At 69.5% G+C, this 41049-nt stretch carries 40 protein-coding genes (1 of these 40 cut by a window edge); 12 read left to right on the plus strand and 28 right to left on the minus strand.

What is annotated here, in order from left to right:
- Window positions 1–499, minus strand: the 5' portion of a protein-coding gene (locus Q8X39_RS04120) for an HAD family hydrolase (RefSeq protein ID WP_305748372.1). Its footprint begins 155 nt before the window's first position; 499 of the gene's 654 nt are visible here — the first part of the coding sequence; it begins with the start codon at window positions 497–499; the stop codon falls past the left edge of the window.
- A gap of 5 nt (window positions 500–504) precedes the next feature.
- Window positions 505–1476, minus strand: coding sequence for an RluA family pseudouridine synthase (locus tag Q8X39_RS04125; protein ID WP_305748766.1), 972 nt, complete (start codon window positions 1474–1476; stop codon window positions 505–507).
- Between the two features lie 1003 nt (window positions 1477–2479).
- Here Q8X39_RS04125 and Q8X39_RS04130 point away from each other — a divergent pair.
- Window positions 2480–5536, plus strand: coding sequence for an Rne/Rng family ribonuclease (locus Q8X39_RS04130; RefSeq protein ID WP_305748373.1), 3057 nt, complete (start codon window positions 2480–2482; stop codon window positions 5534–5536).
- Window positions 5537–5652: 116 nt separating this feature from the next.
- On the opposite strand, the gene nagZ is transcribed toward Q8X39_RS04130, so the two are convergent.
- From nagZ to Q8X39_RS04240, 22 genes are all read right to left on the minus strand, one after another.
- Window positions 5653–6789: a beta-N-acetylhexosaminidase gene (nagZ, locus tag Q8X39_RS04135; RefSeq protein WP_305748374.1), complete on the minus strand. Its 1137-nt coding sequence runs from the start codon at window positions 6787–6789 to the stop codon at window positions 5653–5655.
- A 7-nt stretch (window positions 6790–6796) separates the two neighbouring features.
- On the minus strand, window positions 6797–7207 hold the full coding sequence (gene acpS / locus Q8X39_RS04140; protein ID WP_305748375.1) for a holo-ACP synthase: 411 nt from the start codon (window positions 7205–7207) through the stop codon (window positions 6797–6799).
- A 4-nt stretch (window positions 7208–7211) separates the two neighbouring features.
- A complete protein-coding gene (locus Q8X39_RS04145) occupies window positions 7212–8003 on the minus strand; it encodes a pyridoxine 5'-phosphate synthase (protein WP_305748376.1) in 792 nt (263 codons plus the stop codon).
- A gap of 44 nt (window positions 8004–8047) precedes the next feature.
- Window positions 8048–8866, minus strand: a complete 819-nt coding sequence (recO, locus tag Q8X39_RS04150; RefSeq protein ID WP_305748377.1) for a DNA repair protein RecO — start codon at window positions 8864–8866, stop codon at window positions 8048–8050.
- 3 nt (window positions 8867–8869) lie between these two features.
- Window positions 8870–10012 (minus strand): GTPase Era, encoded by a 1143-nt coding sequence (gene era / locus Q8X39_RS04155; RefSeq protein ID WP_305748378.1) that lies wholly within the window; start codon window positions 10010–10012, stop codon window positions 8870–8872.
- Window positions 10009–10695: a ribonuclease III gene (gene rnc / locus Q8X39_RS04160; protein WP_305748379.1), complete on the minus strand. Its 687-nt coding sequence runs from the start codon at window positions 10693–10695 to the stop codon at window positions 10009–10011. The genes era and rnc overlap by 4 nt, the downstream gene beginning before the upstream one ends.
- A 44-nt stretch (window positions 10696–10739) precedes the next feature.
- On the minus strand, window positions 10740–11129 hold the full coding sequence (locus Q8X39_RS04165) for a DUF4845 domain-containing protein (protein ID WP_305748380.1): 390 nt from the start codon (window positions 11127–11129) through the stop codon (window positions 10740–10742).
- Window positions 11130–11140: 11 nt separating this feature from the next.
- Window positions 11141–12109, minus strand: a complete 969-nt coding sequence (gene lepB / locus Q8X39_RS04170) for a signal peptidase I (protein WP_305748381.1) — start codon at window positions 12107–12109, stop codon at window positions 11141–11143.
- Window positions 12110–12125: 16 nt separating this feature from the next.
- Window positions 12126–13934, minus strand: coding sequence for a translation elongation factor 4 (gene lepA / locus Q8X39_RS04175; RefSeq protein WP_305748382.1), 1809 nt, complete (start codon window positions 13932–13934; stop codon window positions 12126–12128).
- Window positions 13935–14331: 397 nt separating this feature from the next.
- Entirely contained in the window at window positions 14332–15900 is a 1569-nt protein-coding gene (locus Q8X39_RS04180; RefSeq protein WP_305748383.1) for a DegQ family serine endoprotease, read from the minus strand.
- Between the two features lie 163 nt (window positions 15901–16063).
- Window positions 16064–17146, minus strand: coding sequence for a MucB/RseB C-terminal domain-containing protein (locus Q8X39_RS04185; RefSeq protein WP_305748384.1), 1083 nt, complete (start codon window positions 17144–17146; stop codon window positions 16064–16066).
- Window positions 17143–17850, minus strand: coding sequence for a sigma-E factor negative regulatory protein (locus Q8X39_RS04190; RefSeq protein ID WP_305748385.1), 708 nt, complete (start codon window positions 17848–17850; stop codon window positions 17143–17145). Before Q8X39_RS04190 ends, Q8X39_RS04185 begins: the two co-directional genes overlap by 4 nt.
- A 25-nt stretch (window positions 17851–17875) precedes the next feature.
- Window positions 17876–18493 carry an RNA polymerase sigma factor RpoE gene (gene rpoE, locus Q8X39_RS04195; RefSeq protein ID WP_305748767.1) on the minus strand — a complete coding sequence of 206 codons (618 nt, stop codon included), beginning with the start codon at window positions 18491–18493 and terminating at the stop codon, window positions 17876–17878.
- Window positions 18474–18992 carry a hypothetical protein gene (locus tag Q8X39_RS04200; RefSeq protein WP_305748386.1) on the minus strand — a complete coding sequence of 173 codons (519 nt, stop codon included), beginning with the start codon at window positions 18990–18992 and terminating at the stop codon, window positions 18474–18476. Before Q8X39_RS04200 ends, rpoE begins: the two co-directional genes overlap by 20 nt.
- A gap of 39 nt (window positions 18993–19031) precedes the next feature.
- The gene (fabF, locus tag Q8X39_RS04205; protein WP_305748387.1) at window positions 19032–20276 is read right to left on the minus strand and encodes a beta-ketoacyl-ACP synthase II; all 1245 of its coding nucleotides are present in this window, start codon (window positions 20274–20276) and stop codon (window positions 19032–19034) included.
- 47 nt (window positions 20277–20323) lie between these two features.
- Window positions 20324–20563 carry an acyl carrier protein gene (gene acpP / locus Q8X39_RS04210; RefSeq protein ID WP_012345645.1) on the minus strand — a complete coding sequence of 80 codons (240 nt, stop codon included), beginning with the start codon at window positions 20561–20563 and terminating at the stop codon, window positions 20324–20326.
- Between the two features lie 167 nt (window positions 20564–20730).
- A complete protein-coding gene (gene fabG, locus Q8X39_RS04215; protein WP_305748388.1) occupies window positions 20731–21471 on the minus strand; it encodes a 3-oxoacyl-ACP reductase FabG in 741 nt (246 codons plus the stop codon).
- Between the two features lie 43 nt (window positions 21472–21514).
- Window positions 21515–22453, minus strand: a complete 939-nt coding sequence (fabD, locus tag Q8X39_RS04220; RefSeq protein ID WP_305748389.1) for an ACP S-malonyltransferase — start codon at window positions 22451–22453, stop codon at window positions 21515–21517.
- A gap of 102 nt (window positions 22454–22555) precedes the next feature.
- Window positions 22556–23551, minus strand: coding sequence for a beta-ketoacyl-ACP synthase III (locus Q8X39_RS04225; protein WP_305748390.1), 996 nt, complete (start codon window positions 23549–23551; stop codon window positions 22556–22558).
- Window positions 23552–23606: 55 nt separating this feature from the next.
- A complete protein-coding gene (plsX, locus tag Q8X39_RS04230; protein WP_369538091.1) occupies window positions 23607–24704 on the minus strand; it encodes a phosphate acyltransferase PlsX in 1098 nt (365 codons plus the stop codon).
- 174 nt (window positions 24705–24878) lie between these two features.
- On the minus strand, window positions 24879–25061 hold the full coding sequence (rpmF, locus tag Q8X39_RS04235; RefSeq protein ID WP_130483482.1) for a 50S ribosomal protein L32: 183 nt from the start codon (window positions 25059–25061) through the stop codon (window positions 24879–24881).
- A 213-nt stretch (window positions 25062–25274) separates the two neighbouring features.
- Window positions 25275–25820, minus strand: a complete 546-nt coding sequence (locus Q8X39_RS04240) for a YceD family protein (protein WP_305748391.1) — start codon at window positions 25818–25820, stop codon at window positions 25275–25277.
- Window positions 25821–25916: 96 nt separating this feature from the next.
- On the opposite strand from Q8X39_RS04240, the gene Q8X39_RS04245 reads away from it, so the two are divergent.
- Together Q8X39_RS04245 and Q8X39_RS04250 are read left to right on the plus strand one after the other, a co-directional pair.
- Entirely contained in the window at window positions 25917–26564 is a 648-nt protein-coding gene (locus Q8X39_RS04245) for a Maf family nucleotide pyrophosphatase (protein WP_305748392.1), read from the plus strand.
- Entirely contained in the window at window positions 26557–27351 is a 795-nt protein-coding gene (locus tag Q8X39_RS04250) for an SAM-dependent methyltransferase (RefSeq protein ID WP_305748393.1), read from the plus strand. The genes Q8X39_RS04245 and Q8X39_RS04250 overlap by 8 nt, the downstream gene beginning before the upstream one ends.
- A gap of 108 nt (window positions 27352–27459) precedes the next feature.
- On the opposite strand, the gene Q8X39_RS04255 is transcribed toward Q8X39_RS04250, so the two are convergent.
- Together Q8X39_RS04255 and Q8X39_RS04260 are read right to left on the minus strand one after the other, a co-directional pair.
- On the minus strand, window positions 27460–28989 hold the full coding sequence (locus Q8X39_RS04255; RefSeq protein ID WP_407067963.1) for a DEAD/DEAH box helicase: 1530 nt from the start codon (window positions 28987–28989) through the stop codon (window positions 27460–27462).
- A 7-nt stretch (window positions 28990–28996) separates the two neighbouring features.
- Window positions 28997–30124 (minus strand): MraY family glycosyltransferase, encoded by a 1128-nt coding sequence (locus tag Q8X39_RS04260; RefSeq protein ID WP_369538092.1) that lies wholly within the window; start codon window positions 30122–30124, stop codon window positions 28997–28999.
- Between the two features lie 28 nt (window positions 30125–30152).
- Between Q8X39_RS04260 and Q8X39_RS04265 the strand changes: the two genes are divergently transcribed.
- The 7 genes from Q8X39_RS04265 to fcl all read left to right on the plus strand — a co-directional run bounded on the left by Q8X39_RS04265 (window position 30153) and on the right by fcl (window position 36325).
- The gene (locus Q8X39_RS04265; protein WP_305748394.1) at window positions 30153–30293 is read left to right on the plus strand and encodes a hypothetical protein; all 141 of its coding nucleotides are present in this window, start codon (window positions 30153–30155) and stop codon (window positions 30291–30293) included.
- A 77-nt stretch (window positions 30294–30370) separates the two neighbouring features.
- Window positions 30371–31438: a dTDP-glucose 4,6-dehydratase gene (rfbB, locus tag Q8X39_RS04270; RefSeq protein ID WP_305748395.1), complete on the plus strand. Its 1068-nt coding sequence runs from the start codon at window positions 30371–30373 to the stop codon at window positions 31436–31438.
- A gap of 3 nt (window positions 31439–31441) precedes the next feature.
- A complete protein-coding gene (gene rfbD, locus Q8X39_RS04275) occupies window positions 31442–32359 on the plus strand; it encodes a dTDP-4-dehydrorhamnose reductase (RefSeq protein WP_305748396.1) in 918 nt (305 codons plus the stop codon).
- Window positions 32360–32399: 40 nt separating this feature from the next.
- Entirely contained in the window at window positions 32400–33284 is an 885-nt protein-coding gene (gene rfbA, locus Q8X39_RS04280) for a glucose-1-phosphate thymidylyltransferase RfbA (protein WP_305748397.1), read from the plus strand.
- 29 nt (window positions 33285–33313) lie between these two features.
- The gene (gene rfbC, locus Q8X39_RS04285) at window positions 33314–33865 is read left to right on the plus strand and encodes a dTDP-4-dehydrorhamnose 3,5-epimerase (RefSeq protein ID WP_305748398.1); all 552 of its coding nucleotides are present in this window, start codon (window positions 33314–33316) and stop codon (window positions 33863–33865) included.
- 40 nt (window positions 33866–33905) lie between these two features.
- Window positions 33906–35372, plus strand: coding sequence for a mannose-1-phosphate guanylyltransferase/mannose-6-phosphate isomerase (locus tag Q8X39_RS04290; protein WP_305748771.1), 1467 nt, complete (start codon window positions 33906–33908; stop codon window positions 35370–35372).
- Between the two features lie 17 nt (window positions 35373–35389).
- Window positions 35390–36325: a GDP-L-fucose synthase gene (gene fcl, locus Q8X39_RS04295; RefSeq protein ID WP_305748772.1), complete on the plus strand. Its 936-nt coding sequence runs from the start codon at window positions 35390–35392 to the stop codon at window positions 36323–36325.
- Here fcl and Q8X39_RS04300 read toward each other — a convergent pair.
- Window positions 36322–36708 carry a type II toxin-antitoxin system VapC family toxin gene (locus Q8X39_RS04300; protein ID WP_305748399.1) on the minus strand — a complete coding sequence of 129 codons (387 nt, stop codon included), beginning with the start codon at window positions 36706–36708 and terminating at the stop codon, window positions 36322–36324. The two genes, fcl and Q8X39_RS04300, sit on opposite strands and share 4 nt — an antisense overlap.
- A gap of 3 nt (window positions 36709–36711) precedes the next feature.
- A complete protein-coding gene (locus Q8X39_RS04305) occupies window positions 36712–36954 on the minus strand; it encodes a type II toxin-antitoxin system Phd/YefM family antitoxin (RefSeq protein WP_305748400.1) in 243 nt (80 codons plus the stop codon).
- A gap of 93 nt (window positions 36955–37047) precedes the next feature.
- Between Q8X39_RS04305 and gmd the strand changes: the two genes are divergently transcribed.
- Both gmd and Q8X39_RS04315 read left to right on the plus strand, forming a co-directional pair.
- On the plus strand, window positions 37048–38169 hold the full coding sequence (gmd, locus tag Q8X39_RS04310; protein ID WP_305748401.1) for a GDP-mannose 4,6-dehydratase: 1122 nt from the start codon (window positions 37048–37050) through the stop codon (window positions 38167–38169).
- Between the two features lie 262 nt (window positions 38170–38431).
- The coding region (locus Q8X39_RS04315; RefSeq protein ID WP_305748402.1) for a beta strand repeat-containing protein at window positions 38432–41049 on the plus strand (2618 nt) is incomplete at its 3' end.

Genomic DNA, 41049 nt, shown 5'->3' on the forward strand with positions numbered 1-41049 from the left:
TGTCGCCGACCATCAGCGTGCGCTCGGGCGGCACGTCCAGCTCGGCCATCAGTTCCTGCAGCATCTGGGGATGCGGCTTGGAGCGGGTCTCGTCGGCGGTGCGGGTGGCGTCGAACCAGCGTCGCAGGTCGGCGGCGTCGAGCGCCTCGTCCAGCCCGCGCCGGCTCTTGCCGGTGGCGACCGCGAGCTGGTGCTGGCGGCTGCGCAGGCTCTCCAGAAGCTCGGGCACGCCCTGGAACAGCGTGATCGCGTGCTGCTCGCGGAAGTAGTGGTGGCGGTAGCGCAGACCCAACTCCGGGTAGCGCTCGACCGGCAGCGCGGGCACCGCGCGCTGAAGCGCGTCCTGCAGGCCCAGGCCGATGACGTGGGCGGCCTGCTGGTCGCTCGGCACGGCGGCACCCAGGTCGCGGCAGGCGGCCTGGATGCTGCGGACGATCAACGCGGTGGAGTCGAACAGGGTGCCATCCCAGTCGAAGACGATGAGGTCGTAGCGGCGCATGGCGTTCAGGCGGTGGAGGGCGACGCAGGCGTCGCGAGGCGGGCCAGCAGTGTCGCGCAGTCCTCGGGCAGCGGCGTGGCCAGCTCGATCCGTGCCCCGCTGTCGGGGTGGTCGAAGGCGAGTCGGCGGGCATGCAGGAACATGCGGCCGAAGCGCAGACCGGCGACGGCCTCGCCGCGCGCCATCGCGCGGTTGACGGCGAAGTCGCCGTACTTGTCGTCGCCGACGATCGGGTGACCGGCCTGCTGCAGGTGGACGCGGATCTGGTGCGTGCGGCCGGTCTTGATCGTCACGTCCAGCAGCGTGTAGCCGCCCGCACGCTGCACCACCCGCACCAGCGAGATCGAGCGCCGGCCGTCCGGATGGTCCGCCGCCACCGCGTGCACGCGCCGCTCGCCCTCGCCGTCGAGCGTCTTGTGCAGCGCCACGTCGATGACCTTGAGCGACTCGGGCCAGTCGCCGATCACCAGCGCGGCGTAGGTCTTGCCGGTGTCGCGCTGGCGGAACTGGTCCTGCAGCTTCGTGAGGGCGCTGCGCTTCTTGGCCACCAGCAGGATGCCGGAGGTCTCCTTGTCGAGCCGGTGCACGAGTTCGAGGAACTTCGCGGTCGGCCGGGCCCGGCGCAGCTGCTCGATCACGCCGAAGCTGACGCCCGAACCGCCGTGCACCGCAACCCCGGCCGGCTTGGCGATCGCCAGCAGGTGCTCGTCCTCGAACACGACCGGGAACTCGCGCGGCGGCACCCGGCCGGCGGCTTCGGCGGCCACGGCCGGGTCGGCCAGCCGCAGCGGCGGCACGCGCACCACGTCGCCGCTGACCACGCGGGTGTCGGCGCTGGCGCGGCCCTTGTTCACGCGGACCTCGCCGCTGCGGATGATCCGGTAGACCAACGTCTTGGGCGCGCCCTTGAGTTCGCGCATCAGGTAGTTGTCCAGCCGCTGGCCTTCACCGGCCTCGTCGACGACGAACTGGCGCACCTGCGCGGTCGCGGCGACGGCTGGCGCCGCCACGGCGGCGGGCGGTGCCGGACGCGCCGGTGCGGCCCTCGCTTCGGTTCGAGCGGGCGCAGCCGGCTTCGCGCCCCGCACGGCGGTCGGCGCGGCCCTGGGCGTTTTCCGGGCGGTTCGTGAACCACCGGAACGCGGGGACTTGGCCCCTATAATCCTCTGCACCACGTTCGTGTTGTAAGTGTTTGATTTGTCTGAGTTTAGCGGCGCGCATCGCGTCGCGGACCGACGGCCAACGGCCCGGGTCGCCTGAAGAGCGGCAGCCCGGACCGGCCTGCCCGATGACGACACCTGCGGCGCGGCGAGGGATGGCGCACCGGTTCGACCCCTCCGTCCGAGACCGGCCCGGTGCACCGACAACGATGATGCAGCGCGCCGCTGCGACCCTGGTTCCGTCTCCCAAGGTGAGCCGGTGGAGGGTCCGGCGACGCGCCAGGGACCTCGCGGTCAGATCCCCCAAGTCAAGGTTTTTCAAGCCGCAGCCCTCGGGCTGGCGGGATGTCCCGGAAGTGCTGGGACGCCCGACAGCACCGGTCGCTGCGGTGAGCAGGTCGACGAACAAGCTGCCGAAGATGGCCGCAACCACTCCAACCCCCCACGCACCCGATCCCCGCGCCTTGCGCGCCGGACGGGTTGCTGCCCGGATCGCGCCGACTCGGCACGGCCCGGGCGATGGCTGTCCGCTGCGCCACGCGCGCGGCGCGGCAGTCGGGCTGGATTGCGCTGACGCCATGGTGGACCGTTCGTTCGACGGCGCGCCAACGCTGCGCGGCTGAGGCCTCCGGCCTCTTGCGGAAGCCGGCTTCGTCCGGCGCCCGGCCACGCAGTCCAGGGCGATTCCTTCTCGGTCGGACTGCGACGTTCTCGTGCATCGCGACGTCGTCGCGTGCGCACCTGCGGGTGCGGATGCGGCGGTTCGATTGGATGATGCGACCGCCCACCCCCCGGCGGCGCAGGCACGAGAGGAGTACGCATGAAACGCATGCTGATCAATGCCACGCAGCCCGAAGAGCGGCGCCTGGCGATCGTCGACGGCCAGAAGCTTCTCGACTTCGAGACCGAGATCGAGGGCCGCGAACAGCGCAAGGGCAACATCTACAAGGCCGTCGTGACGCGCGTCGAGCCGTCGCTCGAAGCCTGTTTCGTCGATTACGGCGAGGACCGCCACGGCTTCCTGCCGTTCAAGGAAATCGCCCGCACCTACTTCAAGGAAGGCGTCCCGGTCCGCGACGCCAAGATCCAGGACGTCATCGCCAATGGCCAGGAGCTGCTGGTCCAGGTCGAGAAGGAAGAGCGCGGCAACAAGGGCGCGGCGCTGACGACCTTCGTCAGCCTGGCCGGTCGCTACCTGGTCCTGATGCCCAACAACCCGCGCGGCGGTGGCGTGTCGCGCCGCATCGAGGGCGAGGACCGTGAGGAGCTCAAGGAGAACCTCGAGCAGCTCGAATACCCCAAGGGCATGAGCCTGATCGCGCGCACCGCCGGCATCGGCCGCAGCGCCGAGGAGCTGCAGTGGGACCTCAACTACATGCTCAAGCTCTGGACCGCCATCGATGAGGCGTCCAAGGGCGGCAAGGGTGCGTTCCTGATCTACCAGGAGTCGTCGCTGGTGATTCGCGCGATCCGCGACTACTTCACCGCCGACATCGGCGAGATCCTGATCGACACGGACGACATCTACGAGCAGGCCAAGCAGTTCATGCTGCACGTGATGCCCGACACCGCGAACCGCGTGAAGCGCTACCGCGATGACGCGCCGCTGTTCAGCCGCTTCCAGATCGAGCACCAGATCGAGACCGCGTTCTCGCGCACGGTCCACCTGCCCTCGGGCGGCGCGATCGTGATCGACCACACCGAGGCGCTGGTCGCCGTGGACGTCAACTCGGCCCGCGCCACCCGTGGCGGCGACATCGAGGAGACCGCCACGCGCACCAACCTCGAGGCCGCCGACGAGATCGCCCGCCAGTGCCGGCTCCGGGACCTGGGCGGCCTGATCGTGGTCGACTTCATCGACATGGAGGAGAGCAAGAACCGCCGCGAGGTCGAGACCCGCCTGCGCGACGCGCTGCGCACCGACCGTGCCCGCGTGCAGTTCAGCTCGATCAGCAAGTTCGGCCTGCTCGAACTCAGCCGCCAGCGCCTGCGCCCGGCGCTTAGCGAGGGCAACCACATCACCTGCCCGCGCTGCAACGGCACCGGCCACATCCGCGACACCGAGTCTTCCGCGCTGCAGATCCTGCGCATCATCCAGGAAGAGGCGATGAAGGAAGGCACGGCCGCCGTGCACGTGCAGGTGCCGGTCGAGGTGACCAGCTTCCTGCTCAACGAGAAGCGCACCGAGATCACCAAGATCGAGCTGAAGCAGCGCACCACCGTGCTGCTGGTGCCGAACCGCCACCTCGAGACGCCGAACTACAAGCTCGAGCGCCTGCGCCACGACGACCCGCGTCTGGAGAACCTGCAGGCCAGCTACACGATGATCGAGGAGCCGGAGGAGGAAGTCGGCATCACCCGTCGTCGCGACGCCAGCGAGCGTGGCAAGGCCAAGCAGGAGCCGCTGATCAAGGGCGTGCTGCCCGACCAGCCGGCCCCGGTTGCCGCGCCCAAGCCCGAGCCGGTGCCTGCACCGGTCGCGGCGGCGCCTGCACCCGCACCGGCTCCGGTGGCGGCACCGGCCCCGGCTCCGGCCGAGGCGGGCGGAGGCTTCTTCGGCTTCATCCGCAAGCTGTTCGGCGGCGCCCCGGCCGCGGCACCGGTCGCGGCCCCGGCTGCGGCCGAGCCGGCCAGCGGTGCCAAGGAAGTGGCCAAGGACGGCAAGGAAGCCCGTGGCGAGCGCGGCGGTGACCGCGGTCGCGCCGGCCAGGGCGGCCGTGGCGGCGATCGTCGCCGGGGCGAACGCGGTGGTGAGCGCGGTGGTGAGCGCGGTGGTGAGCGCGGCAGCGAACGTGGCGCCGAGCGCGGCGAACGTGGTGAACGCAGCGAACGCGGCGCCGATGCCGCCAAGGCCGAGGGCCGTGAAGGTGGTCGTCGTGGCGAGCGTGGCGATCGCCCGGAGCGCGCCGAGCGTGGCCAGGAGCGCAGCGGCGATCGGGCCGAGCGCGCCGAGCGTGGTGAGCGTGGTGAGCGCGGCGACCGCGGCGAGCGCCGTGAACGGGGCGAGCGTGGCGAGAGCCGTGCCCCGCGCGCCGAGCTGAACGCGAACCTTGCCGCTGGCGACAACCTGGCCGTCGACCTGTCGGCCCAGGCGCTGGTCGATGCCGGCGGCGCGCCGGTGGCGGGCGAGACGGTCGAGCAGGGCAACGAGCGGCGTCGCCGCCGGGGCCGTGGCGGCCGGCGTGACCGCGAGGAAGGCCGTGCCGACGGCGCCGAGGGCATCGACAACGTCGACACCCAGGCCCCGAACGACGCGGTGGAAGCCGGCGCCGAGGCAGCGGCCGAAGGCCGTGGCGATGCGCAGGCGGCCGAAGGCGAAGGCGCCGACGGCAACCGCGAAGGCCGTCGCCGTCGCCGTGGTCGTGGTCGCAACCGCGAAGGTGGCGAGGCCGGCGAGGCCGGCGAGAACGGTGACAACGGCGAGATGAACGCCGAACAGGTCGCCGATGCCGGCGCCGAACCGGTGACCGAATCCGTCGCCGATGTCGTCCACGCAGAGCCGGTCGTGGCTGCCGAGCCGGTCCCTTCGCCGGTCGCCTCGCCGGTCGCCGAGCCGGCCGTGGCCTCCGCTCCGGCCGCGCCCGCGCCGCTGGTGATCGAGGCCGCGCCGGTCGCGCCGACACCGGTCGTCGCGGTCGCCCAGCCCTTCGTGCTGCCGATCGCCACGCTGGCCGCGCTGGCCCGCGATGCGGGTCTGGAGTGGATCAACAGCGACGCCGACAAGGTCCGCACGGTCCAGGAGGCGATTGCCCGCGAGCCCCGGCCGGTGCATGTGCCGCGCGAGATCAAGCCGGTCGTGCTGCTCGACGAGGGTCCGCTGATCCTGGTCGAGACGCGCCGCGATCTGGCCAGCGTCAAGCTGCCGTTCGAAGGCTGACCGCAAAGATCGGCCCGGGTGGCGTGAGCCGCCCGGCGCTGGCATGCAGAACGCGCCGCGCGGGTGACCGCTGCGGCGCGTTGTCGTTGGGGGGAGCGCCAGACCGGCGCCGTGGCTCAGCCGGCCGCGGCGTCCTCGTCGTCTGCGGCCAGCTGGACGACCCGTTCCAGCGCACGCTGGTAGTCGCCGTCGTGCATCAGCTCGTCCCAGGGCAGCGGCGCCGTCTGCGGCAGCAGGCGCTGACGGCGGTCCTCGCTGTCCGGATCGGGTGCCCACAGGCCGTCCTGCTCGGCCTCGTCGAGGTTGTCCAGCAGCGTGTCGAGCGTGCGACCGCCGTCGATCGGGGACTGGTTGCAGACCAGCGCCAGGTCGCAGCCGGCCTGCAGCGCCTGCATCACCGCCTCGGTCATGGTCAGCGTGCCATCGGGCTCGCTGCCGCGCAGGCCGGGCACGCGGCGGGCGGCGGCCATGCCCAGGTCGTCGCTGAAGACCGCGCCCGCAAATCCGAGCCGGTCGCGCAACACGTCTTCCAGCCAGATGCTCGAGAAGCCGGCCGGCCGCGCGTCGACCTGCGGGTAGGTCACGTGCGCGGGCATGACCGCGCGCAGGCAGGTCGTGAGGTGGGCGTAGGGCAGGGCATCGTCGGCCAGGATCGCATCCAGGCTGCGTTCGTCGATGGCGCTGGCCACGTGGGTGTCGGCGCGGGCCCAGCCGTGGCCGGGGAAATGCTTGCCGCAGTTGGCCATGCCGGTCTGCAGCAGGCCCAGCGCCAGGCTGCGTGCCAGCACCGTGACGACGCGTGGATCGCGGCCGAAGGCGCGCGTCCCGATCACGTCGCTGCGGCCGTGGTCGAGGTCCAGGACTGGCGTGAAGCTCAGGTCGACGCCGCAGGCGCGCAGCTCGGCGCCGAGCACATGGCCGATCGCGGTCGCCGCTTCCATCGCCTCAAGCGCGCCGCTGCCGGGCTGGCCGGGCGCGTCGCGCAGCCAGCGTCGGCCCAGCAGGCCCATGGCCGGCAGCGGCGTGTAGCCGTCGTCGCGGAAACGCTGGACCCGGCCGCCCTCGTGGTCGACGGCGACCAGCAGGTCGGGCCGCAGGTCCTTCATCTCGGCCACCAGCCGCGTCAGCGCGGCCCGGCCGGTCCAGTTGCGGGTGAACAGGATGACGCCGCCGACACGCGGGTGGCCCAGGCGGCGGCGGTCGTGCTCGTCCAGCGCGGGGCCGGCGATGTCGATGATGAGCGGTGCGTGCATGGCGGTTTCAGGTGGCGGCCGGTTCGGGCAGGCGCTCGACGACGACGAAGCTGACGGCGTAGTCGGTCTCGTCGGTCAGCGTGACATGGGCCTGCAGGCGGGCTCGCGCGAACCACTCGGCCAGCTCGCCGTTCAGGTGGATGCGCGGCTGGCCGGACGGGTCGTTGAGGGTCTCGCAGCTGCGCCATTGCATCGGGTGGTGCAGCCCCAGGCCGATGGCCTTGGAGAAGGCTTCCTTGACGCTGAAACGCGTCGCCAGGTAGGACAGGCCGCGGGCTTCGACGCGGGCGCGGCGGGCCCGCCAGACCTGCAGCTCGCGCGGGCCGAGCACCCGTTCGGCGAAGCGGTCGCCGCGTCGACCCAGCGTTGCCGCGATGCGGCGGATGTCGCAGATGTCGGTGCCGATGCCGTAGACCACGGCATCAGCCTCGCGGTGCGTGGGCCCGCTGGATGCAGGCGAGGTAGGCGCGGATCGCGGCCGGGAAGCCCAGCTCCAGCGCGTCGGCGGTCAGCGCGTGGCCGATCGAGACCTCCTGCACGCCGGGCACGGCGGCGAGGAAGTCGGTGAGGTTGTCGCGGTTCAGGTCGTGGCCGGCATTGACGCCCAGGCCGGCCGCCAGCGCGGCCTCGGCCGCCTCGGTGTAGCGCGCCAGCACCTCGGCCTGGCGCGGCGTGCCCCAGGCCGAGGCATAGGCTTCGGTGTAGAGCTCGATGCGGTCGGCGCCGACCTCGCGGGCGGCTCGCATCATCTCGGCGATGGGGTCCATGAAGAGGCTGACCCGCACGCCCAGATCGCGGCATTCGGCGATCAGCGGTGCGAGCCGTTCGGCGTCGTCGGGGAAGGTCCAGCCGTGGTCCGACGTGAACTGGCCGACCGAGTCCGGCACGAAGGTGGCCTGGTGCGGCCGCACCGCCCGGATCACGTCCATGAGGTTGTGGAAGGGGTTGCCCTCGATGTTGTAGTCGATGTGAGGCCAGGCCTTGAGCAGCGCGTCGAGGTCGGTGACGTCGTGGCCGCGGATGTGGCGCTCGTCCGGCCGCGGATGCACGGTGATGCCCTGCGCGCCAGCTTCCAGCACCAGCGTGGCCATGCGGGTCACGCTGGGGATGCCGAGGTGGCGGCTGTTGCGCAGCAGCGCGACCTTGTTGAGGTTCACCGACAGCACGGTGTGCGCGGCGCCGGCATGGGCTTCGGGTGCGACGAGGGGGTTCATCGGTGCGGTCGGATCGGTTCGTTCGGGGCGTCCGGGATGATGCCTCAGCGGTCCCGGTCGAGCAGTTGCTGGAGTTCGACCATCAGCGCGCGGGTGCGCAGCATCGAGGTGCCCAGGTGTTCGTGCAGCAGCGCGCGCAGCTGGCTCTTGAGTTCCTGTGGCGCGCCGGCGCAGGCCTGTTGCAGGCTGCCGAGGTCATCGGCTTGCAAGGCGGTCTGGATCGCCAGCAGCACCGCGCCGCTGATGCCGGGATCGTTCGCCGACCGGGTCGTGCAGACGCCGGCGTCGGCCAGCAGCAGGTGCCGCGCGGCGGGCTGCACCGGCTGCTGTGTCGCCGTCAGGCAGGACAGGTCGGGCAGCACGCCCGAGTCGGCCAGGAAGGCCAGCTCGAAGGCCCGCAGGGCTGCGGCAGCCCCGTGTTCATCGGCCATCGCGCGGGTGTCGACCAACCGGGCGAGGGTGCCGGCATAGGTGTCGAACAGGTGCGGATGCGGGTCATGCCGCGCCAGGCCGCGCAGCAGCAGCTCGTTGAGGTGCAGGCCCGACAGCAACGCCGCGCCGCTGAGCATCGGCCCGCCGCCGGCCCATTCGGCGCTGCGCAGCAGCTGGACCTCGGCGCCGCCCTCCAGGCGCTTGCTGCCGAGCTGCACATGCAGGCGCTGGAAGGGCAGCAGCACGCTGCGCAGCTGCGAATAGGGCCGCTTGGCACCCTTGGCCAGCGCGACGACGCGGCCCAGTTCGCGGGTCCAGACCTCGAGGATCAGGCTGGATTCGCTCCAGTCGTGCGTGTGCAGCACGTAGCCCGACAAGGGCTTCGCGGCGGACCCGCCAGCCGTGCCGCCGGACCGCCGCGACGTCGCCATGGCCTATTCGTAGCCGTAGCTCTTCAGGCGCTGCTCGTCGTCGGCCCAGCCGGAGCGGACCTTGACCCACAGCTCCAGGAAGACGCGGCCGTCGGTCAGCCGTTCGAGCTCGGTGCGGGCCTCGGTGCCGATGCGCTTGAGGCGCTCGCCGCCCTCGCCGATCACCATGCCCTTGTGGGCGTCGCGCTCGACCACGATCGTGGCGCTGATGCGGCGCAGCCGGCCTTCCTCGACGTACTTGTCGATCTGCACGGTGGACGTGTAGGGCAGCTCGTCGCCGGTCAGGCGGAAGAGCTTCTCGCGGATCAGCTCGGAGGCGAGGAACTTGTCGCTGCGGTCGGTCAGCGCGTCCTCGTCGTAGAACCAGTCCTGCTCGGGCAGGTGAGGGCGCACGATGCCCAGCAGCCGGCGCGCGTCGGGCACCTTCTGCGCCGTCAGCGGCACGAACTCGGTGAAGGGATGGCGCTCCTGCATCTGCTGCAGCCAGGGCAGCAGGTCGGCGCGGCGGTGGATCAGGTCGAGCTTGTTGGCCACCAGCAGCGTCGGCTTGCCCGGCGGGATCAGCGCCAGCACCTTGGCATCGTCGACGCCGAAGCGGCCGGCCTCGACCAGGAACAGCACGATGTCGACGTCGGCCAGCACCGACTGCACCGTCTTGTTGAGGTTGCGGTTCAGCGCCGCCGTGCCGCGCGTGGTGTGGCGGGTCTGGAAGCCGGGCGTGTCGACGAAGACGAACTGGGTGTCGTCCTCGGTGCAGATGCCGGTGATGCGGTGGCGCGTGGTCTGCGCCTTGCGCGAGGTGATGCTGACCTTCTGGCCGATCAGCGAGTTCAGCAGCGTGGACTTGCCGACGTTGGGCCGGCCGACGATGGCGATCAGGCCGCAGCGACGGCCCGGCACGCTGGAACCGAAGCTCAGCGGCAGCGCGACGCCCTCGGTCCGGTCGCGGTCGTCGTCATCCTCGTCGCCTTCTTCGTCGCCTACTTCGTCCTCGTCGAGCCCGTCTTCTTCGAGTTCTTCATCGTCCTCGCCGCCGATCTCGACGTGGCCGTCCTCGTCGTCATCGACGCCGGACTCGACGGGCGCCGCAGCGTGGGCTTCGGCAGGGGTCTCGTCCGCGGACGGGTCTTGGGGATCAGGGTTCATTCGTGGGTCCGGCTGAGCTGGTCGAGGACCAGGCGCGCGGCCTCCTGTTCGGCGGCTCGGCGGGAACGGCCTTCGCCGCGGCCTTCGATGCCGTGTTCGACCACGCTGCAGACGACCACGAAGGTCTGGTCATGCGCGCGGCCTCGGGTGGCTTCGATGCGGTAGTCCGGCACGTTCAGCCGGCGCGCCTGCAGCCATTCCTGCAGCTGCGTCTTGGCGTCCTTGGCCCAGGCCTGCGTGGCGGTCTCGATCACCAGTGGCTCGAACAGGCGGCGCACCAGGCCTTGCGCGGCGTCGTAGCCAGCATCGCGGTAGACCGCACCGATGATGGCCTCCATCGCGTCGGCCAGGATCGACGGCCGCTGCGCCCCGCCGCCGCGGGCCTCGCCTTCGGACAGGCGCAGCTGCTGCGGCAGGCCCAGCGACAGCGCGATGCGGTGCAGCATGTCCTGTCGCACCAGGTGGGCGCGTACGCGCGTCAGGTCGCCTTCGGGCGAGTCGTCGAAGTGGTCGAACAGCAGGTCCGACACGGCCAGGTTCAGCACGGCATCGCCCAGGAACTCGAGCCGTTCGTTGTGGTCGGCGCCATGGCTGCGGTGCGTCAGCGCGCGCACCAGCAGGCTGCCGTCACGGAAGACGTGACCCAGGCGCGCCTGCAGTTGATCGAGCGATGCAGTGGACACGGTGTTGTCGTCGTCGCGGTGGGCGGTTGGATCAGGGCGGCGGATCAGCGCGAACTGCCGCGGTACTTGATGAGCAGGTAGACCGGGCCGAACAGCTCGACTTCCTTGTCGTAGGCGAAGCTGATGACCACGCGCTCGTCGTTCTTGGTGATGTTGAGATCGGCACCCGACACCGAGCTGATCGAGTACTCGATGCTCTTGTGGCGGTCGAACGCGGCGCGGATCTCGGGCACGGTGTTGCCGCCGGTCTTGGAGACCTTCTCGACCGCGCCGAGGATGGTGTAGTACTCGTTGACCGTCGGCAGCACGCGCAGCGTGACGATTCCCGCCATCGAGACCAGGGCGGCCCAGAACAGCAGGCCGATCATCGTGATGCCACGGGCCGGCGCGCGGTGGCGGCTGGACGGGTGACGCGGATGCGGGACTGCGCTCATGGATCGACTCCTCACTGGAAGCTGCCGATGCGTTTGACGTTGCCGAAGTTCATCCAGACGAAGAACGCGCGGCCGACGATGTTCTCGTCCGGCACGAATCCCCAGAAGCGCGAGTCTTCCGAGTTGTCGCGGTTGTCGCCCATCACGAAATAGTGGCCTGCCGGCACCGTGCAGGTCACGCCCTCGGCGGTGTAGGTGCAGGCGTCGGCATGCTTGTTCAAGCGTGCGCGCATGCCGTAGCTCGACGGCAGGCGAGGCTCGACCAGGATGCGGTGCGGCTTGTCGCCGAAGGTCTCGCGGAACTGCGGCGAGTAGCCCCGGCGGTCTTCCTCGTAGTAGTCGTCCAGGCGTTCGAGCGGGGCGGGCACGCCGTTCACGGTGAGCTTCTGGTTGGCGTAGGTGAGGGTGTCGCCGGGCAGCGCGACGACGCGCTTGATGAAGTCGATGCTCGGGTCGACCGGGTAGCGGAACACCATCACGTCGCCGCGCGCGACCGGGTTGTTGTCGATGATCTTCTTGTTGATCACCGGCAGCCGCACGCCGTAGTGGAACTTGTTCACCAGGATCAGGTCGCCGATCTCCAGCGTCGGGATCATCGAGCCGGACGGGATCTTGAAGGGCTCGAACAGGAAGGACCGCAGCACGAAGACGATCAGGATCACCGGGAACAGGCCGGCGGTCCAGTCCAGCCACCAGGGCTGGGCCAGCACCTTGTCGCGGGCCTCGGCGAGGTTGCTGTCGACCTGCGTGATGCCCATGCGCTGCAGTTCGGCGCGGCGATTCGCGTCCTGGGTCTCGATCGAGCCGGCAGCGGCCAGCCGGCGCGGCAGGAAGACATAGCGCTCGGCCAGCCAGTAGCCGAGCGTGACGAGCGTCAGGATGAACAGGAGCAGCGAGAAGTTGCCGGTCCAGCGGCCGAGATACCAGCCCGCGCCGTAGAAGAGGAGGCAGGCGTAGAGGATGCCGGTGAGGGTTGCCATCAGAGGTCCGGTTGGATCAGTCTTCGACCTGCAGGATCGCGAGGAAGGCTTCCTGCGGCACCTCGACGGAGCCGATCTGCTTCATGCGCTTCTTGCCGGCCTTCTGCTTCTCGAGCAGCTTGCGCTTGCGGGTGATGTCCCCGCCATAGCATTTTGCCAGCACGTTCTTGCGCAGCGCCTTCACGTCCTCGCGGGCGATGATGTTCGCGCCGATCGAGGCCTGGATCGCCACGTCGTACATCTGGCGCGGGATCAGCGTGCGCATCTTGGCCACCACGGCCCGGCCGCGGTACTGGCTCTGCGAGCGGTGCACGATCATCGCCAGCGGGTCGACCCGGTCGCCGTTGATCATGATGTCGACCTTCACGACATCGGCCGCCCGGTATTCCTTGAACTCGTAGTCCATCGACGCATAGCCGCGCGAGACCGACTTCAGCTTGTCGAAGAAGTCCAGCACGATCTCCGCCAGCGGCAGCTCGTAGGTCAGCATGACCTGCTTGCCGTGGTAGGCCATGTTGAGCTGCACGCCGCGCTTCTGGTTGGCCAGCGTCATCACGGCGCCGACGTATTCCTGCGGCATGTACAGGTGCACCGTGACGATGGGCTCGCGGATCTCCTTGGTGCGGCCGACGTCGGGCATCTTGGACGGGTTCTCGACCTCCATCACCGTGCCGTCGTTGAGCTCGACCTCGTAGACCACGCTCGGCGCGGTCGTCACCAGGTCCTGGTCGAACTCGCGCTCCAGGCGCTCCTGCACGATCTCCATGTGCAGCAGGCCCAGGAAGCCGCAGCGGAAGCCGAAGCCCAGCGCCTGCGACACCTCGGGCTCGTAGCGCAGCGAGCTGTCGTTGAGCTTGAGCTTCTCCAGCGCGTCGCGCAGCTGGTCGTATTCGCTCGACTCGGACGGGTACAGGCCGGCGAACACCTGCGGCTGGATCTCCTTGAAGCCGGGCAGCGCCTCGGTGGCCGGGCCGGCGTTGTTGGGCAGCTTCTTCTCGAGCGAGACGGTGTCACCGACCTTGGCGGCGGCCAGCTCCTTGATGCCGGCGATGATGAAACCGACCTGGCCGGCCTTGAGGTGGTCGCGGTTCTCGCTCTTGGGCGTGAACACGCCCAGGTGCTCGATCGGGTAGACCGTGTTGGTCGCCATCATGCGGATGCGCTCGCCCTTGCGCAGCTGGCCGTCGACCATGCGCACCAGCATCACGACGCCGACGTAGTTGTCGAACCAGGCGTCGATGATCATCGCGCGCGGCGCACCTTCGGCCTCGCCCCGGGGCGGTGGCATGCGGGTGATGACGGCCTCGAGGATCTCGTCGATGCCCATGCCGGTCTTGGCCGAGCAGGGGATGGCGTCGTCCGCGTCGATGCCGATGACGTCCTCGATCTCTGCCTTGGCGTTGTCCGGATCGGCCGAGGGCAGGTCCATCTTGTTGAGCACCGGCACCACTTCCACGCCCAGGTCCAGCGCGGTGTAGCAGTTGGCGACCGTCTGGGCCTCGACGCCCTGGCTGGCATCGACCACCAGCAGCGCGCCTTCGCAGGCCGACAGCGAGCGGCTGACCTCGTAGCTGAAGTCGACGTGCCCGGGGGTGTCGATCAGGTTCAGGTTGTAGACCTGGCCGTCGCGGGCGGTGTACTGCAGCGAGGCGGTCTGCGCCTTGATGGTGATGCCGCGCTCGCGCTCGATGTCCATCGAGTCCAGCACCTGCGCCTCCATCTCGCGGTCGCTGAGGCCGCCGCAGCGCTGGATGATCCGGTCCGCCAGCGTGCTCTTGCCGTGGTCGATGTGGGCGATGATGGAAAAGTTGCGGATGTGGTCCATGGAACTCGGTTGGCGCCGACGGGCGCCGTCACAGCGGCGACGGGCCGTTGCGGGAGGGGTACACACCGCCCGGCGGTGTGGATGCACGCAGTGCCTGGGGCGGCATCGTCCGGCGCTTCCGGCAGGCGGTCACGATGGACGCGCAGCCTGGGCGGGCACATGACGCAGCTCAAAAAAAAGGCACGTCGAAGCGGTGACGCGCCTTCCAACAAAAAGGTATGGCAACTGCTTTGTTGGGCCCCCATTGTAGCCAAAACAGTCGGCTGCAAGCGTGACCGGCGGTCCACCCGAAGGGGTGCTTGTACACAGTTTGTCCACAGTCCGTGGACGGGGATCGGACCGCCGCGGTGGCGTGCTCGATCCCGGATGTGCGCACCCGCTTACGCGGTAAGCCTCGTCACTTCGACGGTCGGATCACCACGTACTGGGCCCATTCGCCGCGCCGGAACAGCACGTTGACCGGCTTGGACTTGTCCAGCTTGGCGGCCACCGACTCGAACTGCCTGAGGTCGGCGATGTCGTTGTTGGCGACCGCCAGGATGATGTCGCCCTCGCGCAGGCCGGCCCGGGCGGCGGCGCCGTCGACCGCGTCGACCTTCACGCCGCCCTTGATCTTCAGCTCGCTGCGCTGCTCGGCGGTCAGCTCGCTGACGGTCAGGCCGAGCAGCGTGGCGCTGGCCGGCTTGGGGGCGGCCTTGGGTGCCGGGCTCGGGTCGGCGGCGGGCTTGGCGCTGGCTTCGGCTTCCATCTCGGCAACGACGATGGCGAGTTCGCGTGGGGTGCCGCGCCGCACCACGGTGATCGAGCTCTTGCTGCCCGGGTTGGTGTTGCCGACCAGGCGCGGCAGGTCATTCCACTTCTCCACCGCCTTGCCGTCGAAGCGGGTCACGATGTCGCCCGCTTCCAGTCCTGCCTTGTCGGCCGGGCTGCCGGACTCGACGGAGCGCACCAGCGCGCCCGCCGCCTTGCCCAGGCCGAGCGACTCGGCGACGTCCTTGGTGACCTCGCCGATCTGCACGCCGATGCGGCCACGCACCACGCGGCCCTTTTCGCGCAGCTGGTCGGCGACGCGGCGAGCCTCGTCGATCGGGATCGCGAAGGAGATGCCCATGTAGCCGCCTGAGCGGCTGTAGATCTGCGAGTTGACGCCGACCACCTCGCCGCGCATGTTGATCAGCGGGCCGCCCGAGTTGCCGGGGTTGATCGCCACGTCGGTCTGGATGAAGGGCACCAGGTCGCCGGTGTCACGCGCCTTGGCGCTGACGATGCCGGCGGTCACGGTGTTGTCGAGGTCGAAGGGCGAGCCGATCGCGATGACCCATTCGCCGACACGCAGCTTGCCGACGTCGCCAAGCTTGACGGTCGGCAGCCCGCTGGCCTCGACCTTCAGCACCGCGACGTCGGTGCGCTTGTCCGCGCCGATGATGCGGGCCTTGAACTCGCGCTTGTCGGTCAGGCGGACGTTGACCTCGTCGGCACCGTCGACGACGTGTGCATTGGTCATGATGTAGCCGTCGGCGCTCAGGATGAAGCCCGAGCCCACGCCGCGCGGGGTCTGCTGCTGCTCTTCCTCCTGCTGCTGTCCGGGCGGCGACTGGCGCGGGCCCTGGCGTGGCACCGGCACGCCGAAGAAGCGGCGGAAGAATTCCTGCATCTCCTCGTCAGGACCGGCTTCGGCGCTGTTGCGACCGGCCTTGGCCTTGGCGGTGGTGCGGATGTTGACGACGGCCGGGCCGACCTGCTCGACCAGGTCGGCGAAGTCGGGCAGGCCGCGCACCGCAGCGCTGGCCTGGGCCACCGCGGGCGCCGGGCTGCTCGTCAGGCCGACCGCGAGCAGTGCGGCCAGGCTGGTGCCGAAGGCGGCGAGCAGGCCTGCCGCGCGACGTCGCCAGGGCGACACGCCCGGCGGGACGACGACGTGTTGTTCGGGTTGGCGGACCAGGGTCCGCGACGGGTCAAGGCGCATGCATCTCTCTCCTGAAGGTGAGTTCCGGCGTGACAAGCCCGTCGAAGATGGGCGTCGGCCGGGGCATTTCAAGTCGACGGGAACGTGGCGCGGGCCGCTGCACACCGGCATGCGGGGGTGAGGCGGTGACGGGCGCGGGGGAGCGCGACGGGTCGGGCCCAGGTCAAGGGTTGCGCCGCCGTTCCAGTCGGGTCGCAAAGGTTTGCAGGGTCGCACGCGGCACGTCGCCGACGGCGGTGATCCACCAATCGCCCTGCCGGACGCCCAGCAATTGCGTCGCGCCCTGCTGGCTGGCCTTTTCCGTGCTGCCGTGGCGCGCACCGTCATGCGGTTCGATGAACAGCGAGACGGTGGTGAGACCGTCGGTGAAGACCGCCTGGACGACCTCGCGCGCTGGCCGGCTGGCAGGCACGCCATGTTCGGCCGTGGCTGATGCGCCCGACAGGCCGGGCGGGTGACGCACCGCATAGGACGCCAGGAAGCCGGTCATCGGCTGCGAGAGCGACCAGCCTTCGCGCGCCAGGTCGGTCATGACCACGGCGGGCCGCTCGACCCGGTAGCCCTTGAGCTGGTGCATCTCCGCCAGCAGGGCCTGGGCGGCCGGGCGCTGGATCCAGCGCAGCTCCGAGAAGCCGGCCGACTCCAGCACGCGTCCGTGCTCGTCGAGGATGTCGGTGCGCAGCAGCAGGCCGGTGGCCGAGTCGATCCAGAGCTTCTGCGCGTAGCGCAGGCCGTCGCGCGGCTTGAGCAGCAGGACCGTGGCGTCATGGCCGGCGACGCGGTCGCTGGCGCCGGCCTGCAACTCGTACATGTCGAGCCGCGGCAGGGGCCCGCCGACGATCTGGCCCGGCAGCGGCATGCCGGGGTCGCGCTGCTCGATCAGTGCCGCATGCAGCCGCGGCCACAGCACGTGGACGCGGTCGTTGTGGCGATAGACCTGGCGCAGCTCGCCGTCGAGCGCCTCGATCCGGTCGATCTGGTCACCGGCATGACCGACATGCGTGACCCGCAGGCTGGTGACCTGCGAGCCTGCGCCGACTACGAAGGTGCCCGTGTAGCTGAGCCGGGCCGCCGCGTCCTGGATGCGCTTGACCAGCGCGGCGGCGTCGCCGACCAGGGCCGGCGCGACCACGCTGGCGGCGGCGCCAGCCGCAGGCGCCGCCGGGGCGTTGCCGGCGGCCATGGCCGATGTGGCCTGGACGATCGACAGCAGCGCGGCCGTCGCGCCGAGCCGGCGTGCCGTCATCGTGCGCCCTGTTCCTGGGCGACGCGGCGCAACTGGCCGGGGCCCGGATCGATCGCGAAGCCAGCCGTCATCGCCCGGTGGGCCTGCAGGTAGGACTGCATCGGCACGGCGGGCTCGCCGGATGGGGTGGACGGGCTTGCTGCCTGCCGGTCCGGTGTCTGGGCCAGGCTGGGGGCGGTGGAGACGAGGGCGGGGCCGTTGCCCATGCCAGGGCCCACGTCCTGCGCGGTGGACAGCTCGACACCGCCCTCGGCGGGTTGTGGCAGCTTCAGGACCATCACGCTGACGAAGGCGAGGCCGGCGGCGATGCCGGCCGCAGGAATCGCGTGGCGGCGCCAGGCGCTGCGTGCGACGGTGCGCTGGCTGTTCCGGGCCGGCAGGGCGATGACCTCGGCGCCGGGCACGGGCCCGTCGCTGCGTTCGCGGGACAGCGGCGCCAACACCACCGGCTCTTCGGCCAGGCGTGCGCGGATGGTGTCGAACAGCTGCTGGTCGCGTGACGGGGAGCGGGTTGGCTCACCGGTGCGCAGCACGTCGCCGATCAGGCCGTAGGCTTGCCACTGCTCGCGCAAGTGGACGTCACGCCCCCAGGCCGCGCTCAGGGGCGCGACCTCGTCGCGTTCCAGTTCGCCGTCGAGCAACGCGGAAAGCCGCTCGGCGTCTGGGGCGTTGTCCGGCAGGTTCGGGTCGGTGGTCTCGCTCATGCGGGGCTCCATGCGAGGGGCGTGTTCACCAGCGTTGTCCTTCGGTCGTGCCGAGCAGCGGACGCAGCCGTTTGGCGATGGCTTCCCGGGCCCGGAAGATGCGCGAGCGCACCGTCCCGATGGGGCAGTCCATCGCCTGCGCGATGTCTTCGTACGAAAGTCCTTCGACCTCGCGCAGCAGGACGGCCTGACGCAGGTCTTCGGGCAGCGCCTCGATGGCGGCGTTGACCGTGCGAGCGATCTCGCGGCTGGCCAGCACCGCCTCCGGGGTTTCGCCATCGCTCAGATCGTGTTCGGGCCGGTAAGTTTCGTCGTCGTCCTGCCGTGAACCGGCGAGCGTGGTCTCGTTGATGACGATCTCACGCTTGAGGCTGGCCAGCGTCTTCTTGGCGGTGTTGACCGCGATCCGGTAGAGCCAGGTGTAGAAGGCGCTTTCACCCCGGAACTGCGCCATCGCGCGGTATGCGCGGATGAAGGTCTCCTGGGCCACGTCGGCGACGGTGTCGGGGTCGCGGATGAAGCGCCCGATCAGGCGCTCGATGCGACGTTGGTACTTGACCACCAGCATCTCGAAGGCGCGCACGTCGCCCTGGCGGGCGCGCTCGACCAGCGCGGCGTCCGGATCAGGCTGCATCGCTGTCATGACGACCTTCCGATGCAGGGTGACGGCTGCTCGCCAGTGCGCAGCGCAGCGCATGCCAGCGTGGTCGCGAGGCTTCGGCCGAGACCGCCAGCCAGGCAACCTGCCGGGGCCGGGCCATCCAGCCGCCGGGGGTGGCCGGCGGCGCGTTCGGGACATGGCGCAGCAGCAGCCAGTCGCCCAGGTCGATCACGACGTCCAGCGTGCCCGCGCGCGGCGGCATGCCGGGCGAGAGCAGCTCCCAGGCCTGGCCACGCCAGCGCAAGGCGCGCGCCGACGGATGGCCCAGTCGCCAGAAGGCCGGCGCCAGGCAGAGGGTGGCGAGCAAGGACAGCCATGCCACGAAGATCCATGTCGTTGGCATCGGACCGGCAAGCCGCTGCATCGCCCACCAGCCCAGCTGGGTGACCACGCCAAGCAGGAACGCCGCCGACAGCGCAAGCTGCCAGCGGCGTTCGGGGCCGAGCGGGTAGTGGACGGACACGGATCCAGGGGCGCGCATGGTCGACCCCGGAGGTGTGGAGCGGCTGATCGGTGTCGATCAGACCCGGCGGAACACCAGCGTGCCGTTGGTGCCGCCGAAACCGAAGTTGTTCTTCACCGCCACGTCGATGCGCATCTCGCGTGCCGTGTTCGGGCAGTAGTCGAGGTCGCAATCCGGATCGGGGTTGTGCAGGTTGATCGTCGGCGGCGAGATCTGGTTCTTCAGGCCCAGCACGGTGAAGACCGACTCGATGCCACCGGCACCGCCGAGCAGGTGCCCGGTCATCGACTTGGTGGAGTTCACCACCAGCCGCTTGGCGTGGTCACCGAAGGCCAGCTTGATCGCGTTGGTCTCGTTGGCATCGCCCAGCGGCGTCGAGGTGCCGTGTGCATTGATGAACTGCACCTCGTCGGGATTGACCCCGGCGTTGCGCAGCGCGGCCTGCATCGAGCGACGCGGGCCGTCGACGTTGGGCGCGGTCATGTGGTACGCGTCACCGCTCATGCCGAAGCCGGCGACCTCGGCATAGATCTTGGCGCCGCGCCTGACGGCATGCTCGTATTCCTCGAGCACCATCACGCCGGCACCTTCACCGAGCACGAAGCCGTCGCGGTCCTTGTCCCAGGGCCGCGAGGCGGTCTCGGGATCGTCGTTGCGCGTCGACAGGGCACGGGCGGCCGCGAAGCCACCCACGCCCAGCGGCGAGATGGTCGACTCGGCACCGCCGGCGATCATCACGTCGGCATCGCCGTACTCGATCAGGCGAGCCGCCGCACCGATGCTGTGCAGGCCGGTCGTGCAGGCCGTGACGATGGCCAGGTTCGGACCCTTGTAGCCGCACTGGATCGACACGTGGCCCGAGATCATGTTGATGATCGAGGCCGGCACGAAGAATGGCGAGATCCGGCGGGCACCGCGGTCGCGGTACTCGTCGTGCGTGTTCTCGATCATCGGCAGACCGCCGATGCCCGAGCCCACCATCACGCCGATGCGCTCGGCGAGTTCCTCCGGCAGGGCCTCGCCGGTGGGCAAGCCCGAATCCGCCACGGCCTGCAGCGATGCTGCGATGCCGTAGTGGATGAAGGCATCCATGTGCCGGGCTTCCTTGGCCGGGATGTAGTCCTCGATCCTGAAGTCCTTGACCTCGCCGGCAAATCGCACGGCGAGATTGGACGGATCGAAGCGCTTGATGGGGGCGATGCCGGACCGGCCGGCAATCAGGTTGTCCCAGGACTCGGTCACCGTGTTCCCGATGGGGGTCACGAGGCCGAGCCCGGTCACGACGATGCGGCGACGGGTCATGCGAGAACGTGCTGCAAGAGTGCGCGGGTCGTCAAGCTGAGCGGTGCTCAGGCCTTGACGTTGTTCTTGGCGTAGTCGATCGCCAGCTGGACGGTGGTGATCTTCTCGGCCTCTTCGTCCGGGATCTCGATGCCGAACTCGTCTTCGAGTGCCATCACCAGTTCCACGGTGTCGAGCGAGTCAGCGCCCAGGTCGGCCACGAAGGCCTTTTCGCTCGTGACCTCAGCTTCGGCCACGCCCAGTTGTTCGGCGATGATCTTCTTGACGCGTGCTTCGATGTCGCTCATGACGGGTTCTCCTCCAGGAGGGGGTAACAAAAACAGCCTGCGATTCTAAGGGACCGGAAGATCGGGTCTTCCGGACTCACCCGGTGGCCGTGCAGGACGAAGATCGGCCGGCCGGGTGTACTGAACTGTGAAGGCGCGAGCCTTCGCGAGTGTCGCCGGAACGACGCTCAGTTCATGAACATGCCGCCGTTGACGTGCAATTCCGAACCGGTGATGTAACCGGCGGCCGGCGAGGCCAGGAAGGCCACGGCCTCGGCGATGTCGTCGGGCGAGCCCAGGCGACCGAGCGGGATCTGTGCCATCAGCGCGGCCTTCTGGGCCTCGGGCAGGACCTCGGTCATGTCGGTGGCGATGAAGCCCGGTGCGACGCAATTGACGGTGATGTTGCGGCCACCCAGTTCGCGGGCCAGCGAACGGGTCAGGCCCGCGACGCCGGCCTTGGAGGCGCAGTAGTTGGCCTGGCCCGGGTTGCCGGCCGCACCGACCACCGAGGTGATGTTGATGATGCGGCCCTGGCGCTGCTTCATCATCGGCTTGATGGCCGCGCGGCAGGCGCGGAACACCGCCTTCAGGTTGGTGTCGATGACGGCGTCCCAGCTCTCGTCGCTCAGGCGCATCGACAGCATGTCGCGGGTGATGCCGGCGTTGTTGACCAGCACATGCAGGCCACCATGCTGCTTGACGATGGCGTCGATCGCGCCGTCCAGCGCCGGGCCGTCGGTCACGTTCAGCGCGATGCCGCGGCCGCCGTGCGGGGCCAGCGCCTCGGTGATCGAGGCGGCGCCGGATTCGGTCGTCGCTGTGCCGATCACGGTGTAGCCGCGCTGGGCCAGCGTGGTGGCGATGGCGCGGCCGATGCCGCGGCTGGCGCCGGTGACGAGGGCGATCTGTGCGGGGGTGGACGTCATGTCGGGTTCCGTCTTCTTGTGGGCAAATGCGGTCGGGCGGGGATCAGCCCAGCAGCGTCTTGACCTCGGCCAGGCTGGCCGGATCGAACAGGTTGGCGGCGACGAGTTCGGCGTCGATGCGCTTTACCATGCCGGCCAGGGCCTTGCCGGGGCCGCATTCGACCACATGGCCGATGCCGCGCGCCTTGAGGGCTTGCACGAGTTCGACCCAGCGCACCGGGCCGAAGGCCTGGCGGTAGAGCGCGTCGCGGATCGCGTCGGCGTCGGTCTGCACCGTCACGTCGATGTTGTTGACGACCGGGATCTGCGGCGTCGCGATCGAGATCGAGACCAGGCGCTCGCGCAGCCGCTCGGCCGCCGGCTTCATCAGGCTGGAGTGGAAGGGCGCCGACACCGGCAGCGGCAGCGCGCGCTTGGCGCCGAGCGCCTTCAGGACCTCGCAGCCCTTCTCGACGCCTCCCTTGCTGCCGGCGATGACGGTCTGCTTCGGGTCGTTGAAGTTGACCGCCTCGACCACCTCGCTGCTGTCGGCCATGGCCTGGGCGCAGCCCTGGCGCACCACGTCTGCGTCCAGGCCGAGGATGGCCGCCATGCCGCCCTGGCCGACGGGCACGGCGTCCTGCATCGCCTGTGCGCGCAGGCGCACCAGCGGCAGCGCGTCGGCCAGCGTCAGCGCGCCGGCCGCGACCAGCGCGGTGTATTCGCCCAGCGAGTGGCCGGCCAGCGCCGCCGGTGTGGCGCCGCCGTCGGCGATCCAGGCGCGGTAGCACGCGATGCCGGCGGTCAGCATGACCGGCTGGGTGTTGGTGGTCAGGTCCAGCGCTTCCTTGGGGCCGTTGGCGATCAGCGCGGCCACGTCCTCGCCCAGCGCGGCGCTGGCTTCATCGAGCGTGCTGCGCACGGCGGGGTGGTCGCCCCAGGCCGACAGCATGCCCACCGACTGGGAACCCTGGCCCGGGAAGACGAAGGCGAACGCGGTCATGGTGAGTGTTCCGTTGGGTGGAAGTGGAGGGTGGAGTCTGGTGATCGGGTGGACGTGCCGGCACGGCGACGGCGCGCGTGCTGCCGGCAGCGCGTGTGCCGGTCAGTAGTCGACCAGCACCGCGCCCCAGGTGAAGCCGCCGCCGACGCCTTCGAGCATCAGCGTGTCGCCGCGCTTGACCTGGCCGCTGCGGACGGCGTGGTCAAGGGCCAGCGGGATCGAGGCGGCCGACGTGTTGCCGTGCTCGTCGACGGTCACGACCAGCTTGTCCAGCGGCACCTTCAGCTTCTTCGCGGTGCCCTGCATGATGCGGATGTTGGCCTGGTGCGGGATCAGCCAGTCGATGTCGCTGTCCTGCCGGCCGGCCTTGGCGAGCACCGCGCGGGCCGCACTCTCGAGCACGCCGACGGCCAGCTTGAAGACCGCCTGACCGTCCATGCGCAGCAGCGGCTGGCCGAGGATCTCGCCGCCAGAGACGGTGCCGGGGACACACAGGATCTCGACGTGGCGACCGTCTGCATGCAGGTCGGTCGCGAGGATGCCGGGCGTGTCGCTGGCCGACAGCACGACCGCGCCAGCGCCGTCACCGAACAGCACGCAGGTGGTCCGGTCGTTGAAGTCGAGGATGCGCGAGAAGACCTCCGCGCCGATCACGAGCGCGTTGCGGGCGGTGCCGGTGCGGATCAGCGCATCGGCGGTGGTCAGCGCGTAGATGAAGCCCGAGCAGACGGCCTGGACGTCGAAGGCCGGCGCGCCGCTGGTGATGCCCAGCTTGCGCTGCACGATGCACGCGGTCGACGGGAAGACCATGTCGGGCGTCGAGGTCGCCACGATGATCAGGTCGATGTCGGCGGGCTGCAGACCGGCGGCCTCGATCGCGCGCTGGCCGGCGGTCACTGCCAGGTCGCTCGAGCTGGTGTCGGCGTCGACGAAGTGTCGGGCGCGGATGCCGGTGCGTTCGACGATCCACTCGTCGGTAGTCTCGATGCCGCGCTCGGCCAGCTGGGCGGCCAGGTCAGCGTTCGTGAGGCGGCGGTTCGGCAGGATCGAGCCGGTGCCGGCAATGCGCGTGTGGCGAGACGGAGAGGGTGTGCTCACGGAGTACCTTCAGGCTGCGCCATCCGGACCTCGTCCTGGGGACGGCCCGGCGTGCTCATGCGGCTTGACGCGGCGATGTGGAGACGTCGGCCGCGACCGCGACGGTCGACCCGGGCAGGGTCTTCATCGCGTCGTGGATGCGCTGGTGCACCCGCTCGAGCAGCCGATTTCGGGCGGCATCATAAGCGCGGCTCAAGGCATTCTCGAAGGCCATGACGTCGGCCGAACCGTGGCTCTTGAACACCAGCCCGCGCAGGCCCAGCAGGGCGGCGCCGTTGTAGCGGCGGTGGTCGACGCGGTCCTTGAAGTGCTTCAGCACGGGCATGGCCACCAGCGCCGCGAGCTTGGTCAGCGGCGTGCGGGTGAACTCCTGCTTGATGAAGCTCGACAGCATCGAGGCCAGGCCCTCGGCCGTCTTCAGCGCGACGTTGCCGACGAAGCCGTCGCAGACGACCAGGTCGGTGGTGCCCTTGAAGATGTCGTTGCCTTCGACGTTGCCGTGGAAGTTGATCAGGCCGCTGGCGTGCGCCGTGCGCAGCAGCTCGGCGGCCTGCTTGATCACTTCGCTGCCCTTGATCGTTTCCTCGCCGATGTTCAGCAGCCCGACCGTCGGGGCTTCCTTGCCGTCCACGGCGGCGACCAGGGCGCTGCCCATGATCGCGAACTGGAGCAGGTGGTCGGCGCTGCAGTCGACGTTCGCGCCGAGGTCCAGCATGGTCGTGTAGCCATCGTGCTGGTTGGGCAGGACCGAGGCGATCGCCGGGCGGTCGATGCCGTCGAGCGTCTTGAGCAGGTAGCGGGCGACGGCCATCAGCGCGCCGGTGTTGCCGGCGGACACGCAGGCATCAGCGGGCGCATCGTCGCCCTTGACCTGCTGGATCGCCACCCGCATCGACGAGTCACGCTTCTTGCGCAGCGCGATCTCGACCGGGTCGTGCATCTCGACGACCTCGGACGCATCGATGATCCGCACGCGCGACCAGGCGGCTGCTTCGCTGAGCGCGCCGGGCTTGCCGACGAGGATCAGCTCCGCCGCAGGGTGCTTGTCGAGAAAGGCCTTGCACGCCGGCAGCGTGACCGAAGGACCATGGTCACCACCCATGCAGTCCACCGACAGGCGGACCGGGCGATTTGGGCGGGCAGGAACGTCCACGACGACAGGGCTTGCGGGCAGGGTGGTCACGACGGGCGCATCCGCTTCAGGAGCAGCGCGTCATCGCGGAACCTGCCGTCTGGCGTCGGCCGTGGCCTTGCCGGACGCAAGGCTGCGACGCCACGCAAGCGAGGGTGTGGGTGATCGGTGACGAAAGGACCAGGGGACGCCAGATCAGGCGTCGGCCTTGGTCTTCAGCACCTTGCGGCCACGGTAGAAGCCGTTCGGGCTGATGTGGTGGCGCAGATGCACCTCGCCGGTGGTCGGCTCGATGGCCGTGCCCGGGTTGGTCAGGGCATTGTGCGAACGGTGCATGCCGCGCTTGGAAGGCGACTTCTTGTTTTGCTGAACGGCCATGGCGGACTCCTGGAATCTGGTAGCCGGATCCCGAAGCGCCTCGAGTGATGCCGCCCGGCTGCATCGACACCTGTCGACCGCCGAGTCAGGCCCCATGGCGTGGGTCCGAACGGAAAAGCCCGCGATTCTATCACCGCCCGGAGCGGCTGCCCAGACACCTTGGTGGACGGGCCTGAACAGACGCGTCGCGCGCCGTCGACGGGCCGGGTGGCGTCATCCGCCCGACTTCTTCAGGACGGCCAGTTTCGCGAACGGGTTGGGGCGTGCCTCGGCATCTTCCGCGTCGGCGACGTCGGCCTCGAAGGTGACCGGAACCGGCTTCGGGCAGGTCTCATGGCGCGGCACGATGGGCAGGGCCAGCAGCACCTCGTCCTCGATCAGCGCCACCAGGTCGAAGGCCCGGCTGAGCACCAGCACGTCCTCGTCGGACTCGGCGTCCAGTTCGGCGGCGGACTTCTCGTCGGCCGCGAACAGGAAGGGTCGGTCGATCTCGACCGGGATGCTCACGGTGTCCAGGCAGCGCTGGCATTCCAGCGGCACCTCGGTCTCGATGCGCAGGTCGACCCAGACTTCCTCGGGCGCACCGGTGCGCTGGTGGATCTGGCCGCTGGCTTCCCAGCGGACCTCGCCGGCGAGGTCGCCATGCAGCTGGGCGGCGATGCGTTCGAGGTCCTGCAGCGCGATCGCGCCCGTGAGCGTCTCGCCCGACTCGGCGAAGGCGCGGACATCGAGACGGCGGGGCTTGTGTTCGGTCTTCATCACGCGAGTTTACGTGTCGACCCCGTGTCGACCGCCCGCCGCGCCGCGCGTCGGAGCGGCAACAATCCGCGCCTGATCCACGCCCCCTCGCCCGCCGTGCCCGACCCGAACGTTCCCTTGCCGTCGCCGTTGCCCAGTGCGCGGACGCGCCTGATCCTGGCCTCCACGTCGCCCTACCGGCGCGAGCTGCTGGCGCGATTGCGGCTGCCCTTCGAGGTCGTCGCGCCGCAGGTCGACGAGACGCCACGGCCCGGCGAGACGCCGGCTGCGCTGTGCGAGCGGCTGGCATTGGCCAAGGCCCGCGCGGTCGCCAGGCTGCATCCACAGGCGCTGGTGATCGGCTCGGACCAGGTGGCCGCGTGTGACGGTGAGCCGGTCGGCAAGCCGCACACGCACGAGCGCGCCGTCGCGCAGCTGCTGCGGTTCAGCGGCCGAGCCATCACCTTCCACACCGGCCTGGCGCTGGTGCGCGCGGTCGATGGCCACGAGCAGGTCGTGCGCGTGCCGGTCGAGGTGACCTTCCGCATGCTGGACCGGACCGAGATCGAGACCTACCTGCGCCTCGAGCAGCCCTACGACTGCGCCGGCAGCGCCAAGTGCGAAACGCTGGGCATCGGCCTGCTCGACGCCATCCGCAGCGACGACCCGACCGCGCTGGTCGGCCTGCCGCTGATCGCCACCTGCCGTCTGCTGCGCGCAGCCGGCCTGAACCCTGTCCTGACCGCCGGAGCGTTGCATGGCTGAACCGTCTGCCGGCGCCGTGCGCCCGGGTCGTCTCTACCTGGTCCCCAACACGCTGGACCATGGCCTGCCCGCCGAGCTGTCGCAGGCGCTCGACGTCCAGCAGGTGCTGCCGCTCGGAGCCTTGCAGGTGGCGGCCGGGCTGGGTCACTGGGTGGTCGAGAACGCACGCAGTGCGCGGGCGCTGCTCAAGCGCGTCGATGCGGTCGTGCCGCTGGCGCAGCCGCTGCAGTCCCTGCAGATGACCGAGCTGCCGCGCCCGCCCAAGGGCGGTGCCAAGGCGCCCGAGCCGAACTGGAAAGCCCTGCTGGCGCCGGCGCTGGCCGGTCACGACATCGGCCTGCTGTCCGAGGCCGGCCTGCCCGCCGTCGCCGATCCGGGCGCGCGGCTGGTCAGCGAGGCCCATGCGCTGGGCGTGCCGGTGCTGCCGCTGTCGGGGCCGAGCGCGCTGATCCTGGCGGTCGCGGCCAGTGGGCTGAACGGGCAGAGCTTTGCCTTCGTCGGCTACCTGCCGGTCGACAAGGCCGAGCGGGCCCAGCGCCTGCGCGAGCTGGAGACCCACTCGCGCCGCTGGCAGCAGACCCAGCTGATGATCGAGACCCCCTACCGCAACGCGGCGCTGGTCGAGGCCCTGTGCGCGACGCTGTCGCCCGACACGCGCCTGAACATCGCCTGTGGCCTAACCTTGCCGGGCGGCCACAGCCTGACCCGCAAGGTGGCCGAATGGCGCCGGTCGCCGCCGCAGCTGCCGGCCGATCTGCCGGCCGTGTTCTCGTTCCTGGCCATCTGAGCGCGTCGGGCCGTCGGGCGGGCATGAAAAAACCGCCGGCCCGGAATGGGTGCGGCGGCTGTCGGGGTGCCGATCTGGCCTGTCGGGCCGATCGGCGGATCGCTGGGGTCAGGCCGCAGGCGGCTTGCCACCCAGCAGCGAGGCAACCTTGCGCTTCTGCTTGACGAGTCGACCGAAGCCGGTGCTGGGCTGGCTGGCCGGCGCGTTCGGCACGCTGCCTTCCCAGCCGGGCTGCGCGTTCGGATCGGCCTCGTAGGGTCGGTCGAAGAAGGGGTCGGCATGGTGCCGCGAGCCGGAACGCTGCGGGCGCGGCGCGTAGCTCGGTGGCGGCGTGCTGGCCGGTGCGCTGGCCGACACACCGGCCTGCGCATGGTCGGCGGCACGGGCCGGCGCGGCGTCGGGCACCTCGTCGAACTCGCGGCGGCGCGGCCGGCGCGCGGGGCGGTCGTCTTCCAGCTCGATGGCCTCGAGGTCGATCTTCTTCTTGATCAGCTTCTCGATGTCGGCGACCAGGCGGGCGTCGTCGCGCGTGGCCAGCGACACCGCCAGGCCCGAGGCACCGGCCCGGCCGGTGCGGCCGATGCGGTGGACGTAGTCCTCGGCGTTGAACGGGATGTCGAAGTTGAAGACCGCCGGCAGGTCCGCGATGTCCAGGCCGCGGGCGGCGACGTCGGTGGCCACCAGCAGGTCGACTTCGCCGCGCTTGAAGGCTTCGAGTGCCTTCAGGCGCTCGTCCTGCGACTTGTCGCCGTGCAGCGCGGCCGTGCGCAGGCCGTCACGCTCGAAGCTGCGGGCCAGGCGGGCCGCGCCGAGCTTGGAATTCACGAAGATGATGGCCTGCGACAGCTCGCGCTGGCGCAGCAGCTGGCGCACCACCGCGCGCTTGTCGTCGTCGGTGACGCTGTAGAAGCGCTGCTCGACGTTGGTCGCCGTGGCGTTGGGCCGCGCGACCTCGACCAGCACCGGGTCCTGCAGGTAGCTCTGCGCGAGCTTCTTGATCTCGGTCGAGAAGGTGGCCGAGAACAGCAGCGTCTGGCGCGACTTGGGCAGGTAGCTCAGGATGCGCTGCAGGTCGGGCAGGAAGCCGATGTCGAGCATCCGGTCGGCCTCGTCGAGCACGACGTACTCGACCTGGCCGAGCTGGCAGTTCTTGATCTGGATGTGGTCCAGCAGCCGGCCCGGCGTCGCGATCAGCACCTCGACGCCGCGCTTGAGCTCGGCCGTCTGCGGCGCCATGTCGATGCCGCCGAAGACGCAGGCCACGCGCAGCTGCGAGTGCTTGGCGTAGGCCTTGATGTTGTTGGCGACCTGGTCAGCCAGCTCGCGGGTCGGGGCCAGCACCAGCGCGCGAACCGGGTGACGGGCCGGCGAGGCGCTGGCGTTCTCGTGCCGCATCATCTTGTGCAGCAGGGGCAGGGAGAAGGCGGCGGTCTTGCCGGTGCCGGTCTGCGCGGCACCCATGACGTCACGGCCGGCCAGGACGATCGGGATCGCCTTGGCCTGGATCGGCGTCATGGTCTCGTAGCCGGCATCCGCGACGGCTCGCAGGAGTTTCGGATGCAGGGGCTGCGCGTCGTAGCGGACGGGCGCCGGCGGCTCTTGCGGCACGTCGGCCGCGACAGGATTTTCTGGATTCACGCGCGGATTATCGTGCGGACTCGGCCAGAGCGGCCGGCGCACGGTGCTGTACCAGCACCTTCGGGGTCCGGAACAGGACGATCGCGCGGTACAGCGCGAGGTAGGTGCCGCAAAACACCAGCGCGCTCAGTTGCAGCATCGCGCTGTCGTCCCACCACAGCACCGCCGGCACGGCGGCCAGCGAGCACAGACCCCACAGATAGGGGGAAGTCATGGAGTTGCGCCGAAGCATCGTCGCCGTGTCGCGCTTGCCGACCGCCCAGCGCATCAGGCGGCGGTAGATCAGGCTGTGCAGGTGGCTGGCGTCGGGCTGGCCCATCGGTCGGCCGCGCAGCACCTTGCGGCGATACATGGTGAAGACCGTCTCGAAGATCGGGTAGATGCACAGCAGCAGCGGGAACATCGGCGAGACGTCGGCGTTGCGGTGCACCAGCAGGATGCCGATCTCGGCCACCCAGAAACCCATGAAATAGGCCCCGCCGTCGCCCAGGAAGACCAGGCCGAAGGGGTAGTTCAGGACGAAGAAGCCGAGCACCGAGCCCAGGCCGATCAGCGCCAGGCGGAAGATCATCTGGTCGCCGACCTGCCAGGCCACGTAGGCCATCGCGCCGAGCATGATGGCCAGGCACATGGAGGCGAGGCCGTTGAAGCCGTCGATGATGTTGACCGAATTGGCCACGCCGGCCACCGCGAACAGCGTCACCAGGGCAGACACGCCGGCGATCTCCAGCAGCGGATCGATGCCGACGATGTCGGTGCGGACGATCTCGGCGCCGGCCAGCCAGAGCGCCACGGCGGCGGCGAGGGTCACGGCCAGCAGGCGCTGACGCGGGGTGACCTTCTTGGTGAAGTCCTCGATCAGCCCGGCCCCGAAGGCGATGACGCCGGCGGCGATCAGCGCCAGCTTGGTCTCGGTCTCGCTGCCCGGCATGAACAGGCTGTAGACCATGCCGACCAGCATTCCGCACATGATGCCGACGCCGCCGATGCGGGGCACCGCGCGGGCGTGGAATTTCTGCGGACCGCTGCGGTCATGGTCGCCAGAGAAGCGGCCGTGCAACCGGGCCGAGCTCACGATCAGCAGGGTCCCAAAGAGGGCAGCGGCGAACGACAGGAGGAAGAGACGCATGGTCATGGATAGGCTGTCCCGATCAGGAGTGCGCATGATTGGAGCGGCGGCTCTTGCCGCCAAGGAACAAAATCACGGCCCTGGTGAGGGGTCGGCAAGCTATCACATTTCTCATTTTTTCCGACTGAACCGTCAGATCAAGGCCAAGCTGCGTCAGTCCAGCAAAGATTTTTGACGCTTTGCGCGATCGTCGAACGAAGCAACTACCGCAGTTCCTGCCACCATTTCGGTCTTTGCCATTCCTGGAAACCCATGATCTTCGTCACCGGCGGTGCCGGCTTCATCGGAAGCAACTTCGTGCTCGACTGGCTCGAGCAGTCGCAGGAACCTGTCCTGAACCTCGACGCCCTGACCTACGCGGGCAACCTCGAGAACCTGGCGTCGATCCGGCATGACCCGCGCCATGTGTTCGTTCATGGCGACATCTGCGACCGGCCGCTGGTCGACCGCCTGCTGGCCGAGCACCGGCCGCGCGCCATCGTCCATTTCGCGGCCGAAAGCCATGTCGACCGCAGCATCCATGGCCCGGGCGCCTTCATGCGCACCAACATCGAAGGCACCTACGCGCTGCTGGAGGCGGCGCGTGCGCACTGGTCGGCGCTGGACGCCGGCGAGCAGGCCGCCTTCCGCTTCCACCACGTCTCGACCGACGAGGTCTACGGCTCGCTCGGCGCGACCGACCCGGCCTTCACCGAAAGCCATCCCTACGAGCCGAACAGCCCGTACTCGGCCAGCAAGGCCGCCAGCGACCACCTCGTGCGCGCCTGGCACCACACCTACGGGCTGCCGGTGGTGACCACCAACTGCAGCAACAACTACGGGCCCTATCACTTCCCCGAGAAGCTGATCCCGCTGATGATCGTCAACGCCCTGGCCGGCAAGCCGCTGCCGATCTACGGCGACGGCCAGAACGTGCGCGACTGGCTCTACGTGCGTGACCATGCCAGCGCGATCCGCGCGGTCCTGGCCGGCGGCCGGCTCGGCGAGACCTACAACATCGGCGGCTGGAACGAGAAGACCAACCTCGAGATCGTGCACACCCTGTGCGACCTGCTCGATGAACTGTGCCCCGACCCGGCTGGCAGCTACCGCCGCCTGATCACCTACGTCAAGGACCGCCCTGGCCACGACCGCCGCTACGCCATCGACGCGCGCAAGGTCGAACGCGAACTGGGCTGGCGCCCGGCCGAGACCTTCGAGACCGGCGTGCGCAAGACCGTGCAGTGGTACCTCGACCATGCCGACTGGGTCGCGCATGTCCAGAGCGGCAGCTACCGCGACTGGGTCGACCAGAACTACACCGCCCGCCAGGCCGGCTGATCGATGCACACGACCCCGAAGATCCTGCTGCTGGGCAAGAACGGCCAGCTCGGCTGGGAACTGCAGCGCGCGCTGGCGCCGCTCGGCACCGTGATCTCGCTGGACCGCCACTCGACCGAAGGCTGCGGTGACCTCGCCGACCTCGACGGCCTGGCGGCCACCGTGCGCGCCCTCCGGCCTGACGCGGTCGTCAATGCCGCGGCCTACACCGCCGTCGACAAGGCCGAGGCCGACGCCGGTCTCGCCCGTCGCGTCAACGCCGAGGCCCCCGCCGTGCTGGCCGAGGCCGCCCGCGAGAGCGGCGCCTGGCTGGTCCACTACAGCACCGACTACGTCTTCGACGGCGAAGGCCAACATTTCCGCGACGAGGACGAGCCGACCGGCCCGCTCAACGTCTACGGCCGGACCAAGCTCGACGGCGAGCTGGCGATCCGCCGCAGCGGCTGCCGCCACCTGATCCTGCGCACCAGCTGGGTCCATGCGGCCCGCGGCGGCAACTTCGCCCGCACCATGCTGAGGCTGGCTGCCGAGCGCGAGCGCCTGACCGTCGTCGACGACCAGTTCGGCGCGCCGACCGGTGCCGACCTGCTGGCCGACCTGAGCGGCCACATGCTGCGCGACGCGCTGCGCCGGCCGGCCGATGCGGCCGCGCTGACGGGCGTCTACCACGCCGTCGCGGCAGGCGAGACCAGCTGGCATGCCTACGCCAGCCACGTCATCGACTGGGTGCGTCGCCACGGCCAGGCCCTGGCCGTGCGCGAGATCGCCCCCGTGCCCGCCAGCACCTTCCCGACGCCGGCACGCCGGCCGCACAACTCGCGCCTGTCGACCGCCCGGCTGCAGCAGGCCTTCGGGCTGGTGCCGCCGCCGTGGCAGGACGGCGTCGACCGCATGCTGGCCGAGGTGCTGGCGCCGCGCTGAACCCGTCTCCCAACCCCAAGATCCGACCCAGGGACAAGACATGAAGAATCGCAAGGGCATCATCCTCGCCGGTGGCTCCGGCACCCGGCTGCACCCGGCCACGCTGGCGGTCAGCAAGCAGCTGCTGCCGGTCTACGACAAGCCGATGGTCTATTACCCGCTGTCGACGCTGATGCTGGCCGGCATGCGCGACGTGCTGGTCATCTCGACGCCGCAGGACACGCCGCGCTTCCAGCACCTGCTGGGCGACGGCAGCCAGTGGGGCATGAACCTGCAGTACTGCGTCCAGCCCAGCCCGGACGGCCTGGCGCAGGCCTTCATCCTCGGCCGCGACTTCGTCGGCGGCGACCCGAGCGCGCTGATCCTGGGCGACAACATCTACTACGGCCATGACCTCGTCGGCCTGCTCGACAGCGCCAGCAGGCGCACCACCGGTGCCTCGGTCTTCGCCTACCACGTGACCGATCCGGAGCGCTACGGCGTGGTCGCCTTCGACGACCAGCGGCGTGCCCTCAGCATCGAGGAAAAGCCGCGCCAGCCCAAGAGCAACTACGCCGTCACCGGCCTGTACTTCTACGACGAGCAGGTTTGCGACATCGCCGCCAGCATCGCGCCCAGCCCGCGCGGCGAGCTGGAGATCACCGACGTCAACGCGACCTACCTGCGCCAGAACCAGCTCGACGTCGAGATCATGGGCCGCGGCTACGCCTGGCTCGACACCGGCACCCACGACAGCCTGCTGGAGGCCGGCCAGTTCATCGCCACGCTGGAAAAGCGTCAGGGCCTGAAGGTGGCCTGCCTGGAGGAAATCGCCTTCCGCCAAGGCTGGATCGATGCCGCGCAGCTCGAGCGCCTGGCCCAGCCGCTGCTGAAGAACGGCTATGGCCAGTACCTGCTCAAGGTCCTGCACGAACAGACTTTCTGAGACCGGCCCTTCGAGCCGTCATGACCCTCATGAACATCCTCCGCACCGAACTGGACGGCCCGCTGATCCTCGAACCGAAGGTGTTCGGCGACGCACGCGGCTTCTTCATGGAAAGCTGGAACCAGCGTGGCTTCGACGCCGCCGTCGGCCACCCGGTCACCTTCGTGCAGGACAACCACAGCCGGTCCGCTCGCGGCGTGCTGCGTGGCCTGCACTACCAGCTGCCGCCGCATGCGCAGGGCAAGCTGGTGCGCTGCACCCAGGGCCTCGTCTACGACGTCGCGGTGGACCTGCGCGCCAGCAGCCCGACCTTCGGCCGCTGGGCCGGTGTCGAACTGAGCGGCGAGAACCACCGGCAGTTCTGGATCCCGCCGGGTTTCGCGCACGGTTTCCTGGTGCTCAGCGAGAGCGCCGACTTCCTCTACAAGACCACGGCCTTCTACGATCAGCCGTCCGAGGCGGCGCTGCGCTGGGATGACCCGTCGGTGGCCATCACCTGGCCGCTGGACGGCATCGAGCCGCTGCTGTCGGGCAAGGACGTGGTCGCACCGCTGCTGGCCGATGCCCGCCGTTTCGATTGAACGTCAGCCCGGCTGACACCGGACCTCCAAGATGAGCAACATGACCCTGACCCTCCAACCCGTCATCATGGCCGGCGGCAGCGGCACCCGGCTGTGGCCGCTGTCGCGTGCGGGCTACCCGAAGCAGTTCCTGGTCCTCGACGACAGCAACCGCAGCCTGTTCCAGCAGGCCGCCCTGCGCCTGCAGGGCCTGGCGGCGCCGGACCTGGCGGTGCGCGCGCCCCTCATCGTCGGCAACGAGGAACACCGCTTCCTGGTGCTGGACCAGCTGCGCGAGGTCGCCTGCGAGCCCCGCGCCGTGCTGCTCGAACCGATCGGTCGCAACACCGCCCCGGCGATCACGCTGGCCGCGCTGCAGGCCGAGGCCGATGGCGGCGACCCGATCCTGGTGGTCACTGCGGCCGACCACATCGTCGCCGACACGGCCGCCTTCACCGCCGCGCTGCAACGCGCCGCACGCGCCGCTGCCGGCGGGGCCGTGGTGGTGCTGGGCATCACGCCCGACCGGCCCGAAACCGGCTACGGCTACATCCGCAGCACGCCGGGGGGCGGTGGTGCCGCTGGCGCCGATGTCGCCGATGTTGCTCAGGTGGCCCAGTTCGTCGAGAAACCCGACCTCGCCACCGCCGAGCGCTACCTCGCCGAGGGCGACTACACCTGGAACAGCGGCATGTTCGTGCTGCGGGCGTCGACCTGGCTGACCGCGCTCGACCGCTTCCGTCCCGACATCGCCGGCGCGACCCGCGTCGCCTTCGCGGCAAGCCAGACCGATGCCAAGTTCGTGCGCCCCGGCAAGGACGCCTTCGCCGCCGTGCCGGCCGAATCGATCGACTACGCCGTCATGGAACGCTGCCCCGGCAGCGCCTTCGACATCCGCATGGTCCCGCTGGCTGCCGGCTGGAGTGACCTGGGCGCCTGGGACGCCGTCTGGCAGGCGGCGGCCAAGGATGCCGACGGCAATGCGGCCCACGGCGACGTCATCGCGATGGACAGCCGCAACACCCTCGTGCATGCCACCAGCCGGCTGGTCAGCGTGGTCGGGCTGGACGACGTCATCGTGGTCGAGACGCCCGACGCCGTCATGGTGGCCGACCGCGCCCGCAGCCAGGACGTCAAGAAGATCGTCCAGGCGCTCGGCGCCCAGCAGCGCGGCGAGCAGAACCTGCACCGCAAGGTCCACCGACCCTGGGGCTGGTACGACAGCATCGACATGGGCCCGCGCCATCAGGTCAAGCGCATCATGGTCAAGCCCGGCGCCTCGCTGAGCCTGCAGATGCACCACCACCGCGCCGAGCACTGGATCGTCGTCAGCGGCACCGCCGAGGTGACCAACGGCGACAAGGTGATGATCCTCAGCGAGAACCAGTCGACCTACATCCCGCTGGGCCAGACCCACCGGCTGGCCAACCCCGGCAAGGTGCCGCTCGAGATCATCGAGGTCCAGTCCGGCAGCTACCTCGGCGAGGACGACATCGTCCGCTTCGAGGACACCTACGGCCGCCAATGAACCACCCCAACGACATGATGAATCCCGACGCCAGGATCTACGTCACCGGCCATCGCGGCATGGTCGGCAGCGCCATCGTGCGCCGCCTGAAGGCCGGTGGCTACACGAACATCATCACCCGCACCCATGCCGAGCTCGACCTCATCGACCAGCGTGCGGTCCACGACTTCCTGGCCGAACAGAAGCCCGACTACATCTTCATCGCGGCGGCCAAGGTCGGCGGCATCCAGGCCAACAACCTCTACCGCGCCGACTTCCTCTACCAGAACCTGCTGATCGAATCGAACCTCATCCACGGCGCCCACCTGGCCGGCGTGCAGCGGCTGATGTTCCTGGGCAGCAGCTGCATCTACCCGCGCGACTGCCCGCAGCCCATCCGAGAGGACTACCTGCTGACCGGCCCGCTGGAGCCCACCAACGAGCCCTACGCGATCGCCAAGATCGCCGGCATCAAGCTGGCCGAGAGCTACAACCGCCAGCACGGTCGCCAGTACATCTCGGCCATGCCGACCAACCTGTACGGCCCGAACGACAACTACGACCTCGCCAACAGCCACGTGCTGCCGGCGCTGCTGCGCAAGGCCCACGAGGCCCGCCTGCGCGGCGATGCCGAATACGTCGTCTGGGGCACCGGCACGCCGATGCGCGAGTTCCTCTATGTCGACGACCTGGCCGACGCCTGCGTTCACCTGATGCAGACGGGCTACGACGGCCCGCTGGTCAACATCGGCACCGGCACCGACGTCACCATCCGCGAGCTGGCCGAGACCGTCATGGACATCGTGGGCTTCCAGGGCCGCATCGTCTTCGACACCAGCAAGCCCGACGGCACGCCGCGCAAGCTGCTCGACGTCAGCCGCCTGGCCGACCTCGGCTGGCGCGCACGCACCCCGTTGCGCGAGGGCATCCGCCTGGCGTATGAGGCGGCGCCCTTCCAGGCCGCAAGGGGCTAGACGCGGATGATCGTGTCCGCGTACTTCGCAACGGTCGCATCGTGGGTCATGCGCCGCAAGCCGAGGCGCGCTGCCTGCGCGACCAGCAGCCGGTCGAATGGATCGCCGTGCAGCGCCGGCAACTTCTCGACGGCAGCTGCCACGTCGGCGCTGATGTCGAGGACCTCATACCCCGACGCCTTGAACCAGGCGAGCGCCTGTGATCCCGAGACCGGCATGTTCCCCTTGCTGAGCGCATGCTTGATCGCGATCTCCCACACCGAAACGGCGCTCACGGCAACCGTGTTGGCCGGTTCGAGGATCAGGCTGCGCGCCGGGGGACTGAGGCGAGCGTCGTCGGCCAAGGCCCAAAGCGCGATGTGCGTGTCCAGCAGCAGGTCCACCGTTCAGTCCTCCTCGAACTGCCGGGCGATCCGTTCGGCATCGATGTCGATGTCATCGGGCACCTCGAATTGGCCGCGAGCCGCACCGATGCGGCGTGATGGGTCCGGCACGGACCGGATCGGGACGAGACGGGCGGCAGGACGCCCTTCGCGCTCGATCACCACTTCGAGCTCCAGACCCGACTCGATCACCTCCACCAGCCGAGCCAGCGTGGAGGTCGCTTCGTTCACGTCGACGGTCCGCATGCCCAGTCCTCCGAAAGAAGTGCACGGGTTGATTGTCCACCCGGTGCCACACCACCCGCTCTCCCGAGCCCGATGATTCCCTCCGAGACCACCATGACCCAAGCCAAAGTTGCCCTCATCACCGGCGTCACCGGCCAGGACGGCGCCTACCTTGCCGAGTTCCTGCTGAAGAAGGGCTATGTCGTTCACGGCATCAAGCGCCGTTCCAGCCTGTTCAACACCGACCGGATCGACCACCTCTACCAGGACCCGCACGTCGAGCACCGCAACTTCGTGCTGCACTACGGCGACCTGACCGACTCGACCAGCCTGGTGCGCATCGTCCAGCAGGTCCAGCCCGACGAGATCTACAACCTGGCCGCACAGAGCCATGTGGCGGTCAGCTTCGAGGAGCCCGAATACACCGCGAACGCCGATGGCATCGGCGCGCTGCGGCTGCTGGAGGCGATCCGCATCTGCGGGCTCGAGAAGAAGACCCGCTTCTACCAGGCCAGCACCAGCGAGCTGTACGGCCTCGTGCAGGAGATCCCGCAGAAGGAGACCACGCCCTTCTACCCGCGCAGCCCGTATGCCGTGGCCAAGATGTACGCCTACTGGATCACGGTTAACTACCGCGAGGCCTACGGCATCTACGCCTGCAACGGCATCCTCTTCAACCATGAGAGCCCCATCCGCGGCGAGACCTTCGTGACGCGCAAGATCACGCGCGCCGTGGCCCGCATCGCGCTGGGCCTGCAGGACTGCCTCTACCTCGGCAACATGAGCGCGCTGCGCGACTGGGGCCATGCGCGCGACTACGTCGAGATGCAGTGGCTGATGCTGCAGCAGCAGCAGGCCGAGGACTTCGTCATCGCCACCGGCGTGCAGTACAGCGTGCGCCAGTTCGTGAGCCGTGCGGCGGCCGAACTGGGCATCGAGGTCGCCTTCGACGGCGAGGGCGAGAACGAGTTCGGCTACGTCAAGGCCGTGACCGGCAACAAGGCCAAGGTCAAGGTCGGCGACGTCATCGTCAAGGTCGACCCGCGCTACTACCGCCCGACCGAGGTCGAGACGCTGCTGGGCGATCCGACCAAGGCCCGCACCAAGCTCGGCTGGACGCCGCAGACGACCTTCGAGGAACTGGTCAAGGAAATGATCGAGAGCGACTACACGGCGGCCCGCAAGGACAGCCTGGTGAAGCTGGCGGGCTTCCAGGCGTTTGATCACCACGAGTGACGGACCAAGCCGTCGCCGGCCCGGCGACCGGCGGCCGATGTCTGGTTAGGCCTCGGTTCAGGTTCATCGCCTGAGCCCAGGCTTAACGCCCGGCACCGCAACGGCCAACCAAGAAGCATTACCGCTTTCACTGTCGGCTTGCCACGCACGCGTGGCCACGGGATTGTCGGGAGTCCACGGTCTGAGTTTTCATCTACCCAACGTCAACACCGGACGGCCGCTGAGCGGCTGTCCTTTTTTCAGACTCTGGGGAAAAGAACTCGTGGCCACCTACATCACCGTCGACGATGTCGTCTTCAGCGAAGGCGATGCCTCCGCCGTCTTCACCTTGCGCATTGCCAGCCAGGGCACGCCCGCAGCCAATCCTTTCGATATCACCTACTCGGGCATGGATGGCCTGTCCATCGGCGGTGCGAACTACTCGCTCCCGAACGCGCTCGTCACGATCAACCCGGGTGACAGCACGGCGACCATCGCGGTCGACCTGACCCGTGACCTGCTGATCGCCAACCACTTCGCCGGCTTCCAGCTCCAGCTCAGCACCACCGACCCCGACGTGGTGTTCTCGAACAACCTCGTGACCGCGACCCTGGTCGAGTCCAGCGCGGCCGCCGTCGTCGCCCTGCCGGTCCTGACGCCGGGCGACGTGGTGGTCGACGAATCGGCCGGCATCGCCACCGTCTACGTGACCCTGGACGCGCCCTCGGCCTCCGCCGTCAGCGTGGCCTACACCACCCAGAACGCCACCGCCACGGCCGGCAGCGACTACACCGCCACCAGCGGGACGCTGACCATCGCAGCCGGCGCGACGGTTGGCCGCATCGACATCCCGATCACGCCGGACAGCGACATCGAGGGCCGCGAGCTCATCAGCGTGCTGTTCTCCAGCCCCTCCGGCGCGACGCTGGCCGACGACCTCGTGCATGTCATCGTGCAGGACAGCAGTGCGGCGACCGACCCGTCGCCGACCCTCAACGTCCAGGGCGGCGTGGTGGGCGAGCACCAGGGCTACGTCGACTTCCTCGTCACGTTGAGCGCTCCCAGCGTCGCCGACGTCACCGTGACCTACCAGACGGCCGACGGCACCGCCCTGGCGCTGGTCGATCCGGTCACCGCCGCCAACGACTACATCTCCGCCGTCGGCACCCTGACCTTCGCACCGGGCGAGGTTTCCAAGGTCGTGCGCGTCCTGGTCAACGACAACGCCGTGCAGGACGGCGCGGCCCTGCGCACCTTCACGCTGGACCTGAGTGCCGCCGGTGGTGGCGTGCTGGGCGTGTCCAGCGCGACCGCGACGCTGGTCGACAACGAGGCCGTCATCACGACCATCACGCAGACCGCCAGCAGCAACGGCGACATCCTGGCCGGCACCGTCTACACGGACAGCCTGGTCGGCGGCAGCGGCAACGACGTGCTGGACGGCCGGGCGGCCGGTGACACCATGATCGGCGGCGCGGGTGACGACACCTACATCGTCGAACAGGACGGCGGCCTGGTTCAGGAAGAGCGGGACTACAACGGTTCCGGCCTGGATGCCGGCGGCTATGACACCGTCATCAGCTACCGCGACTCGGGCGGCATCGGCGCTTTCGTCGAGAAGCTGGTGCTGGCCGGCACGGCTGTCGTGGCCGGCTCGACGAGCAGCTACGGCTACGGCAACGGCATCAACAACGTCATCGTCGGCAACACGGTCAACAACTGGCTCGAAGGCGGCGCGGGCAACGACACGCTGGACGGCGGCATCGGCAACGACACGCTGTACGGCGGCATCGGCGACGACACCTACCTCGTCAACGATGCCAACGACGCCGTGGTCGAGCGCTTCTTCGCGCCCGGCGACATCAACAACGACGGTGGCAACGACACCGTCATCGCCTCGGTCAGCTTCGGCCTGAGCCAGAACATCCGTGCCGAGAACATCGGCACCTACGACCTGGTCGAGAACCTCGTCCTGACCGGCACCGCGAACCTCGACGGCACCGGCAACGCCATCGCCAACGCGATCACCGGCAACACCGGCAACAACCGCCTGGACGGCGGCGCAGGCATCGACACCCTGACCGGTGGCCTGGGCAACGACACCTACGTGGTCGACGACAGCGCCGATGTCGTCACCGAGGCGACGGGCGAAGGCACCGACAGCGTCGAGGCCAGTGCCAGCTTCGCGCTGGGCACGGGTCTCGAAAGCCTGACCCTGACCGGCAGCGCCAACATCGACGGCACCGGCAACGGCGACGCCAACACCATCACCGGCAACACCGGCAACAACCGCCTGGACGGCGGCGCCGGCGCGGACGCGCTGATCGGCGGCGCGGGCAACGACACCTATGTGTACGACGCGCTCGACACCATCACCGACAGCAGCGGCACGGCTGACACGCTGGAGATCGGGCAAAGCTACACGCTGGCCATCAGCGGCATCGAGAACGTGACGCTGACCGGCACGGCCAACGTCGACGCCACCGGCGACGGCAACGCCAACGTGCTGACCGGCAACAGCGGCACCAACACCCTGAGCGGCCTGGGCGGCAACGACACGCTGGACGGCGCAGCGGGTGCCGACGTGCTGGTGGGTGGCCTGGGCGACGACAGCTACGTGCTGGACGCGGCCGACACCATCACCGAATCCGCCGGCCAAGGCAGCGACACCATCCTGACCGCCGCCAGCTACGCGCTGGCGGTCGCGAACGTCGAGAACGTCACGCTGACCGGCAGCGCCAACGTGGACGCGACCGGCGATGCCGTGGCGAACCGGCTGACGGGCAACAGTGGCAACAACACCTTCAACGCCGGTGACGGCAACGACACCGTCGTTGGCGGCGATGGCAACGACTTCATGATCGGTGGTACCGGTGCAGACTCGCAGATCGGTGGCACCGG

Origin of the sequence: Leptothrix discophora (genome assembly GCF_030705305.1) — a bacterium.
Lineage (GTDB): Bacteria > Pseudomonadota > Gammaproteobacteria > Burkholderiales > Burkholderiaceae_C > Sphaerotilus > Sphaerotilus discophorus.

What these genes read in the sequence shown, in the direction of transcription:
- Q8X39_RS04130 (WP_305748373.1), top strand. Translation starts at nt 2,480, where the DNA reads ATGAAACGCATGCTGATCAATGCCACGCAGCCCGAAGAGCGGCGCCTG.
- nagZ (WP_305748374.1), bottom strand. Translation starts at nt 6,789, where the DNA reads ATGCACGCACCGCTCATCATCGACATCGCCGGCCCCGCGCTGGACGAG.
- Q8X39_RS04145 (WP_305748376.1), bottom strand. Translation starts at nt 8,003, where the DNA reads ATGAACCCCCTCGTCGCACCCGAAGCCCATGCCGGCGCCGCGCACACC.
- recO (WP_305748377.1), bottom strand. Translation starts at nt 8,866, where the DNA reads ATGGCGACGTCGCGGCGGTCCGGCGGCACGGCTGGCGGGTCCGCCGCG.
- era (WP_305748378.1), bottom strand. Translation starts at nt 10,012, where the DNA reads ATGAACCCTGATCCCCAAGACCCGTCCGCGGACGAGACCCCTGCCGAA.
- Q8X39_RS04165 (WP_305748380.1), bottom strand. Translation starts at nt 11,129, where the DNA reads ATGAGCGCAGTCCCGCATCCGCGTCACCCGTCCAGCCGCCACCGCGCG.
- lepB (WP_305748381.1), bottom strand. Translation starts at nt 12,109, where the DNA reads ATGGCAACCCTCACCGGCATCCTCTACGCCTGCCTCCTCTTCTACGGC.
- lepA (WP_305748382.1), bottom strand. Translation starts at nt 13,934, where the DNA reads ATGGACCACATCCGCAACTTTTCCATCATCGCCCACATCGACCACGGC.
- Q8X39_RS04180 (WP_305748383.1), bottom strand. Translation starts at nt 15,900, where the DNA reads ATGCGCCTTGACCCGTCGCGGACCCTGGTCCGCCAACCCGAACAACAC.
- Q8X39_RS04185 (WP_305748384.1), bottom strand. Translation starts at nt 17,146, where the DNA reads ATGACGGCACGCCGGCTCGGCGCGACGGCCGCGCTGCTGTCGATCGTC.
- Q8X39_RS04190 (WP_305748385.1), bottom strand. Translation starts at nt 17,850, where the DNA reads ATGAGCGAGACCACCGACCCGAACCTGCCGGACAACGCCCCAGACGCC.
- rpoE (WP_305748767.1), bottom strand. Translation starts at nt 18,493, where the DNA reads ATGACAGCGATGCAGCCTGATCCGGACGCCGCGCTGGTCGAGCGCGCC.
- Q8X39_RS04200 (WP_305748386.1), bottom strand. Translation starts at nt 18,992, where the DNA reads ATGCGCGCCCCTGGATCCGTGTCCGTCCACTACCCGCTCGGCCCCGAA.
- fabF (WP_305748387.1), bottom strand. Translation starts at nt 20,276, where the DNA reads ATGACCCGTCGCCGCATCGTCGTGACCGGGCTCGGCCTCGTGACCCCC.
- acpP (WP_012345645.1), bottom strand. Translation starts at nt 20,563, where the DNA reads ATGAGCGACATCGAAGCACGCGTCAAGAAGATCATCGCCGAACAACTG.
- fabG (WP_305748388.1), bottom strand. Translation starts at nt 21,471, where the DNA reads ATGACGTCCACCCCCGCACAGATCGCCCTCGTCACCGGCGCCAGCCGC.
- fabD (WP_305748389.1), bottom strand. Translation starts at nt 22,453, where the DNA reads ATGACCGCGTTCGCCTTCGTCTTCCCGGGCCAGGGTTCCCAGTCGGTG.
- rpmF (WP_130483482.1), bottom strand. Translation starts at nt 25,061, where the DNA reads ATGGCCGTTCAGCAAAACAAGAAGTCGCCTTCCAAGCGCGGCATGCAC.
- Q8X39_RS04240 (WP_305748391.1), bottom strand. Translation starts at nt 25,820, where the DNA reads ATGAAGACCGAACACAAGCCCCGCCGTCTCGATGTCCGCGCCTTCGCC.
- Q8X39_RS04250 (WP_305748393.1), top strand. Translation starts at nt 26,557, where the DNA reads ATGGCTGAACCGTCTGCCGGCGCCGTGCGCCCGGGTCGTCTCTACCTG.
- Q8X39_RS04260 (WP_369538092.1), bottom strand. Translation starts at nt 30,124, where the DNA reads ATGACCATGCGTCTCTTCCTCCTGTCGTTCGCCGCTGCCCTCTTTGGG.
- Q8X39_RS04265 (WP_305748394.1), top strand. Translation starts at nt 30,153, where the DNA reads ATGATTGGAGCGGCGGCTCTTGCCGCCAAGGAACAAAATCACGGCCCT.
- rfbB (WP_305748395.1), top strand. Translation starts at nt 30,371, where the DNA reads ATGATCTTCGTCACCGGCGGTGCCGGCTTCATCGGAAGCAACTTCGTG.
- rfbD (WP_305748396.1), top strand. Translation starts at nt 31,442, where the DNA reads ATGCACACGACCCCGAAGATCCTGCTGCTGGGCAAGAACGGCCAGCTC.
- rfbA (WP_305748397.1), top strand. Translation starts at nt 32,400, where the DNA reads ATGAAGAATCGCAAGGGCATCATCCTCGCCGGTGGCTCCGGCACCCGG.
- rfbC (WP_305748398.1), top strand. Translation starts at nt 33,314, where the DNA reads ATGAACATCCTCCGCACCGAACTGGACGGCCCGCTGATCCTCGAACCG.
- Q8X39_RS04290 (WP_305748771.1), top strand. Translation starts at nt 33,906, where the DNA reads ATGACCCTGACCCTCCAACCCGTCATCATGGCCGGCGGCAGCGGCACC.
- fcl (WP_305748772.1), top strand. Translation starts at nt 35,390, where the DNA reads ATGAATCCCGACGCCAGGATCTACGTCACCGGCCATCGCGGCATGGTC.
- Q8X39_RS04305 (WP_305748400.1), bottom strand. Translation starts at nt 36,954, where the DNA reads ATGCGGACCGTCGACGTGAACGAAGCGACCTCCACGCTGGCTCGGCTG.
- gmd (WP_305748401.1), top strand. Translation starts at nt 37,048, where the DNA reads ATGACCCAAGCCAAAGTTGCCCTCATCACCGGCGTCACCGGCCAGGAC.